This is a genomic window from Methanococcus maripaludis, from assembly GCF_013760955.1.
GTDB lineage: Archaea > AGJL01 > Methanococci > Methanococcales > Methanococcaceae > Methanococcus > Methanococcus maripaludis_A.
The window spans coordinates 115,344-172,193 of sequence record NZ_JACDUL010000003.1 but is presented as its reverse complement, the minus strand read 5'-3'; the positions used below and the strand labels follow the sequence as shown (position 1 = coordinate 172,193).

Sequence of the window (56,850 nt, the reverse complement as noted above, 5' to 3'; positions counted from 1 at the left end):
TTCAAGAGTTAAAGATACTACAAAAACAATAAATGTAGTTCCAGTATCTGCAATGACTGGTGAAGGAATTCCAGATTTACTCGTTATTATTTCAGGGTTAGCACAGAAATTCTTAGAGCAAAAACTGGCTTTAAATGTTGAAGGTTATGCAAAAGGTACAGTTTTAGAACTAAAAGAAGAAAAAGGTCTTGGAAAAACAATCGATGCAATAATTTACGACGGAATTGCAAAAACGGGCGATTTTTTGGTTGTTGGAAATCCTGACGGTGTGCTCGTAACAAAAATCAAGGCACTTTTAAAGCCAAAAGAACTTGATGAAATGAGGGACCCAAAGGATAAATTTAAACCTTCAAAACAGATTTCTGCGGCAACAGGTGTTAAAATATCTGCACCTGATCTTGATAACGTTATTGCAGGAAGCCCTTTAAGGATTGTTCCAAAAGATCAGGTAGATGCTGCAAAAGAAGAAGTTCTTCAGGAAGTTGAGGAATTTACCATTTTAACTGATGACGAAGGAATCATCATTAAAGCAGACACGATGGGTTCCCTCGAAGCTCTTGCAAATGAACTTCGAAAAGTAAAGGCTAAAATCAAAAAAGCAGAAGTTGGGGATATCTCTAAAAAAGAGGTTATCGAAGCTTCATCATACGCTTCAACGAATCCGTTAAATGGACTTATAATTTCGTTTAATACAAAAGTACTTGCGGATGCAAAAGTGGAAATTGAAAAATCAGATGTTAAATTACTCGAAGGAAAAATCATCTATAAATTAGTCGAAGAATACGAAGATTGGATAAAAGAAATGGAAGAATTACTGAAATCTGACGAGATAAACAGATTGACAAAACCTGCAATGATTAAAATTCTTCCAAACTGTATTTTTAGACAAAAAGAACCTGCAGTATGCGGTGTTGAAGTCCTCTACGGTACTTTAAAAATTGGAAGTCCGATAATGTCTGAAGATGGAAAAAAACTTGGATATGTTAAGGAAATGAGAGATAACCAGCAGGAAAATATAAAAGAAGCAAAAGTTGGTATGCAAGTTCCAGTTTCAATTGATGGAAATATCGTTCTCAGCAGAAACGCAAAAGAAAACGATATACTGTATGTCGAAGTGCCAGAACCTGAGGCAAGGAAGTTACACCACGAATTTAAGGATGAATTGAGGGGGGATGAAAAAGAAGCCCTTTCAAGATACATGGAATTGAAACAGAAGATCGAAAACAATATATTTTGGGGAATGTAAGCCATTAAACCACATTTATACAAATGACGAAACGTCAACAATATATACCCATTACGTTAAATGTAGTTATGGACTATTATTCGGAATTTTCAAATCTAACTTAACTTAATAATTTTCTCTTTCGGAGGCATAATATGATTTTAGTCATAGGCTATGGTTCTTTAGGGCGTAAGGTCGTAAATAACGCTAAAAATATTGATAAAGTAACCGTGATAGATAAAAATGAAGCTGTTTTTGAATCTCTTGAAAATGGGGATTTTAACTATGTGATTGGCGATGCTTCCGAATTAGATGTTTTAGAAAGAGCTAAGGTAAAGGACGCAGATACTATATTGGTTCTTACAAATGACTACGAAGTAAACAGGAAAATTGTAGAAATAATTTCAGAATTGAATACAAAAGCCTACCTTATTGTAAGGGGCATTATAAAATACCCTGAACTTTACAACGGTTTAGATATAAACAAAATAATTTACCCTCTCGAAAGCGCTGCAAAAGATGCTGTAAACGAGATAGAAAAGTCAAAATTGAGGAGAAAATTATCTGAATTAAAAGAGGTAGCAAATGCCGCTAAAAAGTCTTTTAATGATTATTTCTCCGAAAAAGAAGATGAATCACAGGAAAATCACAAGGCTCCTTTTTTAATATTGATGCACAGAAACCCCGACCCAGATGCAATGGCAAGTGCAATGGCATTGAAAACTATTTTTGATAAATGGGGTGTTTCTTCAGAAATCGCATACGGCGGAAAAATCGGTTATGACGAAAACAAAGCTATGGTAAATTTACTCAGCATAAAATTAAACCCAATTGATGAAATAAACTTATCTAGATACTGTTCTATTGCAGTAGTGGATTCTTCAAGTTCAAAAACCCTTCCAATCGATGTCGAAGCTTCAAAACTATCTGTAATAATTGATCACCACAACGATAGTGATATTGCTGCAAAATATATGGATATATTACCTGAAATTGGTGCAACAGCTACAATTTTAACGAAATATTTACTTGAACTCGATATTACTCCAAATAGGGATTTGGCAACTGCACTGTACTATGCAATAACATCAGATACGAATTATTTCAAAAGAAAAACTTCCAAAAAAGATTTCGAAGCTGCAAGCTATTTACAGGGATTAATGGATCCAAAAGTTTTAGAAATGATTGAAAATCCAGACATGGATACAGAAACTATGGAAATCCTTGGAAAAGCCATAATGAATAGAAAAATCATCAAAGGAAATCTTGCACTTTCATATGTGGGGACCTTAAAAAATAGGGACGCCTTACCAAGAGCAGCAGAATTCTTGCTTAAAATGGAAGGAATAAACACGACTTATATTTTTGGAATAGCTGAAAATGAAATTCACATAAGTTCACGAACAAAAGATTTGAGAATTGATGTTGGAAATATCATGAAAACAGCATTTGGTGGCGGCGGACACCAGTCTTCAGCAGCAGCAAGTGTGGAACTTGGTATATTCCAATCCGTTTCAGATAAACAGTCCTTAAGAAAGCTCGTGGAAGAAGCAATTCAGGCAAAAATATTTGAAACAATGGGTATTGAAGAAGAAGAGCCTGCTGGACAGGATTAATATTCTGATAAAATGCTAAAAGAACTTATAAACAAGTTGTTGTGGCATCCCGACTATAATCCCGAAGATTATAATATAACATATCTTCACAGGGGCGCAAAAAACGATGAAAAAGCAGTCCCTTTAAAAAATATCGTTATTGAAGACTCTTTTCTTGTTTTTGACGAAACACACGTTCCATTTCATAGGATTTTAGAAATTGTAAATTTAAAAACTGGAGAAATACTTTACAAAAAAAGGTAGAAATCATGGTTTATGCAGAAGAGTATATGACAAAAAAAGTTCATTCTATAACTCCTGATGCTACGGTTTCAGATATAATAAAGCTTGTAAAGGAAACTACTCACGATACGTTTCCAGTTGTGGTTAATTCAAAAGTTAAAGGCATTGTTTCAGTTCACGACCTTATCGGAAAGGATGAATCGATTAAAGTAAGTGAATTTATGACTTCAAGGGACGAAATGATCGTTACAAAGCCAAACACCAAGATAATGGATGTTGGACGGATAATGTTTAGAACTGGATTTTCAAAACTTCCTGTAGTTGATGAAAACAATAATATTCTTGGAATTATCACAAATACTGATGTTATAAGGTCGCAAATCGAAAAAACCACGCCAAAAAAGCTCAAAAAAATAGTAAATTCTTACATAAATTTGGGATACGAAGTAACTACAAAGCGAGAAACAATTCATATCGATGATTTGGTTCCAACTCAGGCTACGGTTTACGAAGATGAGCTTTATGGTAGAGCATACGAGTTAAAACGGGGACTTGCTGAACCAATAATTGTTATAAAGACAAATAAAAATGAAAAGTATATTTTAGTCGATGGCCACCACAGGGCAGTAGCTGCATGTCTTTCAAATATAAAAGAACTCGAAGCGCATGTTTTGGAAATAGATACTGATAAACAGATGGGAATCGAAAAAACTGCTGAAAAACAGGGTTTGAAGTGTTTAAAAGATATTAAGATACTCGATGAAGAGAAAATGAATTGCAGTAGTGCATACAAACTCAAGGCAAATATCCTTGAAATGTAAATCACTAATTATTAATTCTTTAAAATTTATATCACAATTATGCAGAAAAACAGGTATTTAGAAATAGACTTTGTTAGGGGAATTGCAATAATACTGATGGTTATTTCAAATTTTGTAACTGATTTAAAATATTTTTTAGGATATTCTGAAAATCTGTTATTCTGGAGTATTTTTGCTCTTTTTGTGGCTTCCATGTTTATATTCATTTCAGGGGTTTCTTTTAACATCAGTTTTTCAAAAAAAGTTGCATCTAATAATTTAAACTATAAAAACTACTTTATTCGTTTTACAAAGCTTTTTACAATTGCAATATTGATAACAATTATTACAGGCAGTTTTTTAACATCCGGAACAATATATTTTGGAATTATACATTTTTTGGCGATTTCAGGGATTTTTGGAATTATATTTTACCGCTTTAAAAAAATGAATCTGTTTTTCGCTTTTATTTTTTTGATTATCGGATTTTTATTTAATGGGAATGTTTTAGATACTCCATATTTACTCATTTTTGGAATAATGCCCCGTAACTTTTACACTCTTGATTACTTTCCGATTTTTCCGTGGTTTGGAATTTACCTACTTGGAATGAATTTTTCAGAAAAATATTATAAAAATGGAGTTTCGAGATATTCATTTGAAATTTTCAAAAATAAATTTTTCAATAAAATATGTTTTTTAGGACAAAACACCCTTTTTATTTACATAATCCACCAGCCGATTCTGGTTGGACTTTTAATTTTAAAATACGGAATATTTTCAAAAATAGCGCTCTAAAACAAAAAAGAATTATTGTATTTATCTGAATTTACTGTATTTATAAAAGATTCTGCAAGTTCCTTCATCAGAAACCATACAGCTTCCAACAGGATTCATCGGATCGCAGGTTTTTCCAAATAATTTACAGTCATGTGGAAGTTTTTCTCCCCTTAAGATTTCACTGCAAATACAAGCTTTGTTTATTACTTCTTTAATATCTGGAATGTCAATATTTTCGTGAACATCGTATTGTTTGAATTCTTTTCTTAATTTCATTCCGCCATCTTTGATAACCGGAAATCCTCTCCACGCAACGTCTGATGGTTCGAAAACCTTATTCATAATTTTTTGTGCAATAACGTTTCCTTCTTCCCTAACTCCTCTCGTGTACTCGTTTTCAACCTTAGCTTCGCCTTTTACGAGCTGTTTTAATATCATCACGATTGAAGCCATTACATCGATTGGTTCAAAGCCTGCAACAACCATCGGTGCATGGTATGTTTCACATGGGCCATAATATGGTTTTAATCCCGTAATCGTTGAAACGTGGCCAGGACATATAAATCCGTCCAGATTAAGTGATGTTCCACCGCCGAGTAAAAATCCCATTACTGGGGGGGTTTGTCTGTGTGAATTTAATATGTAGAAATTTTCAGGTTTATTTAATAATTCTGCGGCAGTTGTTGGAGCAGTGGTTTCAAATCCGATTGCAACAAATACTACCTTTTCATCCTGTTTTTTTGCAAGTTTAACTGCATCTCCAATTCCGTAAACAATTTTTACATCTGCACCTTCGGATTGAAGTTGCATTAATGATTTTTCACTTCCCGGAACTCGATACATATCTCCAAGGGTTGCAATCGTGTATCCCTGTTCAGCAAGGTACATTGCTTCATCGATTTCTTTCTGTGTTGTAACACACACTGGGCATCCTGGTCCAGGAACTACCGTAATATTGTCCGGTAAAACGTCTCTTATTCCGTATTTACAGATGGTATGTTCGTGTGATCCACAAACGTGCATTATTTTTACATCATCCAGTTTTTCAGAGAGTTTTTGGATTGTTTGAATAGATTTCTTAATTAATTCTTTGTCATTGATGTTCATGAGTTTTGCATCCATACTATTCCCCTTCTGATTAAGATACCAAAATTATGACAAAATACTATATAAAAATAGTAGAGTGGATCTTTGTAAAAAAAGTCTAAAAATCTCTGATTAACAACAAAAATCAATTAAAATATTTTGATTTATGGAATTATTGATTTTGAGGAGTTGTACAATCAGATTTTAATTTATTATAAGTTTTTATATCATGTTATCAAATTATAGTTATTCTAAACATATTCGAACTAATTATGAGGTGTTTATCATGTTTCCTGGCGGAGGAAAGTTTAATCCAAGAATGATGAAACAAATGCAGAAGATGATGAAAGATTTCGGAATGGATGCCGAAGATTTGAAAGCTGTTAAGGTTACAATTGAACTTGAAGACCAACTCTTGGTCTTTGAAAAACCAAAAGTTCAGGTAATGGACATGCTTGGAAATAAAACTTATTCGATTACTGGAAAAGCTAAGAAAGTAGCAAAAGAAGAAGAAAAAATCGAAGATGTTGAAGTAAAAGTTGAAGTAACTGAAGAAGACATCGAAATGGTTTCAAGCCAGTGCGGAGTTTCAAAAGAAGAAGCTAAAAAAGCATTAGAAGAAGCTAATGGGGATTTAGCTGAAGCTATTTTAAAACTTGGAAACTAATTTTTATTTTTTTAATTATCAAACATTTTATTTATTTTTGTTTTTTCTAAGCCGGTGAAAGAATGGATATCGAAAGGTACGTAAGAAAGTGTCTGAAAAAGGGAATTTCAGAGTCTAAAATCATTGAAGACGGTTTTAAAAAAGTAATTGAAGTTAAAGACACTGATGAAGGATGGGCAAGAAGATTTGTCGAAGCAGTGGTCGAAGAAGTAAAGACAACTGAAAAATACCATGAATCAGAAGATAAAAATTTAAAATATTTACTCGACTGCCCAGAATCCGGAATTACAATGGGAAAAATGGGTGTTGGAAGCCGAGGAGAAGGCGATTTTTTTGTTCACCGCGAAATTGCGAGAATTATTGAAAGTACAAATTTAGAAACTGAAGTTGATAGTACTGAACAGGACGATGCAGGGGTTGTAAAAGCAAATGCAGAACACGTAGTTGTTGCAGTTGATGGAACCCACTCTAGATTAAGCGATTTTCCATTTATTGCAGGATTTCACGTTGCAAGAGCTGCTTTAAGGGACGTTTACGTTATGGGTGCAGACGCAGTTGCAGTTATAAGTGACATTCACCTTGCAGACGATGGAGACGTTTCAAAAATATTCGATTACACTGCTGGAATCTGTGCAGTTTCCGAAGCTGTAAATGTACCGCTTGTTGCAGGAAGTACCTTGAGAGTTGGCGGGGACATGGTTTTAGGGGACAGGATGGTCAGTGCTGTTGGTGCAATCGGAACAATTGGAAAAGGAGAACCAACTGCAAGAAAAAGAGCTGAAGTTGGGGATGTAATTTTAATGACTGAAGGAAGCGGTGGTGGAACAATTTCTACAACTGCGCTCTATTACGGAATGTTTGACGTTATAAAAGAAACGATTAACGTTGATTTTTTAAAATCATGCAAAAATTTAATTGAAAATGACCTTTTAAAACACATTCACGTAATGACCGATGTTACAAATGGCGGATTAAGGGGGGATGCTTTTGAGATTACAAACACCGCAAAAGTTTCACTTGAGATTTACAAAGAAAAAGTCAATGAACTCGTAAACCCGAAAGTCTTGGAAATGCTCCAAAAATTAAATATTGATCCTTTAGGAGTTTCAATTGACAGCCTTTTGATAATTGCTCCAGAAGATAAAGCTGGAGAAATAATGGAAAAAACCGGTGCTAAACAGATTGGGGTCGTAAAAGAAGGAGACGTTAGCTATTTAATTGATAAAAATGGCGAAAAAGAACTTTTAATTCCAAAATTCCGGGAAGCAGCATACACTCCAGTTAAAAAGGTAGTTGGCGAACAAAAACCTGATAACTTTGAAGAAATGAAAGAAAAAGTCAAAAAAACATGCGACATGGCAATAGAAAAGAAAGATTTTATATTAAAAGAAATGGTTAAAGATTAATTAGTCTTAATATTAAGTTCTTTTATTAATTTTCCTATTTTTGACGGATCTACAATATTTATGTCCACATTTTTATTTTTTATCGAAATTTCAACGGTTTTCTGATTTTCAACAGATAGCTGAATTCCAACACCTTTTTTTTCAAGGGTATCAATAAGTCCAAGTATCATTTCCATATCCATAGTATCACCTTTTAAGATTTTCTTTCGTTGTATATATTTAAAGCTTCTGAAACAGTTTTTCCGTCAATTGTTATTGCATAGATTGCATTACACATTGATATGGCATCTGAAAATGATTTTTGATGTATATTTCTGCCAGTGGCATTTCCTGACGCCCCGCTTATATGGATCTGTTCGTAAAGCTGTTTTAAAAATGATTCAATATCTGTGCTTGATCCGCCTGCACAGACTACTTTCGTTCTTCCGGCAGCCATAACAGCTTCTTTAAATGATTCTGCAGGATTTTCTGATTTTGGATAGTTTACTTTTACAAAATCTGCACCAAGGCACGATGCAACGCCGGTGGCTCCAGCAATTAGATGGGGATCTTTTTCATTCTCTACAGATTTTCCTCTCGGATAAATCCAGAGAATTACAACGAGTCCTCCTTTATGGGCTTCGTAAATTATTTTCGAAGCTTCAGAAAGCATCTCTGGCTCATATTCACTTCCAAGGTATATTGTGTAGCCAACTCCAACTATATTAATTCCAGAATTTTTTTTAAATTCCAGAATATTGTTAATATTTATCAGTGAACGGCTTATCGGGTCTTTCTGGTTCGTTTCTACAAGATTTGTTTTTGAATTTAATTTTATGATGTAATTTATATCTTTATAATCGTGGCCGTATCTTGACAGTAATCCAAACTGAACTGCAAAACCACCTATTTTTGAACTTTTAGCAATTTTAAACAGGTGTTCTGGATTTGCATCATCTTTTGAAATATCTTTTCCGTAAAAATCTTCGTTCAAATGTTCGATTTTTTGATCGCCTGCAAAAAGCATTAAATTGCCCGTATTTCTTGTAAGATTCAGGTAATTTTGAATATATTCCTCATGCATTGACTTTGGAGTTTCCAGCGGAATTAATACTTCATTACAGCTTATTTTTTTAACCACTATTGTCCCCTCTTTAGCTTTTAACTAACTATTATCAATAATAGTTCTCTGTTTTTTAATTTAAAATAGTTTAGATTTAATTACAGTCAATGAAAAATAATATATAAGTTATAAGCACAAATTTATAATAAATTGCAAAAGCCATATCGGGGGATATCATGTTGCGTGGGGGCGTAAATGATTGTAAAATTAAATGGGAATTTTTGATCGGAAATAGTATCGATTCAAGCCCTATTCTTTCTAAAAACGGAACCGTATATGTTGGTTCAGGCGATAAAAATCTTTATGCAATAAATCCTGATGGGTCTGTAAAGTGGTCTTTTAAATCGGACGAAATAATTGAGTGCAAGCCATCCATTGGTAAAGATGGAACAATTTATTTTGGTTCAGATAAGGTCTATGCAATAAACCCCGACGGAACTGAAAAGTGGAAATTTGGTACAAAAAAAGCAATAGCATCCGACTTTACGATTTTTGAAGACGTACTTTATGTAACGTCCCTCGATGGTTATCTCTATGCAATAAACCCCGACGGAACTGAAAAGTGGCGTTTTAAAACCAATAGGGCAATATATGCAACACCCATAGTTTCAGAAGATGGAACAATTTATGTTGGATCAAATGACAATTATCTCTATGCAATAAACCCCGACGGAACTGAAAAGTGGCGTTTTAAAACTAATGATACAATAACTTCTGCAGTATCCATTGGTAAAGATGGAACAATTTATTTTGGTTCAGATAAGGTCTATGCAATAAACCCCGACGGAACTGAAAAGTGGAAATTTTATGCTGGATACTGGATTGTTACAAGGCCTGCAATTTCAGAAGATGGAACGATCTATGTAACGTCCCTCGATGGTTATCTCTATGCAATAAACCCCGACGGAACTGAAAAGTGGCGTTTTAAAACGGATAAACGTATAGAATCTTCCCCCGTAATTGGAAACACCGGAACAATTTATTTTGGTTCATATGATGGTCATTTATACGCAATAAACCCCGACGGAACTGAAAAGTGGAATTTTCAAACGGGAAGCTGGATAATAGCTACTCCAACAATAGATAAAAACGGAACAATCTATTTTGGGACAAGAAATGGAAAATTCTACGCATTATTTAATTAATATTTTATTAACAACTTTTTTGCTGATTTCAAAAGATTATAAATCTGAGTAGCATTTTTATATCTATTTTTACTTATAATTTAACAAATGACAAACAATATTTGGATTATTTTGGTGGTATTATGAAAAAAGTAAAGGTGTGTTCGCCTGGAACTTCTGCAAATCTCGGTCCGGGGTATGATATTTTCGGGCTTGCTCTTTCAAAGCCATATGATACATTGGAAGTCGAAAAAACGGAACAAGGAATTACAATTTCTGTTGACGGGGAAAAAGCAGAAGAGATATCTACAAAAGTGGACGAAAATACCGCAGGAGTGGTTGCTAAAAAGATGATGGAAGATTTTAATATCGAATCAGGAATCCATATTCATATAAATAAAGGAATAAAACCCGGAAGCGGTCTTGGAAGTAGTTCCGCGTCATGTGCAGGAGTTGCATTTGCATTAAATGAACTTTTTGAACTGGGATTATCCAAATTAGAACTTGTTAAATATTCTTCACTTGGGGAAGCAGTCGCCGCAGGCGCTCCTCACGCAGATAACGTAGCTCCTGCAATTTTTGGGGGATTTACACTTACAACAAGCTACGATCCTTTAGAAGTACTTCATATCCCCGTAGATATTGAAGTTTTAGTTGCACTTCCAAACATTCAGGTAAGTACGAAAACCGCAAGAGAAATACTTCCAAAGGAAATTCCAATAAACGATATGGTAAACAACGTTGGAAAAGCTGCAGGAATGATTTATGCATTATATAACAACGATTTAGAACTTTTTGGAAGATACATGTCAAAAGACTGCGTTGTTGAACCATGCAGGGCCAATTTAATTGATGGATATGACGAAGTTAAAGAAAAGGTAAAAGATATGGTCTACGGTATAACGATCAGTGGTTCAGGACCTGCAATTATTACAATACCTAAAAAAGAACACGTAATTGATATCGAAAATATATTTAAGGATGTCTGGAACTGTCCGGTTTACTATACGAAAGTGGGGCCCGGATGTTACGTTGAAGAAATTGAATAATTTAAAATTAAAAAATTTTTTTATTTATTCTAAAATTTCTAAAATCCTGTTGATTTCTTCGTTTTTGAATATTCTTAATTTATCTCCTTCTTTTACATCTTCAACCGAATTATTGTATTCGTATATCTCGTAATTTGAATCGTCCATCGCAGTTATCGTGTCAGGAGTAATTGAAATTACTGTGGCAGTTTCACAATCTTCTCCTTTTTTAATTAATTTTGCAGATTTATCAATTTCATTCCAGGCAAGTGAAATTTTATCTCCAAGTTCAACAGGTTCAAGGTAAACTCTCGCTTCATTCAACGAAGAAACGACATATAGTTTTTCAGTATATTCTAAAATATCTCCGAGTTTAAATTCTGGAATTCGAACTGCAACCGTAATTCTGTACTGGTCTTTTCCAGTATCTTTATCTACTCCAACGAGTTTTGCAGTTTCAATTGATTTTCCGCCGTATTTGGCTTTTATCGCTGATGCAATATTTCGTATTGCACCCATTGAACCCATTTGATAGTCTAACCCTTCTTTTTGTGGAATATATTTTGAGATAAATGCCATCCTGTCTTTATTAAGTCGTTTTTCAGCTTCATCCCTAACGAAGTCGTCCAATTCTATCCTTTCTTTGTCATTTAAAAATCGGTTCATTGCCCTAACTTGGAGCGTTCCTTCGTAGTAGTTTGACATACATCTAGAACATCTTGGGCACTGCACCATATCAAGATAAACTGTAATGTGTCTTTCTTCATCTCTGTCGTTGTCTTCCCCAACGAGTCGTCCTTCTGCAAAAACAACAACTGGGATTTCTACACGGGATCTTTTTCCTCCCGGAAGCTGTCGTGGTTCTTGTGGAATTATTTCTACATCAATGCTTTTATTTGCCTTTTTTAAATTATCCTTAACTCCAAAATATGCAATTTCTTCCATTACTTCGTAAGTTTCCTTTTTTTGAGGGTCTTGCCAGAGTTTTCTCTTGTACGACCCGCACATGTGGCAGACTTCAACGTGGATCTCGTTATCGAGTTCAATAAGTGGATTCATGTGGGTGTAGCAGATTTTACATAAGCCATCTAGAAGTTCGCCTTCATGACCGCAACGGTAGCAGAATCCTTTCATAATATCACCAAAAATGTAAAATTCGTTAATTAAGTAAAAAAGAAGAAAAAGAGTACTTATAATGTCTTAACTGGTTTCATTGCACCACAAGCGGTACATTTCAAGAAGTGTATTCTTCCTTCTTTTACGATTTTTGTGTCTGGTTTTCCACATTCTGGACAGAGTACGTATTCATTTACGTAATTTTGGATTTTTTCGTTTACCATTCTCCATCCAAATTTACCCTGCAAGATTAATCTGACACCTTCCATGTCCCCTGCAGTACCGAGTTCTTTCATTACGTATTTTGCAAATTCTTGTGGGTCCCTTTCCATGAATTTTGCAATATCTTTGAAGTTTTTAATAATGGTCCTGTTTCCTTCTACAAAACTATCTGCAGATGGAATTTCAAACCTTACGTCTTTGAATACTTCTTCTGGAAGTTGTTCTCGCGCTCTTGTCAATAAACTGTTGTAATCGAAGTAGTCGACCATGTTTTCACCAAATTTAAATTAGAAACTAATATCGTAAAAAAGTGTACAAGTTCTAAACTTGTTCTCTAGTCCATTGTTTATATACTTGCCGTTAAATTAATATAGTTGTCACGATACATGGTGTTAAGACTAGGTTATACTAGTAGTTTAGTGACGGGTGAATTCCCGTAGGGCATGTAGCATTAAGCTGAACCCATAAACAGAAATCGACGAAACAAGTGATACCATGAGTATGTACAACTACGTGAAAGAAGCATGGAAAGTACCTGCTAACTCATACGTTAAAGAGTTACAATGGTCAAGAATGCAAGACTGGAGAAAAGAACCTTCAGTTATTAGAGTTGAAAGACCTACAAGAATTGATAGGGCTAGAAACTTAGGATACAAAGCAAAACAAGGAATTGTTGTTGTAAGAGTTAGTGTTAGAAGAGGAGGTTTAAGAAAACCAAGACCAAAACACTCCAAAAAACCTTCAACATTAGGTATCAACAAAATTACAATGGCAAAATCCATTCAAAGAATTGCTGAAGAAAGAGCAGCTAAAAAATACCCTAACTTGGAAGTATTAAACTCTTACTGGGTAGGACAAGATGGAAAACAAAAATGGTACGAAGTAATCTTAGTTGATTCATGCCATCCGTCAATCAAAAGCGACAAATCCTACAACTGGCTCTGCAAAGGAACCCACAAAGGTAGAGCAACCAGAGGTTTAACCTCAGCTGGTAAAAAAGGAAGAGGATTAATGTACAAAGGAAAAGGTACTGAAAAAGTAAGGCCAAGTGTCAGAGCTAACAGCAAAAAAGCGAAATAATTAATTTTCCTTTATTTTAATTCTTTTAACTAATTTTTCTATTTTATTTTTTTAGTTTTTTTCAGATTATTTCAAAAATTTCAAAGTTTATTTAAACCTGTTTTACAATATTTTGTTTAAATTTAAAATCAGATGGGATAGTTATGGTAAATAATATATCAATATCAACGATTGCAAACGCAACCGAAGACGAAGAAAAAGTTCTTGATGCAATGGTTTTCTTTTTACCTGAAATAATCGAAGAAGACGATTTAGAAACCGAGACAGTTGAAACAGAAGGAAATTTTGGAAATCCTATTGAGATTCACACCGTTAAAATTTCTGGAAAAAAGGCAAAAATGGTATTCAATTATATCATTGATTTGATAAAAAGCGACGAAAGAAACGTAAATCGATTAAAAAGTGAAATGGATAGTAGAATCGAGAAAAATAAACTTTATTTAAGATTTGATAAACAAAAAGCATATCTTGAAGAGTGTAAACTTTCAGATGGGGACGATACTGTAAGAATCGTTGTAAACTTCAAGATTTTTGTTCCAAGTGGAAAAGAAGAAAAAGTAAAAGAAATGGTTTTGGAAAGACTCGATAAACAAGGTGTTTTTTAATGCACGAACTCTCTTATGCAACGTCAGTATTAAATGCGATACTCGAAGCAGTTGAACAACAAGAAGCACTCGGTAGAAAGGTTATAAAAGTAAATGACATTAATCTGGAAATTGGGGAACTTACTTTGTTAAGTGTCGATCAGTTACAGTTTGTTTTCGAAGTTATTTCAGAAGATACTGTATGTAAGGGCGCAGAATTAAAAGCAGAGATGGTAAAACCAAAAATTTTCTGTATGGACTGTGAATTCGAAGGAGATTTGGATACAAAAGATGAACTCGAAGTAATATGTCCAAAATGTGAATCGAGAAATGTTAAATTGAAAGGCGGAAAAGAATTTAACATAGTAAATGCGACAATCGAATTTGATGACGAAGAATAATTCTTTTTTTATAGTTTTTGACATGATCCGTGTTTTAACGTTTATATAGTATCTTTTAAATAATGTTATTTGTTGAAATTGGGTATTTTAAAAATGCAAAGATTAATATTCTGTTACTTCAAAGTGAAGAAGGTATTTTAAAAAATATCTTAAATAAAAATCTGTAAAAAGCCAAGTTTTCCATCTGTTCCGGTGTACAAAATGAAAAAAGAAATTAAATTAAAAGAACTTTCGAACAATATCGTCAAATCGCTTCTCGAAAATCCTGAAAAGCCAGTTCACGAGATAATGGAAGAACTGGACATCTATTCAATGAATCTTGATGATGAGGATTTAGACAGGGCTAAAAGTTTAGTTTGTGAATTACTCAATAGAATCGATGTGGTTTCGATGAATCTCGATGACGAAGATATAGCACACACAATGTCGATGATATCTTTGAGATTCCACCTGCACGATAAATACAATAAATTCGAAATTATGGATGTTCCGCACCTTGAGGCAAGAATAAAAGATGCTGCAAAATACATAAAATACATTAAAAAAAGTAATAAAGCTTAAATTTTTTATAATTCTACGAATGCAGATTTTTTAGCACCACAAAGGGGGCATGTCCAGGTATCAGGCAATTCTGAGAACTTTTTCCCCTCTTTTTCTTCATCGTATTCGTATCCGCAGACTGTGCATTTCCAAACTGACATAAAACTACCTCCTTTTCCCATAGATTTAATTTTGAAAACACTTATTTATATAATTTTATAATACTATCAAAATTCAAGTAATTTGAATAAATATTTTGATTTTTTACCAATTTTTCCGTTACATGATTCAAAATCAAATTTTTTCCCAAGAACTGGCCAAATTATCGAATCTATATGTAATGGCGGAATTTTTGTAATTTTAGAAATATTATTCCAAAATTTTATCGGGTCTTTATCTGTAAATTTGAGGGTGTATTTTTCAATTCTTGAATCTTTTGGAATTTCAATCTCCATCGGGTAGGGAATAAATTCATTAAATACGATTCTTGAAGAATAACCAAACATTTTTAGTGCAAAGACAATGGTTTTTGCATTTTTTTTCGAGTTTAAGCATTTTGATAGTTTTTCAAGCAGTTCTTCCATAGTTACATAGTAATTTTTAAAATCCAGAAGATTTATCGTTTCAAGAAACGGGATAACTTTTTCAATCCTTTTTATTTTTACGTTTAAAAGTCGTCTGTTTCCCTTTGAATTTTTGAGAAAATTAATGTATTTTTCCCCTAAATTATCATTATTAACTTCATTTTTTGACCAATATTCTGAAAATTCACCCCACCAGAGCTCCCCAGTAGTGCAAAGCTGGTAGCTTACTATTGAATTTAAAATCACGAGTTTTATAAACATTTCATCGTTATCCATTGAATATTTTAGATTCTGAAGAACCAGATATTGTGTATCCATTTTTTCTTCCATGTTTTTAGCAAATTCCACGTCAAAATGCCCAAATATTTCGACAAGTTCGTTTATTTTTTCTAAATTTTCCATAATTTTCACAAAGATTTTTAATATTTGGTTAAACCACTAATCTATTTATTATTAAGTTCTTTTTGAATTCATTATTTCTTCAATTTTTTCTAAATTCGGTTCTCTTTTCCATATCGGAGTTTTTTCTGAGATGTATGGGGGAACAACGTCTTCAAATACGGGTTTTTCACAAGTATAAAATATTCCAAGGGGATACTTATCAGTTTCAAGCGATTTTTCAAATGCTTTTTTTCTATCCGTTACATCATGGCCTTCTAAATAATAAGTATGTTCTTTATACCATTGAAGAGTATTTACTTTGTTAAATGAGGGACAGGGATGAAATATATCTACAATAGATAAACCCTTATGATTTATTGCTTCAATTATTATTTCTTCGGTTTTTTCAATATTTCCTGAAAATGTACGTGCCACAAAAGATGCGTTTAATGAAATTGCAAGTGCTATCGAATTTAAAGGTTCCTCAAATACTCCCCACGGTTGAGTAGGAGTTTTTGTTGAAACCAGGGTAGTTGGGGAGGCTTGTCCTTTTGTAAGCCCGTATATCTGATTATTATGTATCAAAACTGTGATATTTGGGTTTCTTCGAATAGCATGAATAAGATGATTTCCACCTTCTGCATACATATCGCCATCGCCACCTTCTGCAATTACTGTAAGCTCGGGATTTGTGGTTTTCACGGCAGTTGCAGCAGGTATCGCTCTTCCATGTAATGTATGAAATCCATTTACAGTTATGTAGTGAGGCATTTTTCCAGCCTGCCCGATTCCTGAAACAATTGCAACATTTTGCGGGTTTAATTTCAGTTTTGACAGGGCATTTGAAAGTGATGCTTTTATTGCAAAGTTTCCACATCCCGGACACCAGGAAATATCTATTTTTTCAGTTCTTTGAAAAGGATTTTTTTCCATGAATCTCACCCCATCAAAACTTTTTCAATTTTTTCAGTAAGTTCTTCAACCGAAAAAGCCCTGCCATCGTATTTTAAAATACTATCATTCATTTCAGTTCCAAATTCCCTTTTTAAAAGTCTTCCAAGCTGTCCAGAATAATTTAATTCGATATTTATTATCTTCTCAGCTTTTTTTAAGTATTTTTCAGCAGAATCGGAAATCGGATAAACTTGACTGAAATGTAAAAGTGCAGTATCTTTTAAATTCAATTTTTCAAGTGCATCTTTTACTGGGTAGTATGTTGTACCCCATGAAACAATCAGGTTTTTGTAATCTTCATTTCCAATAAATTCCGGTGCTATTGCTTCTTTTTTAATTAAATCTAACTTCTTATTCCGTTTTTTAGTCATTTTATTTATTAAATCAACATCTTCAGTAATATCCCCAAATTCATCATGTTCGTTACCACATACCAGTACAATCCCCTCACCAAATCCTGGAATTCCTCGCTCTGAAATTGGATTTTCGGACAATTGGTACCTTTTGTAGTCAAAATCAGTTTTTACAACATGATTTTCTTTTTTTACAGTTTTTAATTCATCATCTGATAGATTGTAAAATGTATCTGCAAGATATTCGTCAGATAGTATGAATACAGGAATTTGATATTTATCCGCCATATTAAACGCAATCTGGCTTATTTCATAAGCTTCTTCAATTTTTCCTGGTGAATAAATAATTCTGGGAAATTCGCCATGTCCAGAATAAAGTGCTAACTCCAAATCCGCTTGTGCAGTTCTCGTTGGAAGCCCTGTCGAAGGACCGGGTCTTTGTGCAAGATATACTACAACTGGAGTTTCAGTCATTCCTGAAAGGCTTACTGCTTCACACATCAGTGAAAATCCGCCTCCCGATGTTGTAACAAGCCCTCTAGCTCCCGCATACCATGAACCGATAGCCATATTTATTGCAGAAATTTCATCTTCAACCTGTTCAACAATAATTCCAAGATCTTTCGAATGTCCTGCAAGAAAAGTGGAAACTCCTGTTGATGGAGTCATTGGGTAAAATGAAACAAAATTGCAACCTGCTTTTGCAGCACCGAGCGCAACAGCTTCAGTACCACTTAAAATAATTTCATCTTTGAGTTTGCCATTTTTTTCAAGATTTATTTTAAAATTTGAGTCTTTTAAGATTTTTTTTCCAAGTAGGTATCCTTCTTTTGCAGCTTCTAAGTTTTTATTTACAATTTCTTCTCCTTTTTTAGAAAATTTATCTTCAAGATATTTATTAAAAAGCTCTAAATCACAATCAAAAATTCCAAGAATTATTCCAGAACCTACGGTATTTGAAAATAAAGTGTTTCCAATGTTTTTACTTATTTCTTGAATTGGAATATCGATAATATTTTTATTATCCAAAAATTCTTCATCGATATTTTCTTTTTCCCCCAAAATAATAGTTTTATCTGAAATTCTATCTTTTAGATGGTTTAAAACACCTTTTTTAAAAGTTACAAGTAGATCTATTCTTTTTAAAAAAGAACGCTTTTTTTCAGACGATATTACAATTTCAGTCGTGTTAATTCCGCCCCTAACCCGCGACATGTATTCTTTTGTTGCAAATACGTTATATCCTGATAATTTTAATATTTTGGTAAGTGATTCTTCGATAGTTTGTATACCCTGTCCTGCAGCACCGCCGAGGACTATTGAAACTTCTTTTTCAAGATTCATGTTCCCCCTCCACTGAATACACATATAAATTTGAATTTGAATATATTTAACATTGTTATATTTAGTGATAAAATGGATAATGATATCTACGATGAAATGGTTCAAGAACGGGGAAAAGAATACTTTTTGAAAAATATGGTGAAATACTGTATAAAACGAGGAGATACCCTTCACGGAACAGTTTATGGTAGTGACCGTTACATAACAAAAGTTGATTTAAAAACAAACACTGGAATATGTACCTGTCCTTATCAATACAACTGTAAACACGCATATGCACTTTTAGAGTCTTATAAAAATGGAAAATATGTAGATGGGGATAAATTATTTTTTAATTTTTCTAAATTGGATAAAGAAGAGATTTTAGAAATTTTTGAGGGTATTGTTGAAAAGCATAATTTATGGGATGAATTTGTAAAAACTGAAAAAACGCTACTGGGTACTGCAAAAAACATGCTTGAACTTACAAAAATTGAAAAGAAAAACTTATTTACATTTACTTCGTTTTTAAGGAACCAATTTTTAAAAAATGCAGAAAATGAAGAATTACTTGAAATACTCCCTGATGTAATCAAATACATTCAGGAGAGAAGAAAACTCGAAGAAATACTATTTTTGATAGTTGATGAACTTTTTGAGCGCGGAAAAACGGATAAAGATATTTTGAAGAGATTAATAGAACTTTCAAGAAAGTATCGCGAGTTGTGGATGGTAAAAGATAACATTTTAGATTACGAGTACTTTGAACTATTAGATTATTAATTTTTAAAATGATTTAAGAACTATTAGAATAATTAATAAATATATTTATATAATCTGCTTAAAAATATAAATTGTAGCAAGTTAGCTCTTTAATAAAAAATAAACTTATGTTTTTAAACATATTAGTTTTTCTAATATATGCCTGGAGGTTATACTATGGAACTTGACGTTACAGGGACTGTATGTCCAATGCCTGTTTTAAAAACAAAAAAAGCATTAGATTCATTAAATTCTGGAGATGAATTAACCGTTAAAGGAGATTATAAACCTGCTCTTCAAAATATCGTAAGATTTGTAGAAGAAAAAGGCCACGAAATACTTTCTTCCGAAGAAAGCTCAGATGGATTTAAAGTAGTTATAAAAAAATAAGGTGGAATTTTGAAATTTACCGTAATAATTGGGGACGCACCTTATGGAAAAGAGAGGGCTTATTCTGCTTTAAGATTTGCATTAACCGCCCTTTTGGAAGGAATTGACGTAAATATATTTTTACTCGAAGATGGGGTTTATGTCGCTAAAAAAGGCCAAGCTCCAGCAGGGGTTCCAGACTATTCTGAACTTTTGGAAAATTCGATAGATGCAGGGGCTGTTGTAAAAGCATGTGGCCCATGTGGAAAAGCAAGAGGAATTTCTGAAGATGAACTTCTTGAAGGAATTACTTTTGCAACGATGCACGATTTAGTGGCTTTCGTAAAAGAAGCAGATAAGACAATAAACTTTTAATCATACTATTTTTATGTTTTTATCGTTTTAATTATTTTAAATCAATTTAAAATTTAGTTAAAGTTTTTATATTATTTTTCGAAACTTAGTATATTCTAAAAACGAGTGAAAATATGTTTGACGACGATAAAGAATTTACAATGAAAAAACTTCAGGCTGCCCTTGATAATGGTTTTGTAGACATTGAAGTCATGTATTTGGTGGACAAAATAAATGAATTTAAAGATTACTACACTACAAGCAGTTGTATTGGAAGATGCGGGATAATGGAGTTTCCAAAGGATAAAAATCCAAAAATACACTCGCAATGGCTTGGAAAATGGCACCATTATGCAAATTACAATGAAATTGATGAAGCACTTTCTCAAAAATCTGAAAATTTTGAAAAAATTTCTTTTGTATTGAATTCCCCAATTTTACATATCGCATCAAGGAATGTAGATTCGAGTAAAAAACTCCTTGAACTTGCATACCACAATGGATTAAAGGCTTCTTCAATAAAATCAATTTCTAATAAGAGATATATCGTAGAAATCTTGACGACTGCAAAAATGGATGCACCAATAGCTTATGACGGAAAAATGGTAGTTAATCGAGAATATTTAGATATACTGCTTGATGAAGGAAATTTGAAATTAAAACACGCGAGAAAATCATTAAATCGATTTTATGAAAAATTGGACGAACTTAAAGATTAATTAAAAAATATTAATACTTTGAAATACATATGTTCTTAAACAGGTGGTGAGAATATGCTTGATTTAAAGTGCACCAGTTCTAAGGATATATTTCCACTGGCTTATGCGATACACGTACTTGTGAACAAATCGCCAGTAACAATGCGTTCAAAAGATAAACCAGGAGTTAGAATTGAAAAGGGAAAGTTAATCGATGATAATTATGAAGGTTATGTTTTAAAGCAAGTTTTAGAAGTTGGGGAAGTTTTAAAAGTAACTCCAATCTGCGGCCCATACGCGGGAGTTCCAGTTGTGGTTGTTCCAGTAAAAGACGGCGAGAAAATTATCGCTGCAATAGGGATCGTAGATTTAACTGCAGGGATATTTGAAGAAATTCATTCGATAACTCGTAGAAAAGAACTTGCAAGGTTTTTACCTGATGAAGCATTTCCGAAATAATTATCAATTTTGGTGATACATTGAAAAAAGTATTCATATTTCCCCCAAATAGCCTTATTCTGGCAGATTTGGTGGAAAGATTTGGTCACAAACCATTAATGATCAACAACGCAATTGGGGATAAAGTAAGGGATCTTGAAATTGATACGCCACCTTTAAACATTACTGACGAAGACCCGAAAAAAGGTCTTAAATATGCGGCAATTGAAGTTCCTTCAGGAGTTCGTGGCAGGATGTCATTAATAGGCCCATTAATCGACGAAGCAGAAGCTGCAATAGTTATGATTCATGCACCGATTGGATTTGGTTGTGTGGGCTGTGAAAGAACAAATGAACTCACGAAATACCTTATTCGAAGAAAAGAAATGCCAGTTTTGAATGTTGAATATCCTGAAAATGATGAGGATGCAAAAGTAGTCGTAAAAAAAATTGTACTATTTTTGGAAAGTTTAGAAAACAAAATCGAGGGTTAACATGAAAATAATAAAAGCTGCAATAGTTATGGTTTTTGCGTTAATTTTAAGTTCCGCATCAGCAGAAACTGTTTTAATTTCTGATAATTCCGACCTTTTTTCTGAAATGAAAGAAATCGCAATGAAATATGCAGAAAATCTCGAAGATATTCCGTTTGCAACGAACATTGCATCAAATGAAAGAATAAACTTGAATGTGGAAATGAGTGAAGAAGATTTAATTATCTCAATAATCATTGAAAACGGTAAAATTACAAGTTTCGAAAAAGGAACGTTGACTGACGCAACCATGAATGTTTATACTGATGAAGGTACTGTTAGGGAAATTTTGGACTCTGAAAATCCATTAAGTTCAGCTCAAGCTGCTTTAAAAGACGGTAAAATAAGAATGGAAGGCGTAGGACTTGTAAATTCCATAAAAATCTCAATTGCAAATTTATTAATGTCGTTCTTTTAAATATTCTATTTTTTAATTTTAACTATTTTGTGGACGGTACCCCGCAGTCTGCAAAACTTTATATATTTTTAAAAACTAGGTTTTTCAAAAATAATACTTATCGCAGTGATCTATATGGATTTAATAAAAAAAATAATATCAAAACAAGCTAAGCTGGAATCTTACTATTTATGGTTAGCACTTTTCATGGTTGGTGTTTTTTTGCTGGCTTTCGGAGTGTATCGTTTGCCCGAGTTATTATAATTTACAAATACCTAAAATTAAATTTTAAAAGAAAAATAAAAAATCAATCCCTGTTATCAAATACTCTTTTACTCTTTTTTTCGCTTCTTGGAAGATCTCCAATTTTTAAACATTCAACGTCGGGTGAAATTCCGATGTATGTTTTAAATGCCTTTATAAGTGCAGTTTCAGTTTCTTCGAAATCTTCTTTCGAAACATCAACTTCTATCCTAAATAACATTGAATCTCTCCCTTCAAATCTGCTAAGGACGATCTGGTATTCACTACTTACGCCCGGCACTTTTTGTATCAAATCTTCGATCTGTCCAGGATAGATATTTACTCCTTTTATTTTGATTCTATCATCAGCCCTTCCAAGAATTCTATCTATTCTTGGATATGGGGATCCACATTTACACTTTTCAGGAATAATTCTTGTTAAATCCCTTGTCCTGTATCTTATGAGTGGTGCGCCTTCTTTTGTAAGTGTTGTAATTACAAGTTCTCCAAGCTCTCCATCGGGTAAATTCTCGCCAGTAACAGGATCAATGATTTCAAATAATAAATGGTCTGACCAGTAGTGCATTCCTTCATGGTATTCGCAGTCAAGCGCAATCCCTGGCCCGTATATTTCAGTTAATCCATAGATATCGAAGCTTTTGATTCCAAGTTCGCTTTCGATTCTATTTCTCATCTTTTCGCTCCATCTTTCAGAGCCGATAACGCCTATTTTTAAATGAATTTTATTTTGAATTCCTTTTTTTCGTATTTCTTCTGCGAGTAATAGTGCATAAGACGAAGTAGATGTTAATACTGTAGATTTTAAGTCCATCATCATTTGAAGCTGTTTTTCAGTGTTTCCTGGCCCCATCGGTATTGCCATTGCACCCAAACGTTCAGCACCAAGTTGAAAACCAATTCCTGCAGTCCAGAGCCCGTATCCTGGGGTTATATGTACTCTGTCGGTATTTGTAACTCCTGCCATCTGGTAGCATCTCATCATCATTTCTGACCAGACATCTACGTCCTTTTGGGTGTACGGTATAATTACGGGACTTCCCGTTGTTCCAGATGAAGAATGTATCCTAACTATTTTTTCATCGGAAACTGCTTGAAGGCCTAATGGGTATGCATTTCTTAATTCTTCCTTTTCAGTGAATGGAATTTTTTTAAAATCTTCAAGAGAGTTAATTTCATTAATATATACATTAGCTTCTGAAAATTTGGTTTTGTAGAATTCGCTGCCCTCTGAAACGTGTTTTAGTAATTTTTTAATTAATGCAAACGTTTCTGAATTTTTACTGTTCATCGTGGCCCTCCTGCATGTTAAAAATAGTTTCTGCAGATAATTTAGCAGCATTTAAATTAATATTTCGGTATTTTTCAGGAATTTCCGATTCAATTGTTTTTAGAAAATTATCGTATTTTAAAGGCAAAAATTCGGCATAAAATGCAGCACCAAGTACTGAAACATTCATTGATTTGGGATTTCCTGCAACTTTCGCAATTTCTGAAAAATCGATACAAATTGTTGATTTAACTTTTTCTTTAATGAAATTTATAATTTTTTCCGAATCGTATTTTTCGTTTGAAGACCTTGCACTTGGAAGAATCATTTTAGAGTTTGTGATTATCTTACCATTTTTTTTAAGAAAATGGAGGTTTCTTGCAACTTCTGAAACTTCAAGGCCAATTATTAAATCCGCACTGCCTTCTGGAATTAATGAACTCTTTATGTCGTCACCAAACTGTAGATGACTTACCACGGAACCCTCTCTTTGGGACATTCCAAGCGTTTCAGCGGTGTTTACATGAAAACCCGAGTTCATTGCAGTAATTGCGAGTAGTCTGGATGCTAAAACAACACCCTGTCCTCCAACCCCACAAATAATTACGCTGAAGTTCATTGTTCATCAACCTCTTTTATTGCATCAACAGGGCATACTGCCATACAAAGTCCGCAACCAGTACAGTTTTCCATAATTTCGGGAATATCTCCATTTAACGTTATTGCAGGACATCCAAGTCTTTCAACGCAGATCTTGCACCCAGTACATTTATTTTTATTAATCGTACATTTTTTAGTGGATTTAACAAGTGAAACGCAAGTTCCTCTGAAAACAACTGCAGAAGGGCCGTTATAGTCAATAGCTGCTCTTGAAATCTCTTTACAGGTTAAAAAATCATCTGCAGATACAGTTTTTACAAATTCAATTCCACAGCTTTTTAAAATTCCTTCAATATCTATCAATTTTGTAGCTTCTCCAAGAGCAGTTTTTCCAGTTCCAGGATGTGGCTGGTGGCCAGTCATCGCAGTAGTCCTGTTATCCAATACTGCAATTGTAACATCGGCTTTATTATAAACTGCGTTAATTACTGCAGGAATTCCTGAATGGAAGAATGTAGAATCCCCAATAAATGCGACATTCTTTGAATTTTTATTAGTTCTTGAAATTCCGCCAGCAATACTAATTCCTGCACCCATACAAAGACAGGTATCTATTAATTCCAAAGGTGGAGCATTTCCAAGCGTGTAGCATCCAATATCTCCGGAAAATATAGTTTGAATGTTTTGTTTTTTTAATTCTTTTGAAACTTCCTTAAATGCGTAAAATACAGTCCTGTGCATACATCCGGCACATAAATTTGGAGGCCTTACTGGAAGGGGAATTATTTCATTTTTAGAGATTAGTTTCTCGGGAATTTCAATTCTTTGAATTTTTAAAATATCTAGAACTTTGTTAATTCCAACTTTTGCAATATCGATGCCGTATTCTCCACAGTAAGGGAATATATTATTTTTCTTACCGTAAACTGCCTTTGAAATACCATATTTTCCAAATAATTGGAGTAATTGATCTTCTAAATATGAATCTAGTTCTTCTACTACTATTATCGACTCAATATCGTTTATAAATTCAATTACTTTTTTTTCTGGGAATGGATATGGTGTTCCAATTTTTAAAACTGAGAATAAGTCTTTATTATTGGAGATAGCTTCATTTACGTAGTGATAAGATGCTCCTGAAGTTATTATGCCAATTTTTCCAGTTCCTGTTTTAAAATTAAATTTTGAATTTGAAAATTCTTTTGAAAGTGTTTCTTGCAATTTTTCTAAAATTGGATGTCTTTCCGCGGCTAATTTTGGAAATATTACCCACCTGGAACTTTTTGAAAATCCTTCTATATCTTCATTTGAGGGTTTTAAGTCATCCAGTACAACATCATCACACCGGTGTGAAACTCTTGTCGTAGTTCGAAGAAATACTGGAGTTTCATACTTTTTTGAAATTTCAAAAGCATATTTTGTCATTTCGTAGGCTTCCTGCGAGTTTGATGGGTCAAGTACTGGAATATTTGAAAATAATCCAAAAGATCGGGTATCTTGTTCAGTTTGGGATGAATGAGGTCCTGGATCATCAGTTACTAAAAGGACTAACGGCCCTTTTACTCCAAGATATGTTAAACTCATCAGTGGATCTGATGCAACGTTTAAGCCAACCTGTTTCATTGTTACAATGGAACTTGCACCTGAAAATGATGCACCAATTGCAGTTTCCAATGCTACTTTTTCATTCGTAGACCATTCAGCATAGAAATTATATTTTTTTGCATTTTTAATCAGAGTTTCCATAACTTCTGTTGAAGGAGTTCCTGGATACCCTGTTGCAAACTGTAATCCTGCAGCAATTGCTCCATATGCAATCGCTTCATTTCCCATTAAAAAATGCTTATTATTCAAAAAATTCCCTCTAGTTAATTTTAAAATTGATAATTTTTTCCTTAAAACTTGTGACTTTAAAAGTTTAATCAGTATATAATATAAATATTTCGATATCGAGTTATTTGCCGGCATAACATTCGTTAAAATAGTTTTTATTAAAAAAAGAAGTAAAAAATAGTTATTTTAAAATATATGATTATTATTTTGCTATTTCTCAAACATTTCCAATTTTAGATAATTATATAAAACTTAAATCAATATCTGTATTAGATTTTTTTGAAAATACGGTTTTTCGAAATATTGACAAAACATAAATATTTTCTAAACGACAATATAGAAATAAGGTTAATTTAATTATCCGAAACATGATGAAGGTGGAAAGTATGGAAGAAAAAGTAACTTTAAGTGTTATTAAGGCAGACGTTGGTGGGCTCTGTGGACACACATTAGCTCCAGAAGAGTTATTGGATGCTGCAGAATACGTTTTAGAAAATGCACTCGATGAAACATTAATTGATTATTATGTTACAAACTGTGGTGACGACATCGATATGATCATGACCCACAAAAAAGGAACTGACAACGAAGAAGTACACAAACTTGCATGGACCGCTCTTGAAGAAGCAACCGAAGTTGCAAAAGAGTTAAAATTATATGGTGCAGGTCAAGACTTACTTTCAAACTCGTTTTCCGGAAATGTTAAAGGACTCGGTCCAGGATGCGCAGAAATGGAATTTGTTGAAAGACCAAGTGAACCAGTTGTAGTATTCTGCTGTGACAAAACAGACCCTGCAGCATTCAACTTACCATTTTACAAAATGTTTGCAGACCCATTCAGCACTGCAGGATTAGTATACGACCCTTCAATGACATCAGGATTTAGATACGAAATTTTAGATGTTTTTGCACATAAAAGAGTATTCTTAGATGCTCCAGAAGAATTATATTCATTACTCGCATTAATCGGAAACACTGAAAAATACGCTGTAAAAAGAGTTTACAGAAGAAAAGACAACGAAATTGCAGCAGTATGTTCATCAGAAAAATTAAACATGATTGCTGGAGAATACGTTGGAAAAGACGATCCTGTAGCAATTGTAAGGGCTCAAAGCGGATTCCCTGCAGTTGGGGAAGTTTTAGAAGGATTTGCAAACCCACACCTCGTTGCAGGATGGATGAGAGGATGCCACTTTGGACCTATCATGCCTGTTGCTGAAGAGGATGCAATGCCTGCAAGATTTGACGGACCTGCAAGAGTTATGGCTTTAGGATTCCAGTTATCACACGGAAGATTGGTTGGACCAAACGACCTCTTCGCAGACAAATCATTTGACAAAGCAAGAGAAAAAGCACTTGATATGGCTGAAATGATGAGATCAATGGGTCCATTCATGCCACACAGATTGCCTGAATCAATGATGGAATACACATCAGTTCCAAAAGTTTTAGCACAGTTAAAAGACAGATTCATTGATATGGAAGAAACATGTGAGTGCAAAATTGATGAACTCAGAGAAAGAGGGGACATGGAATAATTTTTCCATGAATTACTATTTTTTTAATCATTTTTAAAATTCAAAAATTAAAATTTAAAAAAAGTATTTTTTAGTTATTTTAAAACCGCTCCTTCATCAGCTGAAGAAACGAGCCTTGAATATCTTGATAAATAGCCTTTTTTGATTTTAGGCTCAAATTCATCCAATTTTGAAAGTCTTTCTTTAATTACTGATTCATCCAAATCAACATTTATTTCTTTTCCAATCATGTCAATTTTGATGATATCTCCGTTTTCAATTGCAGCAATTACTCCGCCAGCAGCAGCTTCTGGAGAAACGTGGCCTATACATGGACCTCTGCTTCCCCCACTGAATCTTCCGTCAGTAATTAATGCAACGCTGTCATCAAGACCCATTCCACAGATTGCTGAAGTTGGGGAGAGCATTTCTCTCATTCCCGGGCCACCTGATGGTCCTTCGTATCTAATTACTATAACGTCGCCTTCTACAATTTTTCCACCGAGTATCGCAGAAATTGCTTCATCTTCTGAATTGTAAACTTTTGCAGGTCCATCGTGTTTGTACATTTTTGGATTTACTGCACCGATTTTTACAACGCAACCGTTTGGAGCAAGATTTCCTTTTAAAACTCTCAAACCGGCAGTTTCGTGAACTGGAGCTTCTACTTTTCTTATAACGTCGTAATTTATGTATTTGACAGATTCTGCAATTTCTAAAGTACTTCTTCCGTCAACCGTTTTTGTATCTCTAATTTTTCCCTTTAAAACATTTAATACTGCAGGAATACCTCCTGCATTATGGAGGTCAATCATGTAGTGTTCTCCACCGGGTTTGATTGATGCAATGTGTGGAACTTCGTTGCTCAATCTATCAAAGTCATCGAGAGTTATGAATTTATTTTCAATTTCATTTGCAATTGCAGGAATGTGTAATGTTGTATTTGTCGATCCACCAAGTGCAAGGTCAACTAAAATAGCGTTTTCAAAAGCTTCCTTTGTCAATATATCTGTTGGTTTTACATCTTCTTTTACCAAGTCAACAATTTTAGAGCCAGTTTTTTTAGCGATTCTAACCTTTTGAGCATCAACCGCATGTATTGTTGCACACATTGGAAGAGATAGTCCGAGAGCTTCTGTAAGGCATGCCATACTGTTTGCAGTGTAAAGCCCTGCACAGCTTCCAGCACCCGGGCACGCACATTCTTCAATACTTTTTAATTCTTCTTCAGTAATTTTTCCAACCTGATACTCACCAACCCCTTCAAAAAGACTAATAAGTTCGCATTTTTTACCTTGGAATTCGCCTGGAAGCATTGGTCCCCCAGTAACTACGATAAATGGAATATTTAATCTTAAAGCACCCATTATCATTCCAGGAACGATTTTATCACACGTAGGAATTAAAACAAGGCCATCAAAACCGTGTGCTCTTGCCATTGATTCAACAGCATCTGCAATGATTTCTCTTGAAGGTAAGGAGTATTTCATACCTTCATGACCCATTGCAATACCGTCGCAAATTCCAATTGTATTAAATTCAAATGGCGTTCCGCCGTTTGCATAAACACCATGTTTAACTGCTTCTGATAATGTTTTTAAGTGAATGTGGCCAGGAACAACTTCTGTGAAGCTGTTTACAACACCAATAAATGGTTTTTCCATGTCTTCGTCTGAATATCCGCAAGCTTTTAAAAGAGCTCGGTTTGGAGATCTTATAACTCCTTTTTTGACGTTATCACTTATCATATCTTACCACCATTAACGATTAAGCTAATATCTGAACAAATTGAATAAAAAAGTATCGATGTATGAATTAATTATAAGTTATTTCAATTTTTTAATAATTGCTAATGATAAATAATCTTTAAATGGTTCAAAATCAATCTCATCGATTTTTCCAAGCGCAGTTTTCTGAGTATTGGATGTTACCCGGTTTACAACACCAACTAAATAATTATCCTTTTTATCTTTTAAATTCTTCAATTTTTCTTCTAGATCGTTGGTTTTCATCACAATTAACGTATCGAATTCTTCTAAATATCTTTCTAAATCTTTTCCTTGCGGCAAAATTGCTAGTTTTTCATCCCCTTCAACTAAAGGAATATTTAAAACGCCTGCACCCGCAAATGGTGAGGAAATTCCGTTTATAATTTCTACATCAATTCCATTTTCTTTAAAAATGTGCCAGACATACGAAAAAGTACTGTAAAGTGTTGCATCCCCAATAGTTACGACTGCAACGGTTCCATTTTCTTCCATAACCTGTTTTGCAGCACCATTCCAGTGTTTTTGTAAAAATTCGACATCTTTACTCATTGGAAACAGAAGTTCGACTACTTTTTTGTTTTCCGGTAGTATATCTTTTATAATATCATATGCAACAGAAGCTTTTCCTTCCTTTGAAATTGGAACAAATACTGTATCCGCATTTTGAAGTATTTTAACTGCTTTTAATGTTAGTAAATCTGTATCTCCTGGACCAACACCAATTCCATATATTTTATCGACCATTATTTTCACCAGTTAATTATTTAGTAAAGTATTCTAGCTCCATTTATACATGGTTTAGTAATTACTGTGTTTCCATATTTTTTAAGTGCATTTTCAACGTTTTTTTCATTTTCATTATAACAAAGAGCAACGTATGAAGGACCTGTCCCAGAAAGCCCTGCCGTAATTGCACCCGCTTCTAAAGCATCAACTGAAATATTTGAGGGGAAATTTAATGCAGATGAGTAGAGCAGGCCATTTAAAAACAATGCTTTATAGTAATCTCCGGCCATGCACTTTTCAAAAGCCATATCAACGTAATCTTTGATCAATTTCATTCTTTTTACATCAACATTCTTTTGAAATTCCGGCATTAATACAACAACTTTTATATCTTCCTTAAATTCATCTTTTTTCAGTATTTTTCTTTCCATATTATTACATACGGTAATTCCACCAAAATAAGATGCAGTGGCGTCATCATACGCTCCAGTAACAGTTAACTTTTCTTCAAAAGATGATTTTATTGCAAGATCCAAAACCAAATCTGAATCGACCTTTTCACCCAAAGCACCAATGGTTGCCAAAACTGCCGCATTAGAAGCTGCGCTACTGCTACTAAGTCCAGATTTTACAGGGATATCTCCACTCGTTGAAATTTTTGCAGAGTAATCAACTTCAAAGTAATCTAAAACGTTTTTAACACACCTTTCTACAAGACTTGGCTTTAAAGTTGGGTTATCTATCGAAATTCCGTTTATAATTTTTTTGCCGTTATCAAGTAACTCAACATCAGCTTTTATTTTTAAATCAACGCCGAAAGCAGAGCCAAAACCTGTTGCAATTGCATTAATTATGGTTCCCGACCCTAAAGAAACTGCAGAACATCGCATAATGTCACCGAAAAGAATTAAATGAGTAAAATGAACCTTTTAAATTTAATAAGCGATACTAACATATAAAATCAATGTAGTGATATAATAGTATAGTTGATTGATTACAGTGGGTATCTATGAAATATGAAGTCGTTATAACTTCGGGAAATTCTAATCGGGCACCAATCGGAGCTTTTTTGAAAGGGGATTTAATAACCTTGCATTTATATGAAGGTTCACACACTTTTGAAAATTTACAAAAAGATGATTTCTATATTTTAAATATTTGCAGTCCTTATTTAATTGCAAAATCGGTTCTCGATGATTCAGGGGATTACGAATATCTGGAAAAAAACGGCAAAAAAATACCGTATCTAAAAGATTCGTTTAAAATAGAACTAATCGAGATTAACAATAGAAAAATAGTGGAAACAAAAAATGAATTTGGAAGTTCCAAACTAATGATTGTTGAAGGAAAACCTATTTTTGAAAAAATACTGAATTACAACACAACGCCATATAATCGTGCAGATGGGGCCATTGTAGAACTGGCAGTGTTATATTCTAGAAAGGATATGATTTCGAAAGAAAAAATGAAAGAAGAAATTGATAGATTGATGAAAATTATTAAAAAAGTCGGCGACACTAATTATATTGAACTTGCAAAAAAGCTAGGTGTTTAAATGGAAGAATGGGTTGAGAAATACAGGCCAAAATCGTTAAATGATGTTGCAGGACACAATAAAACCAAAGAATCCCTTATTGAATGGATAGAATCATTCATAAATGGTCAAAAGCAAAAACCAATACTTTTGGCGGGGCCTCCTGGTTCGGGAAAAACTACACTAGCTTATGCAATTGCAAAAGACTATGCATTTGACGTAATCGAACTTAATGCGAGTGACAAGCGAAATAAGGATGTAATTTCGCAAGTTGTTGGAACTGCGGCAACTTCAAAGTCCCTTACTGGAAAAAGAACTCTAATAGTTTTAGATGAGGTTGATGGACTTTCGGGAAATGACGATAGGGGAGGGGTAGCTGAAATAATAAAAGTTTTAAAAACTGCAGAAAACCCTGTAATTTTAACTGCAAACGATGTATACAAGCCTGCTTTGATGACACTTAGAAATTCTGTAAATTTAATAAATGTTGGTTCAGTACATACGAACTCAATTCCTCCAGTTTTAAGGAAAATTGCATTAAAAGAAGGGTTTGAAATCGATGAAAAAGTGATCAAAACGATTGCAAGCCATGCGGGTGGGGATTTAAGGGCTGCAATAAATGATTTACAATCCCTTGCAACAGGCGGGTCCATTGAAGTTGAAGATGCAAAAGAACTCCCTGATAGGGATAGTGAAAAGAGTATTTTTGATGCAATGAGGATAATAATGAAAACAACCCACTATGACATTGCAACAAGTGCTACAAGGGATGTAAAAGAGGAACTTGGAACTATTGAAGAGTGGATTTCTGAAAATTTGCCAAAAGAATATTTAAAATACAAGGATCTTGCAAATGGGTATGATTACCTTTCAAAATCAGACGTATTTTTGGGAAGGGTATTTAGAAGGCAGTATTTTGGACTCTGGAGATATGCTTCAGCGTTGATGACCGCAGGAACTGCCCTTGCAAAAGAGGAAAAGTATAGGGGATTTACTAGGTACGCGCCACCTGCAATCTTTACAAAACTCAGCAGGACCAAGGGTAGCAGGCAGAGGATGAAAGATATTTTGAAAAAAATAGCTTTAAAAACCCATACTTCAACAAAAAGGGCAAGAAATACTTTAGATTATATGGTCGTGGTTTTCGAATCAAATGAAGCTGTTTCTGCAGAACTTGTGGAATATTATGAACTCACAAAAGAAGAAATCGAGTTTTTAACCAACAAAACAATTGCAAAGAATATATTTTCAGTAATTGCCGGTAAAAAGCCAAAAGTTGAAAAGGAAACTCCAAAGAAAAAGAAAAAAGCTGAAGACGTAGTACCTATTATTCCAAAGCGACCAAAAATTTCAGAACCGCCAAAAGAACCTTTAAAAGAAGTAATCGAAGAAACTGTTGAAAAAACGGATAAAAAAGAAAAAGAGAAAAAAGATCCAAAAAAACAGGCAACATTGGACAGTTTCTTTTAAAATATATTATTTTTAATTTAATTCTTTTTTAGTATTTTAAAATCAATTACAAAGACATATTCTCTCGGGGAATACGATTTTACAATTCTTTTGTCAACAACTTCACATTCACACTTTGATTTAAAAAGTTCAATTCCTTCAATAAATTCCGAACCTACGGTATAGTAATGGATTATTCCGCCTTCTTCAACGATTTCAAGGGCTTTATTTACAAATTCGTGGGCGTATTTTGGTAAATTCATTATAACTCTAGTTCCTTTTACATCTACATTTCTTACATCATCTAAAATCGGAACTATTTTATTTTCAAGGCCATTTAAAACGATATTCTGTTTTAAAAGTTCAATTCCATCCGGGTTTATATCTATCGAATAGATTTTTTCTGCATTTTTACATGCAATTGAATATGGCCCAACTCCGCAAAACATATCGACTACAATGTCATCAAATGTTACAAGATCCATTATTCGTTTTCTCTCCCATCCAAGCCGCGGTGAAAAATAAACTTTAGAAACATCGACTAAAAGTCTGTACCCGTTTTCTTTGTACGTTGTAAGTGTTTTTTCTTCACCTGCAAGATGTTCAAGGTCTCTAACTCTGAAATCTCCTTTAACATCACTCTCTCGTCTAAAAACTGCTTTTACGGATGGAATTAACTTTAATGCATTTTCTCCAATTTTTTTCCTAATTTCTGGAGCAATTTCTTCTGCGATCTGCAAAATTACGATATCTCCCACAATATCGTATGCATGGGCTATTAAATTTCCATCGACTTCATCTTTAAAATTTTTTAAAAGGTAATCCTTAAAACTGGTCTTTTTTTCGACATCTATCTTTGAAATATTATTTTCATCAAGTTCTAAAACTTCAAAGTCGATATTTTCATCTTCAAAAATTTGTTTATCAAAATTACTTGAAGTTAGGGGGATGTATAAAAACTCCCCTTCTTTTTTTAGTTTGTAATTTTTGCTGAGTAAATCATTGTCGAGTATGATTTTTCGTGTTTTTTCGCCCAGTTTAGAATTAACTTTGATGCAGGATATCAATATTTCACCATTAATTTATCGAGATACAGGAGTTTACTGTGAAATAGCCTTTTTAATTTTGTAATAATGATATTCAACCGTTTTTATAGGAATTTGTGTAATTTCAGAAATTTCTTTTGGAGTTTTTTCAATATATTTCTCCACAATTTCTTTTTTACTTGTCGGACGTCCAGTAGTTGGTTTAATTGACTTTACTTCAATTCCAATTTCTTTCAAAGCCCCAAGTACCTTTTTATTAGTCCGTTTAAATTTAGATTCGGGTAAAATAATTTTTTTAACCTCACAACTCTCCAGAATTTCAATTATGAGGTTTTTAGAGAGTTCTGTGTTTATATATATCGCATCCTCTTCAGCGTCTAAATTCTCTATTTTTTCGACAAATTCTTCAAAAGAATGCCCTCTTAGGTATTTCATAAAATATCACGTGTAAATTCAAGTTTAAACATTTGTGTTAAAATATGTAAAAAAGCAGATTTAAATAAGTTATTTAATTAAACCCATTGCTTTATTTGTTTTTTCGATTGATTTTAAGTTGTCGCTTTCCATTTCGAGCATTGCTCTGATACAGTCCACGTTTTCAGGGATAACGTCACTTTCTTGGTGGATTGCTTGCATCATGTAAACTTCATTGTCTACAACGTTTACGCTTTCTTCCCATACTGCAATTTCGTTTAAGTCGTATCTGCTTCTTCCAAGGTCTCTTGCATATTCAATAATTGTTGCAGTCGAATCAAATCCTTCTGAAGCTTTTAAGGTTAATATTCTTGGTGTTTTTGCAAGTGCATCTATTATTTCGTCTCTGTTCGTTCCAGAAGTTTCCACCATTATTGAGTGCATGTGCATCAATGTTGTTGGAACAATAACTGCTGAAGTCATGATTTTTCCATCGAGTTCAGGAATAACTGAAACAACATCCGGTCCGTGGTGTGATGGGACAGTTACGGGATTTGGAACGATTGCGTTTACGGGTCCAGTTTTTACATCGTTAGGGTCAGCAGCTCTTCTAATTAAAACTATTCTTGCTTTTAAAATATCCGCAACCGAATTAATTGCATACATTGATCTACAAAGTCCCGTGGTGTTGCATGATACTAATCTGATGTAATCTTTTCCGTAGCATCTGTCGTAGCTCCAGAGTGAGTTAAATGAATCCTGTGCGTCACCAGCTTTTTCTCCACCTTGGATTATTGCTTTTACGCCGTGTTTTTTGTATACATTTTCGAGGTTTGCTTTTCCAATTTTTTTAGGGGCCCCATCAACTACAATATCTGCATCTTCAATGATATCATCGAGTGTTCCTTCAACAGGAATGCCTGCTTCTTCAAAGAGATGTTTTCTTTCAGGAATTGCTGCAAATAATTTGTATCCCTTTTCAACAGCCATTCGTGCTTCAAAGTCAGGTTTTGTTTTTGTAACTCCAATAACTTTCATGTCGTCCTGTTTAGCTACTGCATCGGCAACTCTTTTACCGATAGAGCCGTAACCGTTTATCAATACATTTACCATAAAATCACCAGTTTATACCTATTTTTACCCCTATTTGGAAAATATCTATTTTTAAAAAGTTCGAACTTAGATATAAATATTATCTATATTAATTTATATATCGTTTTTGAAAATCGGTTTTGAATTTCATAAATATCTATTAATAAAATGTCTACAATTCATTTTGTACGAATGTTAATAAATTTTACGATTATTTGGAGGATTAAGATGAAGCATTTAGTTACAACTGCACTGGCATATACAAATGGGCCTCTTCATCTTGGGCATGCGAGAAGTACCTACATCCCTGCAGATATCTATACAAGGTATTTAAGACTTAAAGGGGAAGAAGTCGTTCACGTAGGGGGAACAGACAACCACGGAGTTCCAATTACATTAACTGCTGAACGCGAAGGTGTAAAACCTATCGATATTGTTGATAGATATCACAATGCAATAAAAGCAGACCTTGACAGTTTAAATGTCTCTTTTGATACTTTTGGAAGAACTCATAGCGACATACATATCGAAACAGCTCAGGAATTCTATTCAAAATTAAAAGAAAATGGATACATTTACGAAAAGGAAATTGAACAATTTTACTGCGAAAAATGTGATATGTACCTTGCAGATAGATACGTTGAAGGAATTTGTCCGTTCTGCGAGGGCGAAGCAAGGGGGGACCACTGTGAGGTTTGTGGAAGACACCTTGAACCAACAGAACTCGTAAACCCTTATTGTATACACTGTAATTCAAAACCAGAAATCAAAAGAACAACGCACTATTTCTTTAAATTGAGCGCGATGCAAGATGTTTTAAAAGAATACATTGAAAATTCTCCAGAAATGCCAGAACACGTAAAAAACATGGCTTTAAGATGGATCGAAGAGCTTCACGACTGGGATGTTTCAAGAAACATAAAATGGGGAGTTCCAATTCCAGGATGTGACGATCAGGTAATGTACGTCTGGATCGAAGCTCCTATCGGCTATGTATCTTTTACAAAACAGCTTGGAGGTATCTGGGAAGACTACTGGCTTGAAAACACAGGTGATTCTAAAATATCTCACTTTATTGGAAAGGACATTACCGTACACCACGCAGTATTTTGGCCGGGAATTTTAAAAGGTATTGGCGGATACAAAATGCCAAATGCAGTTGTTAGTGGCGGTTACTTAACTCTTGAAAACAAAAAAATGAGTACAAGTAAAAACTGGGTTGTATGGGTTAAGGATTTTATTGAAAACTTCAGTTCTGACTATTTAAGATATTTCTTCATGATAAATGCCCCATTAAATCGAGATACCGATTTTTCATGGGACGATTTCCAGAAGAGGATCAATACTGAATTAATTGATATTATTGGAAACTTTACTCACAGGACACTCGTATTTACAGAACGTAAATTTGGAAGTACGCCTATTGTGGATTCAAATCAGTTAATAGACGAAGATAAAAAATTGATTTCAAAATGTGAGTCTACCTTAAACCGTGTTGATTCATTGATTAGAGAATACAACTTTAAAGATGCTTTAATGGAGATTATCCTTTTGGCAAAAGAAGGAAACGCTTATTTCCAAGGAATGGCTCCATGGGCAATTAAAGATGACGAAAGGTTAAAAGAAGTAATGTATACGTGTTCAGTTGCTTTAAAATACATAATTTACCTTTTAAGTTCATTCATGCCTGAAAAAACGGCTCTTCTTCTTGAATACATGAACGAAGAACTCGATTTAGAAGTTAGGGGAAATCCCCTTAAAAAACCGAAAGTTATATTTACCAAGGTAAGCGATGAAGATATTTCGAGAATGAAAGAAAACTTGTTAGCGGCTACGAAAAAGGCTGAAACAAAAACGGACGAAAAGTCTAAAAAAGTAAAATCTGGTGAAAAAATGGATATTATTGATATTGATTACTTTGGAAACGTTGATTTAAGGGTTGGACAGATTTTAGAAGTTGAAGAAGTTCCAAGATCAAAAAAACTCTACAAAATCATTGCTGATTTGGGCGATGAAAAGAGACAAATTGTTTCTGGATTGAAAGGAGCTTATGAAGCAGAAGAACTTGTTGGAAAAAAAGTTATTATCATCTGCAACTTAAAACCTGCAAAATTATGTGGTGTTGAATCCCAAGGAATGCTTTTAGCAGCAGAAGACGATAGCATTGTAAGTTTATTGGCACTTGATAGGGATCTTCCCGTTGGAAGTAAAATCCATTAATATTCTTTAAAATTATTATTTTTAATTAAATTTCTTTTTTTATAAAATTTTTTAAAAAAGTTTTTATTTTAATTTAAATATAAACTGTTTAGAGTTAATTTAATAATTTTAATAATAATCTGCGGGAGGGGCATCATGCTATTTTTAAATGCAAAATTTATAGACCTTGATCTTGGAGAAAGTGCGGTAATTGTCAACGAAGAGGACTTAAAAGGAACTTCGTACTACCCGCAGGATAGGGTACTGATAGAGTCACACGCAGGTTCTGTCATTGGAAACATTTATTCCACAAAAACCATGGTTCAAAAAGGCGAAGTTGGAATGCTTGTAAGTGAACTTTCGGAAATTTCAATTTCAGAAGGTGAAGAAGTAAAATTAAGACACGCAGAAAAACCCGAATCAATTCCATTTATAAAAAAGAAAATGGATGGTCAAGTTTTAAATCCTCATGAAATAAGAACGATAATTGATGAAATCGTATCTAAAAAACTCTCAAACATTGAATTATCTGCATTTGTTTCATCTACTTACATTAATGGCATGAATATGGATGAAATAAGCGAAATGACCAAGAGAATTGCAGAAACTGGGGATATGATTTCTTGGGAAAAGAGCCTTGTTGTAGATATCCACAGCATTGGTGGAGTTCCTGGAAACAAATATGCTCTACTTTCAATTCCGATACTCGCAGCAGCAGGAATTACAGTTCCAAAAACATCATCAAGGGCGATAACATCCCCTGCAGGAACTGCAGACGTAATGGAAGTGCTTACAAATGTTGAATTAAAGGAAGAAGAGATAAAAAGGATAGTTAAAACTACAAATGGATGTCTTGCATGGGGTGGAGGCGTAAATTTGGCCCCAGCAGATGATATTATCATAAATGTGGAAAGGCCTGTTTCAATAGATCCACAACCTCAACTTCTTGCAAGTGTTATGGCAAAAAAGATTGCAACTGGAATTAAATATACTGTAATTGATATTCCTGTTGGAAAAGGCGTAAAAATTAAAAATGAAGCCGAAGGGGCAAAATTAGCAAGGAAATTTATTGAACTTGGAGAAATGCTCAATATTAAAGTAGAGTGTGTATTAACTTATGGTGGACAGCCTCTTGGTAGGGCAATCGGTCCTGCACTTGAAGCAAAAGAGGCAATTGAATCACTTCAGGATCCAAAAAATGCTCCAAAAAGTTTAATTGAAAAATCCTTATCTCTTGCAGGAATTCTTCTTGAACTTGGCGGTGCTGCACAGATTGGGGAGGGTCAGAATTTGGCATGGGAAATTTTAGAATCTGGAAAAGCGCTTGAAAAATTCAATCAAATTATAGTTGAACAAGGCGGAACTCCAAAAAAACCTGAAGAAATAGAACTTGGAGAATATGTTGAAGAGATTCTTGCTCCAATTGATGGATATATTACAGATATAAGTAACACTGCAATTACAAACGTGGTTAAGGAAGCTGGAGCTCCAAGGGACAAAAAAGCAGGAATTTTATTGAATTCAAAGATTGGAAACAAAGTTACTCAGGGGGATGTGCTGTATACAATCTATTCAGGTTCCGAAGAAAGGCTCATTTCAGCAGTAAATCTTGCAAGAAGAGTTTATCCTGTAAAGGTAGAAGGAATGCTTATTGAAAGAATAAGCAAATTCTAAACCTAATTTTTTAATATCGGTAGAATTAAATAGAATTATCCATAGTTATTTTTGATTACAGTTTATTAATTTAGTCTTATTTACGGTGACTTAATGAATGGGATGCTTTTAATTAGGGAATTTATTTACAGATACTATATTTACCCGATAGATACCAAACAGGGTTATAATTTAATTCAAGAAATTACTTACGGAATTTTACTCTTTGTAATGGTTTATACTTTTTACCAAGTATGTTTAAAACTTAAAATAGCAATCGACCGCAGATTTGCAGAAGTTACCGTATTTTATGTGATTTTGATAACGTTAATGAGAGCGCTGGTTGATGCAGGACTATTTCCAAGGCTTTATTATACTGTTACGCCCGGAATAGTTGTTACAATTGGTCTTTATTACATGCTTTCAATAATAATTTCAGGAATTCTTTTAAAAAAGAAGTATTATCTACTTTCAATAGCAATGGCAGTTGTACCAATTTTGTACATGCTTTTCGAGTTTTCGAGTAGAATAACTCATCCAGAAGCGCTTGTTTACGTTTCTGGAATTTTGATTACAAGCTATTATGCGCTTGTATATATTGTTGAAAAGCTAAGAAAAGTAAAAATTGAGAGAATAGACAAATATGCGATATTTTCACAGCTTGTAGATGCATCTGCAACATCTGTTGGAATTGGTGTGTTCGGGTATTGGGAACAGCACCCTGTACCAAGACTTTTCATGGATTATCTTGGCCCATACAGTATAATACCATTAAAAATGCTTGTAGTACTCTTGGTTTTAGATATATTTAACAAAGAAGTTAAAGATGATAATTTAAGGAATATTTTAAAAATAACAGTAATGGCTCTCGGACTTGCGCCGGGTCTTAGAAACTTGTTCAGGACAGTTATGGGAGTTTAATATTTAGGTGAAAATAATGAGTGAACCAGAATACACTGAAGAGATCAGGATTGAAGTTACGGAAGAAAAGATGATCGAGTACATGGATAACGAAGTAGATGAAGGAGACTACATTGAAGTTTACTTTGGAAGATGCCATGTTGAAGGAACCATCGATTCAAAAGAGGGGACTCATTATCGAGTAGATACGGATAATAAAACATTTGGACTCATGGAGTTCGACATAGAAAATATTTCAAGGGATGTTTTGGAAGTAGCACACATTCCAGAAGACAGTGACAAAAAAATCATACTGGCAGTTCTTTAGGTGGTAAGATGTTCATGGGTGCAGTAACCAAAGATGGAAAAGACATTGCAGATCGATCTAGAGAAATTGTGAAAACAAAAATAAGTGAAGTTCTGGGAAAAAATGTTGTATTATATTCTGATGAAGAAATGGGAATAATTGAAAGGGTAGTTCATGCAACTGCAGACCCCGAATATTCAAAACTCGTTAAATTTGATAATAATCCAATCGAAAGTGGACTTACTGCATTAGGTGATAAAAAACCAATAATTGCAGATATTTCAATGGTAAAAGCAGGAATACGATATAATGACATATTGTGTACAATTTCTGAAAAAGAAGTTTATGAACTCGCAAAAAAAGAGCAGATTACTAGAGCAGTAGCCTCAATTCGAGCTTCAAAAGGATTAATAGATGGAGGAATTGTGGTTATTGGAAATGCACCTACTGCACTTCTTGAAGTTATAAGATTGAATAAGGAAGAAGGAATAACCCCAAAATTAGTTGTCGGAGCCCCGGTTGGTTTTGTAAAAGCAGCAGAATCAAAAGAATTATTAAGAACTACAAATATTCCATCAATTTCCACTACTGGTCCAAAAGGAGGAACTCCTGTTGCAGTTTCAGTTATTAACGGAATTATCGCATTGAGCAAAAACGAAAGAATTTAAAATTTACTTTTTTATTTGAGTTTTATTTTTAAATATTCTATTATTCCATTATTTTGTCGTAAATTGAATCAAGATCAACGTTTACTGGATCTTTTAAAACGTAAACAGGATATCCTTCATTTTCGTATCGTGGAATAATGTGGAAATGAACGTGCGGAACTTCCTGGCCTGAAACCTGTTTGTTGTTATTTAAAAGGTTGTATCCGTCCATTTCTAGTTTTTCGAGTTTTTTTACAATTTTGTGAATAACTGCCATCATTTCGCATGCGAGTTCTTGTGGTAATTCATCAAACGTTTCAAAGTGCTCTTTTGGAATTATCAGTGTGTGGCCAACTGCTCTTGGAAATGCATCCATAAATGCCATAAACTTGTCGTCTTCGTAAATTATTCTTGCAGGAATATCTCCTTTAACAATATCGCAAAAAATACACATGATTAAAATCACCTTAATTTTATTTCGAATAACCGATATGGTTTAAATGGTATATAAAAATGATATTTTTAAAATGCCTAAAAATTTATCAATCTAACTATTCAAAAAATTTTAAAAACAGTTGTTACTAATTTTTAAGGACTGATATATCGTAATAATTTATATATTGAGTTACACATAATTATTTTGTGAAATTACGGGATTTGAAATCTTTGAGTAGTTATTGAATGATTTATTTGAGAATGTTATAAGAAACTTTGAATGATTATTTAATATTAATAATATTCATGCGACAATTAAGGATTTTAAAGAAAAAGAGGCTAATACTCAAAATTAGCTAGTTTTTCTGTTATTTTAAAAATAATAATTAATTTACATGTTACGATGGATACCGTAAGATTTAATAATCTTTTGTAGTTATGCATATATGGTGAATTTAATGGACATGTTATTGAAGATAATTTACTCGGCATCTATTACGTTGATACTCGCAGCACTAATTCATAAAAAGAAGTATCTCGATAAATTAGGGATAGTTGGATCTTCGATAATGGCATTTACGATATTATTTTTAGCAGATTTAAAGTGGTTATTGCTTCTTATCACGTTTTTAGTCCTTGGAAGCCTCGTAAGTAAAATGGGTTATGGTTTTAAAAAGACAATAAAAATGGCGGAATCAAGAAGGTCGTTAAAAAACGTGCTTGCAAATGGTTTAATGGCAGTGTTATTTGTTTTAGCTTATTCTATAGGCATAATTACTGAAGAAATGGCTCTTGTTGGATATATTGGGGCTATTGCAGCTGCAAATTCTGATACTTTTTCATCAGAACTTGGAATGCTTTCAAGGGAAACTCCAAGACTTATAACAAATTTTAAAACTGCAAAAACAGGAACCGATGGTGCAATAACAGTTTGTGGAACTTTTGCAGGGTTACTCGGATCTTTTTTGATAGGAATACTCGCATACGCTCTTTTTAACGATACTGCAATATTTTGGACTGCAACAATTTCGGGAATGATTGGAAACTTTGCAGATAGTTTACTCGGGGCTGTTTTCGAGAGAAAAGGATTAATGAACAATGAACACGTTAATTTTATGGCAACGCTCAGCGGTGGAGCTTTTGCAGTTTTATTTTACCAGCTTATACTTTAAATTTAAAATTATTTTTTTCGCATTTGTTGTTCTGTTTTTCGGGTGAAGTGTTAAATCAAAATCTATTTTTAAATTTTTAATTTTAAAATTTTTAGCAATAACTGATATTTAGTCAGAATGCATAAGAATTATAAGAGAAAATCGAAATAGGAAGTTAACCAAAAAGTTTGTGATAATGTGAAAACTGTAGTTATACTAGTTAATCCTAAATACGGGGGAAATTTAGGGGCCATTGCAAGAAACATGATGAATTTTGATGTCGAAGAATTAAGGATAGTTGGAAATTCTGAAATTTTAGATGAAGAGGCATATATTCGGGCAGTTCATGCTAAAAATATACTTAACAATACTAAATTTTATTCAACGCTCGAAGATGCAATTTTTGATATTGATTTTACAGTTGCAACAACAGGGGCGGTTTGTGGAGATAGAAATGTAAATCGGGTTCCAATTACTCCAAGGGAACTTGCAAAAAAACACGTAGAACTTAATGGTAGTTTGGGAATCGTTTTTGGACGGGAAGACGATGGATTAAAAAACGAAGACGTTGAACTCTGCGATATCTTGGTTTCAGTTCCAACATCAAACAAATATCCGATAATGAATCTTTCTCACGCTGTTTCAGTGTTGCTTTATGAAATATACTTTGAATCACTTTCAGAAGACAGTCCTTACGATTTAAATATGAAAAACGCATCAATTGACGAAAAAAATGCTCTTCTTAGATTTTTTAACGAATTTGTAGACCGTTCAAAAGATGTACCCGAATATAGAAAAGACATTTGCAAGACGATTTTTAAAAGAATTGTCGGTAGGGCGTTTATTTCCGGAAAAGAAGCAAATTCGTTGATAGGTGTTTTTAAAGATAAATATCCGAAATAATATGGAAAGTTTTTTAAATATTGCAAATGATAATAAATAGTATCTATAGTATGGCGGAAAAGGTGAGGGGAATGAGTATATCTGGTGCACAGGGAAAGTCTTTGGTTTTGGCTTACGAAAACAACGAAATTATTTTTAAATTGGTTGATGAGGAAGAAAATCTGTTAGATAATGTTTCAATGGATTTAGAAACATCTGCACTGTTTGTAACACTTTTAAATCAGGGAGTGGTTTCTGCTGAAGAAATAAACCGTAAATTCAAAAAAGAAGGTATAAAACTTCAAAAAATTCAAGATGTTGGAACCTGTTTTGCAAATGAAAGCAGAGTATCAATTGCGATACTTCCAGCAGACGAAAAAAGAACCGCTTCGATATTGATTGGGATTCACAAAGAAGAAGAGCATTCTTCAATAATAATTAAACCAAAAAGAGCAGCATATCTCAGCATTTCAATAACAAAAATGTTGATAAATACTATGGAATGATTCGGGTTTAGTTAAATTTAAAAAATGATAAAATAGCAATAATAACTTAAATTTCAGAGTCTAACTTTTTTTGAATACTATCTTCTGCAATATCTTTGATATCGAGTGCGATAGGGCATAATTTTTCGTAATCAAGTGCGTAATTTTTACCCGCTGATGTTAAAAGGTGCGGATTTATAAATAAACATTTTCTGTTGATTTTTAGTGCGATAAATGGAATCCCATCAAAAGTTTCTGAAAATTCAAGGAGTTTTTCCACATCTTCGTTTGGAATGTAATATTTATCTTTTGATGTGGATTTGCACTCAATTACAATTGGTTTTTTTCCCTTTTTTCCTGCAACTAAATCTACACCATGGCTTCCAGCACTCCTAATAACTGCAAATCCCTGATTTTCAAGTTTTTTCTTTAGTTCTCGCTCAAAAGTTGATCCTTTTTGATATTTATACGCCATAATTTCCCAAACTAATTAATTTTCCTTTAAAACTTCATTTGCAATTTTTTCAAACGCATCTACTTTGAGTTTTTTAGGTTGTAATCTTACGAATTTTTCTTCAAGTTTGTCTTCACTAATTTCATCGTTTTCTACTGCATCAAGGGCCCTCGAAATCCTATCAAGTATTTTCTGTTCTGCTTCAAGCTGGTGGAATCCTTCCCTTGGACCGCCTTTTCTAAATGCCCTACATCTTCTCTGATCCCATATCGGAAATCCCCTGTCTTTACAAAAAATCTTATTTTTTTCAAGATCCCTAACGAGCTTAACTACCTCATCGACAACGCTATCTTCGCCTTCGATATATGCACCAAAACAAGTTTCTTTTACATTTATATCATATTCAAGTGAATTTAAATACCTAAAAAGCCTTGATGGCGATGTTTTAGAATCTTCTGCAAGAACTATGACTTTAGATTTCATGATTAACACCATACTTCTTAAATCTGAAATTATTGGATAAATTTTGAATACCATATTTCATAATTTTTTTCTACATAATATCTTATGTTTTCAGGGTTTAAACCATTTGAGTAGCAGTATGTCGCAATTCCACCTGCACCAACACCTTCTTTAACTGAACCGCTGCAGTAAGCTTTTAAACCCTCAATTTTTGAGTTTTCATATCCAAATTTGGATGCAAATAGCGGAACGTCTCCAATTTGTTCCATGATATCTTTTAAATCTGCATTTTTATCATTTAATACAAATTCGGTGGTACTTATTCCTAAAAGTCCACTTTTCAGTGTTTCAGGACTAATTTCTTTAATGGCTGCTAAAACAGATGCCATCTGGGTTCCTCCTGCAAGCAAAACAGGTTTACCTTTTGAAACAGCAGAAATTGTCATACCTGCTACAACAGGCATCATTTTGTCCCCAACTGCATTTAAAACATCAAAAACATCTTTTGATTTACAGGTTTCAAGTCCACTTTCGACAACACTTAATTTCAAGTCTTTCGGGTTTTCGACTGAACCTGAGCTTATTTTATCTCGTGCATCGTATCCCAAACCTAAAAGAACACCAAGTGCAGTTGTAGTTCCACCAGGAACGCTTTCACCAATTACTAAACTATCGTAAATACTGTTATTTCCAATTATTTTTCCCATATTAACTAATTCTTTCGAATTATCCATTCCAAGACCTTTTCGTATGTCTCCGGTTGGCCTTTGGTCTACTGAAATGTATGGAATTTTTGGTTTTACATAGCTTCCTGCATCTATAGTCATTACAGGAATTTTTAAAAGATCAACTGCTGCTCTTGCAATTGTTGCGGGGCTTGGGCATCCTGTTGCATCTATTGGTGGGTGATTTAAGGATAAACTTTCCCCAATCGTTACAAGCTCCATATCTGCTGCAGGGGTGTAATCTATGACCCGTTTATTGACTCCCGAAATTCCAACGTATTTTGTAGTTTCAATTGAAGATATAACGCATGAAAATAATCCTTTGGTTCCTTTAAGTTTATCTAAAAATCCGTTTTCGTTAATTGAAATAATTGGCATGATTTCTCCTTTTAATTTTCTGAATATATCTAGCATCTCATACTTTACTTTGTTTTCTATTTTTCTTTTTGTGTTAGTTTATTATGGGAGTTTTTAGAAAATAATAGCACGGTGATTTTATGGAATATAATTTATTATTAAAAATAAAAGACGAATCGATAGAAAAAGAAGTATTACGCGAAATTCCTAAGTTTTTAGACGAAAAGTATCCCAAAAAAGTTATTGTAGAACCTTATCGATGCATAAATCTAACTGCAGATATTTTGATAAAATATAACTCTGGAATCGTTCTCATAAAACGAAAAAACGACCCTTACAAGGATTATTGGGCAATTCCTGGCGGTTTTATAGAATATGGTGAAAGAGTCGAAGAAGCGGCAAAAAGAGAAGCTAAGGAAGAAACAGGTCTTGAAATTGATAATTTAAAGCTTATTGGAGTTTACAGTGATCCAAACAGGGATTCTAGGGGGCATACTGTAACTGTTGCATTTTTGGCAGATGGAAATGGAATTTTAAAAAGTGGTGATGATGCAAAAGATGCTGAAGTATTTAGTTTAGATGAATTAATGAAAATGGAACTTGCATTCGATCATAAAAAATTAGTAAATGATTCTATTCATTATTTAACCGATTAAATCAAAATTATTCAGTTCTAATGAGTATCTAAATCTACAAATGTATATCTGGACGAAACATTTATATACTAGAATACCCTTCCTATACTATGCTCTTGAAACACTAAATGGAGACGGGGGCCCGTGGCCTAGTCTGGATACGGCACCGGCCTTCTAAGCCGGGGATCGGGGGTTCGAATCCCTCCGGGTCCGCCATTATTACTATTCAAGAAATATAAACAAGCTCCAGTGGTGTAGTCCGGCCAATCATCCGGCCCTTTCGAGGCCGGGACTCGGGTTCAAATCCCGGCTGGAGCACTTTTTTTAATATTGGTTAAATTAATTGGTATATTTGAATTAATAAATAATAAATATCTACTTTTCGTCAAAAAATGTATATTTTTTCGATAATTTCCTTAAAAACATATAAATATCTAATTTAATATAACCAAATGAGAATCTAATCAAAACAAGAGGAAACTAGTTTCTGTCTTTTTTATATAGTATGTTATTAGGCGAGGGATAACCATGGTGAAAATAACCGATACCACCTTCAGAGACGCTCATCAGTCTTTAATGGCAACAAGGTTAAGAACGGAAGATATGCTACCCATTGCAGAGAAAATGGACGAAGTAGGATTTTATTCAATGGAAGTATGGGGCGGTGCTACTTTTGATTCATGTATTAGGTATTTAAACGAGGATCCATGGGAAAGATTAAGGGAAATAAAGAAAAAAATTCAAAACACGCCCTTACAGATGCTTTTACGTGGCCAAAACTTGGTCGGATACAGGCATTACCCTGATGACGTTGTTGATAAGTTTATCCAAAAATCTGTGGAAAATGGTATTGATATCGTAAGAATATTCGATGCTTTAAATGACGTTAGAAACGTTGAATTTTCAATAAAATCAGTTAAAAAATACGGTGCTGAGGTTCAGGGTGCTATTTCTTACACCACAAGCCCAGTTCACACAACAGAACAATTTATAGATCTTGCAAAACAGTTTGAAGATTTGGGTTGCGATTCATTATGCATCAAAGATATGGCAGGACTTTTAAGGCCATTTGATGCTAAAGAACTCATAGGTAGATTAAAAGAAGAAATATCAATTCCAATAGATTTACACAGCCACTGTACTGCAGGAATTGCTCCTTTGACATACATGACAGCTGTAGAGGCAGGAATTGATGTGTTAAACTGTGCAATGTCACCTCTTTCAATGGGAACATCCCAGCCTCCTGTAGAAAGCATTGTGGCTGCCTTAAAAGGTACAAAATACGATACAAATTTAGATCTTGTATTGTTAATGGAAATTAGGAACTATATTGACGAAATTAGAAATAAATACAAATATTTGATAAATTCAATTTCGGAAAGAGTCGATGCTAGAATTTTAAGATACCAAGTTCCAGGAGGAATGCTTTCAAACCTCGTATCTCAATTAAAGGAACAAGGCGCACTCGATAAATTCGAAGAAGTTTTAGATGAAATTCCAAATGTGAGAAAAGATCTTGGATACCCTCCATTAGTAACACCTACTTCCCAGATTGTTGGAACACAGGCAGTAATGAACGTTTTAACTGATGAAAGGTACAAAATTATCACAAACGAAGTATCTAACTACTTAAAAGGATATTACGGAAAATCACCTGCACCAATCAGTAAGGATCTCGTTAAAAGGGCGCTTCAGGATGGTGAAAAGCAAATTACATGCAGACCTGCAGATTTACTTGAACCAGAATATGAATTAAGAGAAAAAGAAGCTTTTGAAAAAGGAATCGTTTCAAAAGAAGAAGATATTTTAACTTACGCTTTATATCCTCAAGTTGCAGTTAAATTTTTGAGAGGCGAGGCAAAAGCAGAAGCAATACCTCAGGAAAAGGACGTTTCAAAATTCATGGAGATTCCAAACGAGTACATTATTGAAGTTGACGGAGATTCTTTCAACGTAAAAGTGGAACCAGTATACAGTTCGGGAATTAAAAAAGAAGCGAAAAAAGAAATAATAACTGCAGAAACAGAAGGTGCAGTAACTTCGCCATTTAGGGGAATTGTTACAAAAGTAAAAGTTAAACAGGGCGCAGAAATTAAACAGGGCGACCAGATATTAGTTTTAGAAGCTATGAAAATGGAAAACCCTGTGGAATGTCCTGTAAGTGGAACTGTTGAAAAAATAATCGTTAAAGAAGGTCAATCTGTAAACGTGGGCGACATATTGATGATTATAAAATAAATTAAGCATTTAATTAATAATACAGCAATTCCAGAAGGTAATATTATGTTTAAAAAAGTATTGATAGCCAATAGGGGAGAAATTGCAGTCAGGGTAATTCGAGCATGTAAGGAACTCGGAATAAAGACTGTTGCAGTTTTTTCTGAAGCTGACGAGCACTCACTTTATAGGAATATTGCAGATGAATGTTACCCGATAGGGGAGCCCCCTGCATCAAAAAGCTACCTTAATATGGAAAGAATTTTAAAAGTGGCTGAAAAAGCAGGCGTTGATGCAGTTCACCCAGGATATGGTTTTTTATCCGAAAACGTAAAATTTGCAGAAGAATGTAATAAAAGAGGTATTGAATTTATCGGCCCACCAACAAACGCAATCGATGTTATGGGCAGTAAAATCAATGCTAAGAAAGCAATGAAAATAGCAGGAGTTCCAGTACTTCCTGGAAGAGAAGAACCTATCGAAAGTGAAGACGAAGCAATCGAAGTTGCAGATGAAATTGGCTACCCGGTAATTATCAAGGCATCTGCAGGCGGTGGCGGTATCGGAATGAACGTGGTTTACAATAAAGAAGAACTTGTTGATACGATACAATCTACAAAATCCATTGCACAGAGTGCTTTTGGGGATTCAACGGTATTTATTGAAAAATACCTTGAAAAACCAAGACACATTGAAATACAGATTGTCGCGGATAAATTTGGAAACGTAATTCACCTTGGGGATAGAGAATGTTCTATTCAAAGAAGGCACCAGAAATTAATTGAAGAATCCCCTTCTCCAATAATGACTGAAGAGTTAAGGGAAAGGATGGGAAATGCTGCTGTAAAAGCTGCTAAAGCCATAAATTACCACAGCGTAGGTACAGTTGAATTTTTATACAGTAATGGCGAATTTTATTTCCTCGAGATGAATACTAGAGTTCAGGTAGAACACCCGATAACTGAGGTAGTTACTGGTGTTGATATCGTAAAAGAACAGATAAAAATTGCAGCAGGGGAAAAATTAGCATACACTCAGGATGAAATTACATTCAGGGGCCATGCAATAGAATGCAGAATAAATGCAGAAGATGCAATAAATGATTTTGTTCCATCTCCTGGAAAAATAAAATATTACCGATCCCCCGGGGGCCCCGGTGTAAGGCTTGATAGTGGCGTATTTGGAGGAGCTGAAATTCCACCTTACTACGATTCAATGGTTGCAAAAATAATTACATATGGTCTTACAAGGAAAGAAGCAATCGAAAGAATGAAAAGAGCGCTTTCTGAATATGTGGTTCTTGGAATAATTACAAATATACCTTTCCACAGGGCAGTTATCGAAGAAGATAATTTTATCAAAGGAAACCTTTCAACACACTACGTTGAAGATAATTTATGCTCATTTAGAAAACCAATGGTAAATTATGCTGTGGAAGCAAAAGATAGAGAAAAAATCTTTAGCGATAAAGTATTCCACGGTAATAAAAAGGTTATTGCAATTGCAGGCGGATTAAATGCCTATGTAACGAGCCTTTCGAATAAAAAATGAGTGTAACTGGGATAAAAAATACGTGGAAGAGAGCAATATAATCGAAATGATTAAATCATCCATGTAAACTTATGAATAATAGAAAAATATAAATACTAAATAATTTATCTTTTTATAGTGATTAAGTGAGTTCGTGGTCTAGTTGGCTATGATACCGCCCTGACACGGCGGTGATCGGGAGTTCGAATCTCCCCGGACTCACCATTTTTATTTTGGAAAATAATATTTATAAATTTAAATACATACATATACACAAACTCTATTTAAACATTGAAAAACCTTTTTTTAATATCAAACTTAAAATAGTGAAAACATGGGTTTTTCAGAAATTTATGGGGTTTCATTCCTCTCAATAATTTTGTTAATTTCAATAACGGTAATTTATGGAACCGTTGATTCAAATTTAAATAATATTTTAAGTGCAAATGACGATCATGCTTATTACTTGCTACAAAAATCAAAGGAAAACTTTACGATTCAGTACGAGGGAATCGATTCTGGAATTGTAAACCTTACAGTAATTAATAATGGAAACATTTTTGAAGATTCTTCGAAATGGACTGTTATTTTCGAAGGGGATGTGATAAATAACCCTGTTATTGAAACAACGTATATGGAACCCCTTTCAAGAACGCAAGTTTATATTGAAACGATTTATAATTCAAGTACAATCGATGATAAAAGAGTGGTCGTTTCAGGGGAATTTGGAACGACATTTACAAAAATAATTGACGTTAGTTAATTATTTTTTTGATACAAGCTCAGCATCTTTTACATTGTAACTTCCACTAACTCCATCCCATATGATTTCATAATCTAAAACTTCTATTTTTTTTTCAAAGAATGGGGCATCAAATACAAAAGTTTCTGCTTCCCCGCCTTCAAAAGCTTTGTTAATTTGATATTTTTCCATTATTTTTAACAATTCTTCAATGTTTGTTTCATCAATTCTTTTACCAAGCCATTTTTTATCAAGCCCGTAAGCTGCAACACTAACCATTCTAAAATCAAAGAATTTTGAAGTATCTCTTAAAATTAATTCCTGATCTTTATGCCAAAGCGGTGCAAACGATTTTATTCCAATTTCTTCACAAATATGGTCAATTCTTGCTCTTTGATATTCACTTGCAAGGGCGCCACTTACAATTCCATCAATATCTAATTTTTCAAGGTTTTTTTGAAGATCGAGGATTTCTTTTTCTTTTTCTCCTTTAGTAATTACTTTTACCATTTCAATTCCAGTACTTTCTGAAACGAGGTCTGTTAATTCAACATTTGGAATGTGAAACATATAGCTTTCTTTATTTTTCGAAGCCACATTTACCAGATACCTAACATCCCAGCCCTGATTTAGTGCCCAAAACAGTGCATAGGCAGAATCTTTTCCACCAGAATAAAGCGATGCAATTTTCATAAATTTCACTTAAAATTTTTTAAAATAAAAAAGTAAAAAATAGTTTAAATAATTATTCGAGAGTAAAATCATAGACTAACCAGTTTCCATTACTATCTCTTCCATTTTTAAAGAATAGTCTTGGATCTTCCATACTTTCAGGAACATCTTCGAAGAACCAGTATCCCTCTACGGTATCAAGTGAAGGTATCTCAGAAATTTCATCGAGAGAACCTCCTGAAACATGTCTGTATTTATTTTCGGATTGGTCATACACGATAATTTCCGAAGGCGCGAAATCTTTTGGCTGCCCATAGTTATTTTCAATTTTAATGTCTACACGGAATATCTTTTCAGATTCTTCACCATAGATCGTGTAAAAACCGCTTCTTAAAACAGTTATTTCCACATCATCAAGTTCGTAAGTATCCCCGCTTTCAACGGCATTTTCCAAATATTCTTTTTCAGCAATATTTGCAATTTCTTCTTCACTATAGTACGGGATTTGAATAGATTTTGCAATTTTAGTTATTACTTTACCTTCTTTCGAAGTAAATACTACTTCAGCATATCCTGATTCAGTCATTCCTTTTTCAAGGTCATCTAAAGAAACTACAAGCGTGTATTTGCTGTTAGATCCTGCTTTTGAAGGATCAACAACATATTCTTTTTCAAAGAGTTTGTTATCAAAGTCGTCATATATTGTTAATTTTGCAGTACCGGTTGCAGTTACCAATTTATTTTCGGCATCATTAAAAATTAATGTGAATTTCAATGAGTCATCCGTTTGTGCAGCATAAAATGTACCAATATACTCTGCACCTCCTGAAACAACATCTTCACTATTTGAATCAACTTCATCAAGTGTTTGATCACCACTATCGGTTTCTGCACATCCGCATAGTAACAGAATAGATATCAGGCAAAAAACACCAATAACTAGCTTTTTAGTCATAAACTATCCCCTTTTAAAATTTACAATTAAGATATTGAATTTAAATTATTTTAAAGTTTTGAATTATTATTAAGTGGACTTCAAAAAAATAAAAAGATTTTTTGAATATTAAAAAAAGTAAATATTTATATGAATTAAATCATTTCAACAAATGCTTCAAGTCTTGTTTTTAAATGTTCCTTATCACTTTCAGAGTAATCTGTTTCTACCCTAATGACGGGAATGCCTGCCTTTTTGAGTTCTTTTTCAATTAAAGCACCTTCAACATTGAATGTGTGACAATATTGTAGTGTGTAATATACAACACCATCAGCGTTTTGTTCTTTTACAAGTTCTTTGAGTCTTTCAATTCTTTCTTCGTTATTGAATTTGCATGCACAAGGGATTTTAAAGTACCTGTCAGAGAGAGCTTCAATGGTGTAGCCTTCAACGTAATTTTCAAACTGCCTTGTTCCAGTACAGCTTTCTTCCCCAACAACTACTGCACCTGAATCTTCAATAATTTCGGGGATTTTTGTGTTACCTGCAACCATCGGGCAACCTGCAATTAAAATTCTTTTTCCAGAATATCCTTCTCCTTTTTTAACTCTTTCTTCGAGTTCTTCAACGAGTTCTTTAAGAAGCGATTCCATCGTATTTATATCTAAAAGATATGAAAGTTGGAATAGTTTTAGGGAATCTTTTCCGTTTATCGGGGATGGATTATTTGCTCTTAATTCGTAAATTCTGTAAAAGAGCTTTCGTATATTGTTTACCTTATCGATAGCTTCTTTTAATTTTTCTTCAGTTATTTCATTTCCAGTTTCTTCTTCAATTAATTTTTTTAAGTCATTTACTTCTTCAAGCCACATTTTTGCAGATCTATCGTCATTAAAGTGTGGTAACTGCATTACATGGAGTTTTACCATTTCGCTCATATGTTCAAACATTTTTTTCTTTCCATCACACGTAGTTTCTCCAAGAACGACGTCAGAAGCTTCAAAGTATGGACAGGATTTTTCTTTCTTAAATCCAAACGATGATTTTATTAATGGGCAGATATTTCTCGGTAAAATTTCTTCTGCAGAAGGTATTGTAGCTTCTTTTCCACCACAAAGCCCTACGGGAATTGCGTTAGCTGCTAAAATTAATTCTGTCGGAACAAATGTACAAAACAGTCCAAATACTTTTTTTCCTTCATCTTTTTGAGCGTACAATTCATTTTTTCTATTTGCAAAGGCTTCGTTAATTTTTTTTATGCCTTGTAGTTCTTCCATCATTTCACCATTTTTAATTGAGGGTTAGTTATTAGATTTACTAATATTATATTATTTATTTTCGATTTACTTTATCTATAAGGTTTTATTTATAAAATATAAACGTATGTATTAAGTTTATTAATGATAAAAATAAAATTAGAAAAATTAAAAATAAATAATTTATTTTTCCAAGAGTTTGAAATTAAAAATGAAAGAAATAATCTAATAATCCTTAAAAAAAGAGTTAAAAATTTAAAATTTAATAAAATCTTTTATTTTTGGAGTTTATGAATTGTATAATATTCCAATCCAAGGTAGGACTGCAACAAGTAAAAATTCTTTTGGAGATAAACTACAATTAATAATTCCATTTTTAATAATCCCAAAATTGGTTGCTGAATAAACCAATTCTAAATCAGGATCAATAAATAATATCCTGTAAATCGCAGTTATTACCAGAATAGATCCAAAAATAAATGAAATGGATTTTCCAACTCTAAGTTTGGATGCAAAAATCCATAGAACAAGCTGACTTATGACTAATATCAGAAAAAATTCCCCACTCATATAATATCCCCCTTACGTAAGTGTACAATATTAATTTTTTCAAAATCGTCTATATATAGTTAATTTAAATCAAAAAAAGAGAATGGAATTTAATGTTTTTTGGATGTTGGAAATACTGGAAATACTGTTTTTTTATAGATTTCATTTAAAACTTCTGCAAATCCTGTATAAATTGCAGAGGATCCACAGATTATTCCTATTATTCCAGCAACACGAGTTACGGTTAAATTTCCAGTAATGTCTCCTACTGCAAGTAATAAGAATAATAGTGTAAGGGTTCCGAATACAAATTGAAGGGCCCTATTGGTTTTAAATGTTCCAAAAAACATTCCTAATGTGAATAAGCCCCATAAACCTAAATAAAATGCCATTTCGATAGGTTCTGGAGGATTTACAAGCCCTAATTTCGGTAAGGCCAAAATTCCGACAAGACTGAGCCAGAATAACCCGTAAGAAGTAAATGCTAATGTTCCAAATGTATTTCCTTTTTTCCATTCCATTATTCCTACAATTACCTGAGATAGTCCCCCATAAAATATACCCATTGCAAGAATCATTGAGCCAATATCAAATAAGCCGATATTGTGTAAGTTTAACAGCACGGTAGTCATTCCAAAACCCATGAGTCCAAGCGGGGCAGGATTTGCACTTGTATCTGTTATTATTGTGTATTTTTCTTGCATGGTTTTACCTCGATTTATCATGATTAATCATTATAAATTCTAGTATATATGCATGTGGTATCTTAAAAATTCTAAAATTGCATTTAAAAACGATATTATAAAAAAAGTTTTTAAAGATAAATGATAATTTCCTCAAGCCATCAGGCAAGCTCCAACAGCGCAGACGATTTGAGGTTCTTCGGGGATCAATAATGTTTTTCCAAGGTGTCTTTCAAGTACTCCAATCAAAATTTTATTTTTAGCAACCCCTCCGCTAAATACAATTTTTTCAAGTTTCATTCGTTTAACCATTGGAACGATTCTATTTGAAATACTGTCGTAAATTCCCATTATGATTTCTTCTTTTGGAATTTTTTTAGAAAGGAGGGAAATTATTTCGCTTTCCGCGAAAACCGCACACATCGAAGATATTTTTGCACAGCTTTCTGAAGAATATTCATTTAATTCTTTATCTAAATTTAAAATATCAATACACTTTTCCAAAAATTTTCCAGTTCCCGCAGCGCATTTGTCAGAAAGGATAAAATCGATAACCTGTCCTTCTTTTATTTTTAAAACTTTGCTGTCCTGCCCCCCAATATCGACTAATCCATCAGCATCTTTAAAAAAGTAGTTGGCACCTTTTCCAAGGGCAATTACTTCTGGAACCACTTTGTCAGCAAAAGAAATTTTATGTCTTCCATAACCTGTTGCAACAGTTTTTTTGATTTCTCGTCCATTTTTAAATTCTTCAACCATTTTTAAAACATCGCTTTCTTCAACTACAACTCCCAAATCTTTTATATTATAGTCTATTATTTTGTTATCTTTCATTAATACGAATTTGGTTGTGGTTGAACCTATGTCTATACTTAAAATCATTTTTACACCAAATATTTAGAATCTAATCTAAAATTAATTTCTTCCAACACCAAAATAGGTATAGCCCAAACTTTTTAATTTTTTAGAATCCAATACATTTTTACCGTCAAAAATTACCGGTTCCTTAACTAATTCTTTTATTTTCATCCAGTTTTCAATATTGAAATCATACTCGGTAGCAATTACAATTCCGTCTGTCTCAAATACTGCATCTTCTAAATGGTCAAGGATATGTAAGCTATAACCAATACTTTTAGAATCGGAAAGTATATATTTATTTAATGTATTTTCCCTAGCTTTTTCAATGTAGTCAAAACCTTTGACAATCGCACCATTTTTTAAAAGAATATTTATCAATTCAATGGCTTTACTTTCTCTTAAATCGTCAGTATTTGGTTTAAATGCTAATCCAAGTACTGCAAAAGTTTTTCCAGAAA

The 56,850-nt window shown here is 33.5% G+C and carries 64 protein-coding genes and 3 tRNA genes (2 of these 67 running past the window's edge); 38 read left to right on the top strand and 29 right to left on the bottom strand.

Going from position 1 to position 56,850, the window contains the following annotated elements; genetic code table 11:
• The 5 genes from infB to HNP90_RS06185 all read left to right on the top strand — a co-directional run.
• Window positions 1–1,246, top strand: the 3' portion of a protein-coding gene (gene infB / locus HNP90_RS06205) for a translation initiation factor IF-2 (RefSeq protein ID WP_012067817.1). It extends 551 nt beyond the left edge of the window; only the last 1,246 of its 1,797 coding nucleotides appear in the window; its start codon lies off the left edge, out of view; it ends in the stop codon at window positions 1,244–1,246.
• Between the two features lie 134 nt (window positions 1,247–1,380).
• On the top strand, window positions 1,381–2,841 hold the full coding sequence (locus HNP90_RS06200; RefSeq protein ID WP_012067818.1) for a DHH family phosphoesterase: 1,461 nt from the start codon (window positions 1,381–1,383) through the stop codon (window positions 2,839–2,841).
• Window positions 2,842–2,853: 12 nt separating this feature from the next.
• Window positions 2,854–3,084 carry a DUF504 domain-containing protein gene (locus tag HNP90_RS06195; RefSeq protein ID WP_012067819.1) on the top strand — a complete coding sequence of 77 codons (231 nt, stop codon included), beginning with the start codon at window positions 2,854–2,856 and terminating at the stop codon, window positions 3,082–3,084.
• Between the two features lie 5 nt (window positions 3,085–3,089).
• On the top strand, window positions 3,090–3,884 hold the full coding sequence (locus tag HNP90_RS06190) for a CBS domain-containing ParB/RepB/Spo0J family partition protein (RefSeq protein WP_012067820.1): 795 nt from the start codon (window positions 3,090–3,092) through the stop codon (window positions 3,882–3,884).
• A 39-nt stretch (window positions 3,885–3,923) separates the two neighbouring features.
• Complete coding sequence (locus HNP90_RS06185) at window positions 3,924–4,661, top strand: heparan-alpha-glucosaminide N-acetyltransferase (RefSeq protein WP_012067821.1); 738 nt, start codon at window positions 3,924–3,926, stop codon at window positions 4,659–4,661.
• Window positions 4,662–4,682: 21 nt separating this feature from the next.
• On the opposite strand, the gene hypD is transcribed toward HNP90_RS06185, so the two are convergent.
• Entirely contained in the window at window positions 4,683–5,765 is a 1,083-nt protein-coding gene (hypD, locus tag HNP90_RS06180; protein WP_012067822.1) for a hydrogenase formation protein HypD, read from the bottom strand.
• Between the two features lie 250 nt (window positions 5,766–6,015).
• Here hypD and HNP90_RS06175 point away from each other — a divergent pair, with 250 nt between their 5' ends.
• The gene (locus tag HNP90_RS06175) at window positions 6,016–6,396 is read left to right on the top strand and encodes a nascent polypeptide-associated complex protein (protein ID WP_012067823.1); all 381 of its coding nucleotides are present in this window, start codon (window positions 6,016–6,018) and stop codon (window positions 6,394–6,396) included.
• Window positions 6,397–6,458: 62 nt separating this feature from the next.
• A complete protein-coding gene (locus tag HNP90_RS06170) occupies window positions 6,459–7,802 on the top strand; it encodes an AIR synthase-related protein (RefSeq protein WP_012067824.1) in 1,344 nt (447 codons plus the stop codon).
• Here HNP90_RS06170 and HNP90_RS06165 read toward each other — a convergent pair.
• Window positions 7,799–7,984, bottom strand: a complete 186-nt coding sequence (locus HNP90_RS06165) for a hypothetical protein (protein WP_012067825.1) — start codon at window positions 7,982–7,984, stop codon at window positions 7,799–7,801. The genes HNP90_RS06170 and HNP90_RS06165 overlap by 4 nt on opposite strands.
• Window positions 7,985–7,995: 11 nt before the next feature.
• Window positions 7,996–8,922 carry a beta/alpha barrel domain-containing protein gene (locus tag HNP90_RS06160; protein ID WP_012067826.1) on the bottom strand — a complete coding sequence of 309 codons (927 nt, stop codon included), beginning with the start codon at window positions 8,920–8,922 and terminating at the stop codon, window positions 7,996–7,998.
• Window positions 8,923–9,080: 158 nt separating this feature from the next.
• Between HNP90_RS06160 and HNP90_RS06155 the strand changes: the two genes are divergently transcribed.
• Entirely contained in the window at window positions 9,081–10,049 is a 969-nt protein-coding gene (locus HNP90_RS06155) for a PQQ-binding-like beta-propeller repeat protein (RefSeq protein WP_012067827.1), read from the top strand.
• A 122-nt stretch (window positions 10,050–10,171) separates the two neighbouring features.
• Window positions 10,172–11,077 (top strand): homoserine kinase, encoded by a 906-nt coding sequence (locus HNP90_RS06150; protein ID WP_012067828.1) that lies wholly within the window; start codon window positions 10,172–10,174, stop codon window positions 11,075–11,077.
• A gap of 24 nt (window positions 11,078–11,101) precedes the next feature.
• Here the strand turns inward: HNP90_RS06150 and HNP90_RS06145 are convergent, their stop codons facing one another.
• On the bottom strand, window positions 11,102–12,190 hold the full coding sequence (locus tag HNP90_RS06145; protein ID WP_012067829.1) for a 60S ribosomal export protein NMD3: 1,089 nt from the start codon (window positions 12,188–12,190) through the stop codon (window positions 11,102–11,104).
• A 56-nt stretch (window positions 12,191–12,246) separates the two neighbouring features.
• A complete protein-coding gene (locus tag HNP90_RS06140) occupies window positions 12,247–12,663 on the bottom strand; it encodes a translation initiation factor IF-2 subunit beta (RefSeq protein WP_012067830.1) in 417 nt (138 codons plus the stop codon).
• Between the two features lie 226 nt (window positions 12,664–12,889).
• On the opposite strand from HNP90_RS06140, the gene HNP90_RS06135 reads away from it, so the two are divergent.
• The 4 genes from HNP90_RS06135 to HNP90_RS06120 all read left to right on the top strand — a co-directional run bounded on the left by HNP90_RS06135 (window position 12,890) and on the right by HNP90_RS06120 (window position 15,020).
• Window positions 12,890–13,474, top strand: coding sequence for a 50S ribosomal protein L15e (locus HNP90_RS06135; protein ID WP_012067831.1), 585 nt, complete (start codon window positions 12,890–12,892; stop codon window positions 13,472–13,474).
• 143 nt (window positions 13,475–13,617) lie between these two features.
• Entirely contained in the window at window positions 13,618–14,079 is a 462-nt protein-coding gene (locus HNP90_RS06130; RefSeq protein ID WP_012067832.1) for an RNA-binding domain-containing protein, read from the top strand.
• Window positions 14,079–14,459 (top strand): hydrogenase maturation nickel metallochaperone HypA, encoded by a 381-nt coding sequence (hypA, locus tag HNP90_RS06125; protein ID WP_012067833.1) that lies wholly within the window; start codon window positions 14,079–14,081, stop codon window positions 14,457–14,459. Before HNP90_RS06130 ends, hypA begins: the two co-directional genes overlap by 1 nt.
• Before the next feature lie 201 nt (window positions 14,460–14,660).
• Window positions 14,661–15,020, top strand: a complete 360-nt coding sequence (locus HNP90_RS06120; protein ID WP_012067834.1) for a hypothetical protein — start codon at window positions 14,661–14,663, stop codon at window positions 15,018–15,020.
• A 5-nt stretch (window positions 15,021–15,025) separates the two neighbouring features.
• On the opposite strand, the gene HNP90_RS06115 is transcribed toward HNP90_RS06120, so the two are convergent.
• The 4 genes from HNP90_RS06115 to HNP90_RS06100 all read right to left on the bottom strand — a co-directional run bounded on the left by HNP90_RS06115 (window position 15,026) and on the right by HNP90_RS06100 (window position 18,615).
• Window positions 15,026–15,160, bottom strand: a complete 135-nt coding sequence (locus tag HNP90_RS06115) for a rubredoxin (RefSeq protein ID WP_012067835.1) — start codon at window positions 15,158–15,160, stop codon at window positions 15,026–15,028.
• Window positions 15,161–15,226: 66 nt separating this feature from the next.
• Window positions 15,227–15,985, bottom strand: a complete 759-nt coding sequence (locus HNP90_RS06110; RefSeq protein ID WP_012067836.1) for an N-glycosylase/DNA lyase — start codon at window positions 15,983–15,985, stop codon at window positions 15,227–15,229.
• Between the two features lie 51 nt (window positions 15,986–16,036).
• A complete protein-coding gene (locus HNP90_RS06105; protein WP_012067837.1) occupies window positions 16,037–16,897 on the bottom strand; it encodes a thiamine pyrophosphate-dependent enzyme in 861 nt (286 codons plus the stop codon).
• A 5-nt stretch (window positions 16,898–16,902) separates the two neighbouring features.
• Window positions 16,903–18,615, bottom strand: a complete 1,713-nt coding sequence (locus tag HNP90_RS06100) for a 2-oxoacid:acceptor oxidoreductase subunit alpha (protein ID WP_012067838.1) — start codon at window positions 18,613–18,615, stop codon at window positions 16,903–16,905.
• A gap of 72 nt (window positions 18,616–18,687) precedes the next feature.
• Here HNP90_RS06100 and HNP90_RS06095 point away from each other — a divergent pair, with 72 nt between their 5' ends.
• From HNP90_RS06095 to HNP90_RS06065, 7 genes are all read left to right on the top strand, one after another.
• Entirely contained in the window at window positions 18,688–19,377 is a 690-nt protein-coding gene (locus HNP90_RS06095; RefSeq protein WP_012067839.1) for an SWIM zinc finger family protein, read from the top strand.
• Between the two features lie 156 nt (window positions 19,378–19,533).
• On the top strand, window positions 19,534–19,746 hold the full coding sequence (locus HNP90_RS06090; RefSeq protein ID WP_012067840.1) for a sulfurtransferase TusA family protein: 213 nt from the start codon (window positions 19,534–19,536) through the stop codon (window positions 19,744–19,746).
• Window positions 19,747–19,755: 9 nt separating this feature from the next.
• Complete coding sequence (locus HNP90_RS06085) at window positions 19,756–20,100, top strand: DsrE/DsrF/TusD sulfur relay family protein (protein ID WP_012067841.1); 345 nt, start codon at window positions 19,756–19,758, stop codon at window positions 20,098–20,100.
• A 113-nt stretch (window positions 20,101–20,213) separates the two neighbouring features.
• The gene (taw3, locus tag HNP90_RS06080; RefSeq protein ID WP_012067842.1) at window positions 20,214–20,798 is read left to right on the top strand and encodes a tRNA(Phe) 7-((3-amino-3-carboxypropyl)-4-demethylwyosine(37)-N(4))-methyltransferase Taw3; all 585 of its coding nucleotides are present in this window, start codon (window positions 20,214–20,216) and stop codon (window positions 20,796–20,798) included.
• Window positions 20,799–20,852: 54 nt separating this feature from the next.
• Entirely contained in the window at window positions 20,853–21,236 is a 384-nt protein-coding gene (locus HNP90_RS06075) for a DUF2111 domain-containing protein (protein WP_012067843.1), read from the top strand.
• A gap of 20 nt (window positions 21,237–21,256) precedes the next feature.
• A complete protein-coding gene (locus HNP90_RS06070) occupies window positions 21,257–21,709 on the top strand; it encodes a methanogenesis marker 5 protein (RefSeq protein ID WP_012067844.1) in 453 nt (150 codons plus the stop codon).
• Window position 21,710: 1 nt separating this feature from the next.
• Entirely contained in the window at window positions 21,711–22,166 is a 456-nt protein-coding gene (locus HNP90_RS06065) for a hypothetical protein (RefSeq protein ID WP_012067845.1), read from the top strand.
• A 286-nt stretch (window positions 22,167–22,452) separates the two neighbouring features.
• Here HNP90_RS06065 and HNP90_RS06060 read toward each other — a convergent pair whose 3' ends face one another.
• The 3 genes from HNP90_RS06060 to iorA are packed head-to-tail and all read right to left on the bottom strand — an operon-like array spanning window position 22,453 to window position 26,130.
• A complete protein-coding gene (locus HNP90_RS06060) occupies window positions 22,453–23,697 on the bottom strand; it encodes a phenylacetate--CoA ligase family protein (protein ID WP_012067846.1) in 1,245 nt (414 codons plus the stop codon).
• Complete coding sequence (locus tag HNP90_RS06055) at window positions 23,687–24,295, bottom strand: indolepyruvate oxidoreductase subunit beta (protein ID WP_012067847.1); 609 nt, start codon at window positions 24,293–24,295, stop codon at window positions 23,687–23,689. Before HNP90_RS06055 ends, HNP90_RS06060 begins: the two co-directional genes overlap by 11 nt.
• Window positions 24,292–26,130, bottom strand: a complete 1,839-nt coding sequence (gene iorA / locus HNP90_RS06050; RefSeq protein ID WP_012067848.1) for an indolepyruvate ferredoxin oxidoreductase subunit alpha — start codon at window positions 26,128–26,130, stop codon at window positions 24,292–24,294. The genes HNP90_RS06055 and iorA overlap by 4 nt, the downstream gene beginning before the upstream one ends.
• A 365-nt stretch (window positions 26,131–26,495) precedes the next feature.
• Between iorA and fbp the strand changes: the two genes are divergently transcribed.
• The gene (gene fbp, locus HNP90_RS06045) at window positions 26,496–27,647 is read left to right on the top strand and encodes a fructose-1,6-bisphosphate aldolase/phosphatase (RefSeq protein WP_012067849.1); all 1,152 of its coding nucleotides are present in this window, start codon (window positions 26,496–26,498) and stop codon (window positions 27,645–27,647) included.
• A 74-nt stretch (window positions 27,648–27,721) separates the two neighbouring features.
• On the opposite strand, the gene ilvD is transcribed toward fbp, so the two are convergent.
• The 3 genes from ilvD to HNP90_RS06030 all read right to left on the bottom strand — a co-directional run bounded on the left by ilvD (window position 27,722) and on the right by HNP90_RS06030 (window position 31,011).
• A complete protein-coding gene (gene ilvD / locus HNP90_RS06040) occupies window positions 27,722–29,374 on the bottom strand; it encodes a dihydroxy-acid dehydratase (protein ID WP_012067850.1) in 1,653 nt (550 codons plus the stop codon).
• A 78-nt stretch (window positions 29,375–29,452) separates the two neighbouring features.
• The gene (cobI, locus tag HNP90_RS06035; protein ID WP_012067851.1) at window positions 29,453–30,139 is read right to left on the bottom strand and encodes a precorrin-2 C(20)-methyltransferase; all 687 of its coding nucleotides are present in this window, start codon (window positions 30,137–30,139) and stop codon (window positions 29,453–29,455) included.
• A 20-nt stretch (window positions 30,140–30,159) separates the two neighbouring features.
• Window positions 30,160–31,011: a shikimate kinase gene (locus tag HNP90_RS06030; RefSeq protein ID WP_012067852.1), complete on the bottom strand. Its 852-nt coding sequence runs from the start codon at window positions 31,009–31,011 to the stop codon at window positions 30,160–30,162.
• Between the two features lie 119 nt (window positions 31,012–31,130).
• Here HNP90_RS06030 and HNP90_RS06025 point away from each other — a divergent pair, with 119 nt between their 5' ends.
• Both HNP90_RS06025 and HNP90_RS06020 read left to right on the top strand, forming a co-directional pair.
• Window positions 31,131–31,676 (top strand): DUF447 domain-containing protein, encoded by a 546-nt coding sequence (locus tag HNP90_RS06025; RefSeq protein ID WP_012067853.1) that lies wholly within the window; start codon window positions 31,131–31,133, stop codon window positions 31,674–31,676.
• Window positions 31,677–33,125, top strand: coding sequence for a replication factor C large subunit (locus HNP90_RS06020; RefSeq protein ID WP_012067854.1), 1,449 nt, complete (start codon window positions 31,677–31,679; stop codon window positions 33,123–33,125).
• A gap of 17 nt (window positions 33,126–33,142) precedes the next feature.
• Here HNP90_RS06020 and trm5b read toward each other — a convergent pair whose 3' ends face one another.
• From trm5b to HNP90_RS06005, 3 genes are all read right to left on the bottom strand, one after another.
• Complete coding sequence (gene trm5b, locus HNP90_RS06015; protein ID WP_012067855.1) at window positions 33,143–34,171, bottom strand: tRNA (guanine(37)-N1)-methyltransferase Trm5b; 1,029 nt, start codon at window positions 34,169–34,171, stop codon at window positions 33,143–33,145.
• A 33-nt stretch (window positions 34,172–34,204) separates the two neighbouring features.
• The gene (locus HNP90_RS06010) at window positions 34,205–34,585 is read right to left on the bottom strand and encodes a hypothetical protein (RefSeq protein WP_012067856.1); all 381 of its coding nucleotides are present in this window, start codon (window positions 34,583–34,585) and stop codon (window positions 34,205–34,207) included.
• Between the two features lie 69 nt (window positions 34,586–34,654).
• Window positions 34,655–35,677, bottom strand: coding sequence for a type II glyceraldehyde-3-phosphate dehydrogenase (locus tag HNP90_RS06005; protein WP_012067857.1), 1,023 nt, complete (start codon window positions 35,675–35,677; stop codon window positions 34,655–34,657).
• Window positions 35,678–35,884: 207 nt separating this feature from the next.
• On the opposite strand from HNP90_RS06005, the gene metG reads away from it, so the two are divergent.
• The 5 genes from metG to HNP90_RS05980 all read left to right on the top strand — a co-directional run bounded on the left by metG (window position 35,885) and on the right by HNP90_RS05980 (window position 41,383).
• Window positions 35,885–37,876 (top strand): methionine--tRNA ligase, encoded by a 1,992-nt coding sequence (gene metG / locus HNP90_RS06000; RefSeq protein ID WP_012067858.1) that lies wholly within the window; start codon window positions 35,885–35,887, stop codon window positions 37,874–37,876.
• 135 nt (window positions 37,877–38,011) lie between these two features.
• On the top strand, window positions 38,012–39,529 hold the full coding sequence (locus HNP90_RS05995) for an AMP phosphorylase (RefSeq protein ID WP_012067859.1): 1,518 nt from the start codon (window positions 38,012–38,014) through the stop codon (window positions 39,527–39,529).
• Window positions 39,530–39,622: 93 nt separating this feature from the next.
• Window positions 39,623–40,429 (top strand): DUF63 family protein, encoded by an 807-nt coding sequence (locus HNP90_RS05990; protein WP_012067860.1) that lies wholly within the window; start codon window positions 39,623–39,625, stop codon window positions 40,427–40,429.
• A gap of 16 nt (window positions 40,430–40,445) precedes the next feature.
• Window positions 40,446–40,736 carry a DUF2097 domain-containing protein gene (locus HNP90_RS05985; protein ID WP_012067861.1) on the top strand — a complete coding sequence of 97 codons (291 nt, stop codon included), beginning with the start codon at window positions 40,446–40,448 and terminating at the stop codon, window positions 40,734–40,736.
• Window positions 40,737–40,750: 14 nt separating this feature from the next.
• Complete coding sequence (locus tag HNP90_RS05980) at window positions 40,751–41,383, top strand: cobalt-precorrin-8 methylmutase (RefSeq protein WP_048060507.1); 633 nt, start codon at window positions 40,751–40,753, stop codon at window positions 41,381–41,383.
• Between the two features lie 40 nt (window positions 41,384–41,423).
• Here the strand turns inward: HNP90_RS05980 and HNP90_RS05975 are convergent, their stop codons facing one another.
• Window positions 41,424–41,816, bottom strand: a complete 393-nt coding sequence (locus tag HNP90_RS05975; RefSeq protein WP_012067863.1) for an HIT family protein — start codon at window positions 41,814–41,816, stop codon at window positions 41,424–41,426.
• A 439-nt stretch (window positions 41,817–42,255) separates the two neighbouring features.
• On the opposite strand from HNP90_RS05975, the gene HNP90_RS05970 reads away from it, so the two are divergent.
• From HNP90_RS05970 to HNP90_RS05960, 3 genes are all read left to right on the top strand, one after another.
• A complete protein-coding gene (locus tag HNP90_RS05970) occupies window positions 42,256–42,969 on the top strand; it encodes a TIGR00297 family protein (RefSeq protein WP_012067864.1) in 714 nt (237 codons plus the stop codon).
• A gap of 177 nt (window positions 42,970–43,146) precedes the next feature.
• Window positions 43,147–43,851, top strand: coding sequence for a TrmJ/YjtD family RNA methyltransferase (locus tag HNP90_RS05965; protein ID WP_012067865.1), 705 nt, complete (start codon window positions 43,147–43,149; stop codon window positions 43,849–43,851).
• Between the two features lie 71 nt (window positions 43,852–43,922).
• Complete coding sequence (locus HNP90_RS05960) at window positions 43,923–44,336, top strand: hypothetical protein (RefSeq protein WP_012067866.1); 414 nt, start codon at window positions 43,923–43,925, stop codon at window positions 44,334–44,336.
• 46 nt (window positions 44,337–44,382) lie between these two features.
• On the opposite strand, the gene hjc is transcribed toward HNP90_RS05960, so the two are convergent.
• From hjc to cobT, 3 genes are read right to left on the bottom strand one after another with little or no spacing between them, the layout of a single operon-like run.
• On the bottom strand, window positions 44,383–44,790 hold the full coding sequence (gene hjc, locus HNP90_RS05955) for a Holliday junction resolvase Hjc (RefSeq protein WP_012067867.1): 408 nt from the start codon (window positions 44,788–44,790) through the stop codon (window positions 44,383–44,385).
• Window positions 44,791–44,805: 15 nt separating this feature from the next.
• A complete protein-coding gene (locus HNP90_RS05950) occupies window positions 44,806–45,252 on the bottom strand; it encodes a methanogenesis marker 6 protein (RefSeq protein WP_012067868.1) in 447 nt (148 codons plus the stop codon).
• Between the two features lie 29 nt (window positions 45,253–45,281).
• A complete protein-coding gene (gene cobT, locus HNP90_RS05945; protein ID WP_048060453.1) occupies window positions 45,282–46,334 on the bottom strand; it encodes a nicotinate mononucleotide-dependent phosphoribosyltransferase CobT in 1,053 nt (350 codons plus the stop codon).
• A 119-nt stretch (window positions 46,335–46,453) separates the two neighbouring features.
• Between cobT and HNP90_RS05940 the strand changes: the two genes are divergently transcribed.
• The 7 genes from HNP90_RS05940 to HNP90_RS05910 all read left to right on the top strand — a co-directional run bounded on the left by HNP90_RS05940 (window position 46,454) and on the right by HNP90_RS05910 (window position 51,458).
• Window positions 46,454–46,969, top strand: coding sequence for an NUDIX domain-containing protein (locus HNP90_RS05940; RefSeq protein ID WP_012067870.1), 516 nt, complete (start codon window positions 46,454–46,456; stop codon window positions 46,967–46,969).
• Window positions 46,970–47,086: 117 nt separating this feature from the next.
• Window positions 47,087–47,164 (top strand) — tRNA-Arg (locus tag HNP90_RS05935).
• Window positions 47,165–47,191: 27 nt separating this feature from the next.
• A tRNA-Glu gene (locus HNP90_RS05930) sits at window positions 47,192–47,266 on the top strand.
• A 210-nt stretch (window positions 47,267–47,476) separates the two neighbouring features.
• Complete coding sequence (oadA, locus tag HNP90_RS05925; RefSeq protein ID WP_012067871.1) at window positions 47,477–49,186, top strand: sodium-extruding oxaloacetate decarboxylase subunit alpha; 1,710 nt, start codon at window positions 47,477–47,479, stop codon at window positions 49,184–49,186.
• 45 nt (window positions 49,187–49,231) lie between these two features.
• Window positions 49,232–50,716, top strand: coding sequence for an acetyl-CoA carboxylase biotin carboxylase subunit (locus HNP90_RS05920; RefSeq protein ID WP_012067872.1), 1,485 nt, complete (start codon window positions 49,232–49,234; stop codon window positions 50,714–50,716).
• A gap of 127 nt (window positions 50,717–50,843) precedes the next feature.
• Window positions 50,844–50,920 (top strand) — tRNA-Val (locus HNP90_RS05915).
• 109 nt (window positions 50,921–51,029) lie between these two features.
• Window positions 51,030–51,458 (top strand): flagellar protein FlaF, encoded by a 429-nt coding sequence (locus HNP90_RS05910; RefSeq protein WP_012067873.1) that lies wholly within the window; start codon window positions 51,030–51,032, stop codon window positions 51,456–51,458.
• On the opposite strand, the gene HNP90_RS05905 is transcribed toward HNP90_RS05910, so the two are convergent.
• The 7 genes from HNP90_RS05905 to HNP90_RS05875 form a co-directional block, all read right to left on the bottom strand.
• The gene (locus tag HNP90_RS05905) at window positions 51,459–52,130 is read right to left on the bottom strand and encodes a diphthine--ammonia ligase (RefSeq protein WP_012067874.1); all 672 of its coding nucleotides are present in this window, start codon (window positions 52,128–52,130) and stop codon (window positions 51,459–51,461) included.
• 52 nt (window positions 52,131–52,182) lie between these two features.
• A complete protein-coding gene (locus HNP90_RS05900; protein ID WP_012067875.1) occupies window positions 52,183–53,064 on the bottom strand; it encodes a hypothetical protein in 882 nt (293 codons plus the stop codon).
• Between the two features lie 134 nt (window positions 53,065–53,198).
• Window positions 53,199–54,320 (bottom strand): double-cubane-cluster-containing anaerobic reductase, encoded by a 1,122-nt coding sequence (locus HNP90_RS05895; RefSeq protein ID WP_012067876.1) that lies wholly within the window; start codon window positions 54,318–54,320, stop codon window positions 53,199–53,201.
• Window positions 54,321–54,587: 267 nt separating this feature from the next.
• Window positions 54,588–54,869, bottom strand: coding sequence for a hypothetical protein (locus tag HNP90_RS05890; RefSeq protein ID WP_012067877.1), 282 nt, complete (start codon window positions 54,867–54,869; stop codon window positions 54,588–54,590).
• Window positions 54,870–54,958: 89 nt separating this feature from the next.
• The gene (locus HNP90_RS05885; protein ID WP_012067878.1) at window positions 54,959–55,552 is read right to left on the bottom strand and encodes an acetate uptake transporter; all 594 of its coding nucleotides are present in this window, start codon (window positions 55,550–55,552) and stop codon (window positions 54,959–54,961) included.
• 132 nt (window positions 55,553–55,684) lie between these two features.
• On the bottom strand, window positions 55,685–56,413 hold the full coding sequence (locus HNP90_RS05880; RefSeq protein ID WP_012067879.1) for an acyl-CoA dehydratase activase: 729 nt from the start codon (window positions 56,411–56,413) through the stop codon (window positions 55,685–55,687).
• A gap of 33 nt (window positions 56,414–56,446) precedes the next feature.
• Window positions 56,447–56,850, bottom strand: partial view of a UDP-glucose dehydrogenase family protein gene (locus HNP90_RS05875; protein ID WP_012067880.1) — the 3' portion only. Its footprint extends 922 nt past the window's final position; 404 of the gene's 1,326 nt are visible here — the last part of the coding sequence; the start codon falls outside the window, past its right edge; the stop codon is at window positions 56,447–56,449.

Bases quoted from the DNA above. Each gene is read 5' to 3' on its own strand.
- HNP90_RS06200 (WP_012067818.1), top strand. From the start codon at position 1,381: ATGATTTTAGTCATAGGCTATGGTTCTTTAGGGCGTAAGGTCGTAAAT.
- HNP90_RS06195 (WP_012067819.1), top strand. From the start codon at position 2,854: ATGCTAAAAGAACTTATAAACAAGTTGTTGTGGCATCCCGACTATAAT.
- HNP90_RS06190 (WP_012067820.1), top strand. From the start codon at position 3,090: ATGGTTTATGCAGAAGAGTATATGACAAAAAAAGTTCATTCTATAACT.
- HNP90_RS06185 (WP_012067821.1), top strand. From the start codon at position 3,924: ATGCAGAAAAACAGGTATTTAGAAATAGACTTTGTTAGGGGAATTGCA.
- hypD (WP_012067822.1), bottom strand. From the start codon at position 5,765: ATGGATGCAAAACTCATGAACATCAATGACAAAGAATTAATTAAGAAA.
- HNP90_RS06175 (WP_012067823.1), top strand. From the start codon at position 6,016: ATGTTTCCTGGCGGAGGAAAGTTTAATCCAAGAATGATGAAACAAATG.
- HNP90_RS06170 (WP_012067824.1), top strand. From the start codon at position 6,459: ATGGATATCGAAAGGTACGTAAGAAAGTGTCTGAAAAAGGGAATTTCA.
- HNP90_RS06165 (WP_012067825.1), bottom strand. From the start codon at position 7,984: ATGGATATGGAAATGATACTTGGACTTATTGATACCCTTGAAAAAAAA.
- HNP90_RS06155 (WP_012067827.1), top strand. From the start codon at position 9,081: ATGTTGCGTGGGGGCGTAAATGATTGTAAAATTAAATGGGAATTTTTG.
- HNP90_RS06150 (WP_012067828.1), top strand. From the start codon at position 10,172: ATGAAAAAAGTAAAGGTGTGTTCGCCTGGAACTTCTGCAAATCTCGGT.
- HNP90_RS06145 (WP_012067829.1), bottom strand. From the start codon at position 12,190: ATGAAAGGATTCTGCTACCGTTGCGGTCATGAAGGCGAACTTCTAGAT.
- HNP90_RS06140 (WP_012067830.1), bottom strand. From the start codon at position 12,663: ATGGTCGACTACTTCGATTACAACAGTTTATTGACAAGAGCGCGAGAA.
- HNP90_RS06135 (WP_012067831.1), top strand. From the start codon at position 12,890: ATGAGTATGTACAACTACGTGAAAGAAGCATGGAAAGTACCTGCTAAC.
- HNP90_RS06130 (WP_012067832.1), top strand. From the start codon at position 13,618: ATGGTAAATAATATATCAATATCAACGATTGCAAACGCAACCGAAGAC.
- hypA (WP_012067833.1), top strand. From the start codon at position 14,079: ATGCACGAACTCTCTTATGCAACGTCAGTATTAAATGCGATACTCGAA.
- HNP90_RS06120 (WP_012067834.1), top strand. From the start codon at position 14,661: ATGAAAAAAGAAATTAAATTAAAAGAACTTTCGAACAATATCGTCAAA.
- HNP90_RS06115 (WP_012067835.1), bottom strand. From the start codon at position 15,160: ATGTCAGTTTGGAAATGCACAGTCTGCGGATACGAATACGATGAAGAA.
- HNP90_RS06110 (WP_012067836.1), bottom strand. From the start codon at position 15,985: ATGGAAAATTTAGAAAAAATAAACGAACTTGTCGAAATATTTGGGCAT.
- HNP90_RS06105 (WP_012067837.1), bottom strand. From the start codon at position 16,897: ATGGAAAAAAATCCTTTTCAAAGAACTGAAAAAATAGATATTTCCTGG.
- HNP90_RS06100 (WP_012067838.1), bottom strand. From the start codon at position 18,615: ATGAATCTTGAAAAAGAAGTTTCAATAGTCCTCGGCGGTGCTGCAGGA.
- HNP90_RS06095 (WP_012067839.1), top strand. From the start codon at position 18,688: ATGGATAATGATATCTACGATGAAATGGTTCAAGAACGGGGAAAAGAA.
- HNP90_RS06090 (WP_012067840.1), top strand. From the start codon at position 19,534: ATGGAACTTGACGTTACAGGGACTGTATGTCCAATGCCTGTTTTAAAA.
- taw3 (WP_012067842.1), top strand. From the start codon at position 20,214: ATGTTTGACGACGATAAAGAATTTACAATGAAAAAACTTCAGGCTGCC.
- HNP90_RS06075 (WP_012067843.1), top strand. From the start codon at position 20,853: ATGCTTGATTTAAAGTGCACCAGTTCTAAGGATATATTTCCACTGGCT.
- HNP90_RS06065 (WP_012067845.1), top strand. From the start codon at position 21,711: ATGAAAATAATAAAAGCTGCAATAGTTATGGTTTTTGCGTTAATTTTA.
- HNP90_RS06060 (WP_012067846.1), bottom strand. From the start codon at position 23,697: ATGAACAGTAAAAATTCAGAAACGTTTGCATTAATTAAAAAATTACTA.
- HNP90_RS06055 (WP_012067847.1), bottom strand. From the start codon at position 24,295: ATGAACTTCAGCGTAATTATTTGTGGGGTTGGAGGACAGGGTGTTGTT.
- fbp (WP_012067849.1), top strand. From the start codon at position 26,496: ATGGAAGAAAAAGTAACTTTAAGTGTTATTAAGGCAGACGTTGGTGGG.
- ilvD (WP_012067850.1), bottom strand. From the start codon at position 29,374: ATGATAAGTGATAACGTCAAAAAAGGAGTTATAAGATCTCCAAACCGA.
- cobI (WP_012067851.1), bottom strand. From the start codon at position 30,139: ATGGTCGATAAAATATATGGAATTGGTGTTGGTCCAGGAGATACAGAT.
- HNP90_RS06030 (WP_012067852.1), bottom strand. From the start codon at position 31,011: ATGCGATGTTCTGCAGTTTCTTTAGGGTCGGGAACCATAATTAATGCA.
- HNP90_RS06025 (WP_012067853.1), top strand. From the start codon at position 31,131: ATGAAATATGAAGTCGTTATAACTTCGGGAAATTCTAATCGGGCACCA.
- HNP90_RS06020 (WP_012067854.1), top strand. From the start codon at position 31,677: ATGGAAGAATGGGTTGAGAAATACAGGCCAAAATCGTTAAATGATGTT.
- HNP90_RS06010 (WP_012067856.1), bottom strand. From the start codon at position 34,585: ATGAAATACCTAAGAGGGCATTCTTTTGAAGAATTTGTCGAAAAAATA.
- HNP90_RS06005 (WP_012067857.1), bottom strand. From the start codon at position 35,677: ATGGTAAATGTATTGATAAACGGTTACGGCTCTATCGGTAAAAGAGTT.
- metG (WP_012067858.1), top strand. From the start codon at position 35,885: ATGAAGCATTTAGTTACAACTGCACTGGCATATACAAATGGGCCTCTT.
- HNP90_RS05995 (WP_012067859.1), top strand. From the start codon at position 38,012: ATGCTATTTTTAAATGCAAAATTTATAGACCTTGATCTTGGAGAAAGT.
- HNP90_RS05990 (WP_012067860.1), top strand. From the start codon at position 39,623: ATGAATGGGATGCTTTTAATTAGGGAATTTATTTACAGATACTATATT.
- HNP90_RS05985 (WP_012067861.1), top strand. From the start codon at position 40,446: ATGAGTGAACCAGAATACACTGAAGAGATCAGGATTGAAGTTACGGAA.
- HNP90_RS05980 (WP_048060507.1), top strand. From the start codon at position 40,751: ATGGGTGCAGTAACCAAAGATGGAAAAGACATTGCAGATCGATCTAGA.
- HNP90_RS05975 (WP_012067863.1), bottom strand. From the start codon at position 41,816: ATGTGTATTTTTTGCGATATTGTTAAAGGAGATATTCCTGCAAGAATA.
- HNP90_RS05970 (WP_012067864.1), top strand. From the start codon at position 42,256: ATGGACATGTTATTGAAGATAATTTACTCGGCATCTATTACGTTGATA.
- HNP90_RS05960 (WP_012067866.1), top strand. From the start codon at position 43,923: ATGAGTATATCTGGTGCACAGGGAAAGTCTTTGGTTTTGGCTTACGAA.
- hjc (WP_012067867.1), bottom strand. From the start codon at position 44,790: ATGGCGTATAAATATCAAAAAGGATCAACTTTTGAGCGAGAACTAAAG.
- HNP90_RS05950 (WP_012067868.1), bottom strand. From the start codon at position 45,252: ATGAAATCTAAAGTCATAGTTCTTGCAGAAGATTCTAAAACATCGCCA.
- cobT (WP_048060453.1), bottom strand. From the start codon at position 46,334: ATGCCAATTATTTCAATTAACGAAAACGGATTTTTAGATAAACTTAAA.
- HNP90_RS05940 (WP_012067870.1), top strand. From the start codon at position 46,454: ATGGAATATAATTTATTATTAAAAATAAAAGACGAATCGATAGAAAAA.
- oadA (WP_012067871.1), top strand. From the start codon at position 47,477: ATGGTGAAAATAACCGATACCACCTTCAGAGACGCTCATCAGTCTTTA.
- HNP90_RS05920 (WP_012067872.1), top strand. From the start codon at position 49,232: ATGTTTAAAAAAGTATTGATAGCCAATAGGGGAGAAATTGCAGTCAGG.
- HNP90_RS05910 (WP_012067873.1), top strand. From the start codon at position 51,030: ATGGGTTTTTCAGAAATTTATGGGGTTTCATTCCTCTCAATAATTTTG.
- HNP90_RS05905 (WP_012067874.1), bottom strand. From the start codon at position 52,130: ATGAAAATTGCATCGCTTTATTCTGGTGGAAAAGATTCTGCCTATGCA.
- HNP90_RS05900 (WP_012067875.1), bottom strand. From the start codon at position 53,064: ATGACTAAAAAGCTAGTTATTGGTGTTTTTTGCCTGATATCTATTCTG.
- HNP90_RS05895 (WP_012067876.1), bottom strand. From the start codon at position 54,320: ATGGAAGAACTACAAGGCATAAAAAAAATTAACGAAGCCTTTGCAAAT.
- HNP90_RS05890 (WP_012067877.1), bottom strand. From the start codon at position 54,869: ATGAGTGGGGAATTTTTTCTGATATTAGTCATAAGTCAGCTTGTTCTA.
- HNP90_RS05885 (WP_012067878.1), bottom strand. From the start codon at position 55,552: ATGCAAGAAAAATACACAATAATAACAGATACAAGTGCAAATCCTGCC.
- HNP90_RS05880 (WP_012067879.1), bottom strand. From the start codon at position 56,413: ATGATTTTAAGTATAGACATAGGTTCAACCACAACCAAATTCGTATTA.